Annotated in this window: 52 protein-coding genes and 1 pseudogene (2 of these 53 only partly in view); 32 read left to right on the plus strand and 21 right to left on the minus strand. The window is 71.3% G+C overall.

Annotated features, from left to right (window positions below; genetic code table 11):
• On the minus strand, positions 1–520 hold the 5' portion of the coding sequence (locus BA062_RS11100; protein WP_110335964.1) for a FadR/GntR family transcriptional regulator. The gene continues 221 nt to the left of window position 1, outside the view; only the first 520 of its 741 coding nucleotides appear in the window; its start codon is at positions 518–520; its stop codon lies beyond the left edge, outside the window.
• Between the two features lie 70 nt (positions 521–590).
• Here BA062_RS11100 and BA062_RS11105 point away from each other — a divergent pair, with 70 nt between their 5' ends.
• Positions 591–1,355 carry an enoyl-CoA hydratase/isomerase family protein gene (locus BA062_RS11105; RefSeq protein WP_110335965.1) on the plus strand — a complete coding sequence of 255 codons (765 nt, stop codon included), beginning with the start codon at positions 591–593 and terminating at the stop codon, positions 1,353–1,355.
• On the opposite strand, the gene BA062_RS11110 is transcribed toward BA062_RS11105, so the two are convergent.
• From BA062_RS11110 to BA062_RS11125, 4 genes are all read right to left on the minus strand, one after another.
• Positions 1,356–2,540, minus strand: coding sequence for an aminotransferase-like domain-containing protein (locus BA062_RS11110; protein ID WP_245959772.1), 1,185 nt, complete (start codon positions 2,538–2,540; stop codon positions 1,356–1,358).
• A gap of 112 nt (positions 2,541–2,652) precedes the next feature.
• The gene (locus tag BA062_RS11115) at positions 2,653–3,420 is read right to left on the minus strand and encodes a crotonase/enoyl-CoA hydratase family protein (protein ID WP_110335967.1); all 768 of its coding nucleotides are present in this window, start codon (positions 3,418–3,420) and stop codon (positions 2,653–2,655) included.
• A 138-nt stretch (positions 3,421–3,558) separates the two neighbouring features.
• Positions 3,559–4,317 carry an SDR family NAD(P)-dependent oxidoreductase gene (locus BA062_RS11120; RefSeq protein WP_110335968.1) on the minus strand — a complete coding sequence of 253 codons (759 nt, stop codon included), beginning with the start codon at positions 4,315–4,317 and terminating at the stop codon, positions 3,559–3,561.
• A 9-nt stretch (positions 4,318–4,326) separates the two neighbouring features.
• A complete protein-coding gene (locus tag BA062_RS11125; RefSeq protein WP_110335969.1) occupies positions 4,327–5,511 on the minus strand; it encodes a thiolase family protein in 1,185 nt (394 codons plus the stop codon).
• Between the two features lie 138 nt (positions 5,512–5,649).
• On the opposite strand from BA062_RS11125, the gene BA062_RS11130 reads away from it, so the two are divergent.
• Genes BA062_RS11130 through BA062_RS11170 form a run of 9 tightly spaced genes read left to right on the plus strand, consistent with a single transcriptional unit; the run spans position 5,650 to position 15,526 of the window.
• Positions 5,650–6,813 (plus strand): acyl-CoA dehydrogenase family protein, encoded by a 1,164-nt coding sequence (locus BA062_RS11130; RefSeq protein ID WP_245959773.1) that lies wholly within the window; start codon positions 5,650–5,652, stop codon positions 6,811–6,813.
• A gap of 24 nt (positions 6,814–6,837) precedes the next feature.
• Positions 6,838–7,611, plus strand: coding sequence for an SDR family NAD(P)-dependent oxidoreductase (locus BA062_RS11135; RefSeq protein ID WP_110335970.1), 774 nt, complete (start codon positions 6,838–6,840; stop codon positions 7,609–7,611).
• An 8-nt stretch (positions 7,612–7,619) separates the two neighbouring features.
• On the plus strand, positions 7,620–8,669 hold the full coding sequence (locus tag BA062_RS11140; protein WP_110335971.1) for an LLM class flavin-dependent oxidoreductase: 1,050 nt from the start codon (positions 7,620–7,622) through the stop codon (positions 8,667–8,669).
• The gene (locus tag BA062_RS11145) at positions 8,666–10,318 is read left to right on the plus strand and encodes an AMP-binding protein (RefSeq protein WP_110335972.1); all 1,653 of its coding nucleotides are present in this window, start codon (positions 8,666–8,668) and stop codon (positions 10,316–10,318) included. Before BA062_RS11140 ends, BA062_RS11145 begins: the two co-directional genes overlap by 4 nt.
• Positions 10,302–11,468 (plus strand): acyl-CoA dehydrogenase family protein, encoded by a 1,167-nt coding sequence (locus BA062_RS11150; RefSeq protein WP_110335973.1) that lies wholly within the window; start codon positions 10,302–10,304, stop codon positions 11,466–11,468. Before BA062_RS11145 ends, BA062_RS11150 begins: the two co-directional genes overlap by 17 nt.
• A complete protein-coding gene (locus BA062_RS11155; protein ID WP_110335974.1) occupies positions 11,468–12,364 on the plus strand; it encodes an HpcH/HpaI aldolase/citrate lyase family protein in 897 nt (298 codons plus the stop codon). The genes BA062_RS11150 and BA062_RS11155 overlap by 1 nt, the downstream gene beginning before the upstream one ends.
• A gap of 1 nt (position 12,365) precedes the next feature.
• On the plus strand, positions 12,366–12,827 hold the full coding sequence (locus BA062_RS11160) for a MaoC family dehydratase (RefSeq protein WP_110335975.1): 462 nt from the start codon (positions 12,366–12,368) through the stop codon (positions 12,825–12,827).
• Positions 12,827–14,278, plus strand: a complete 1,452-nt coding sequence (locus tag BA062_RS11165; protein ID WP_110335976.1) for an aldehyde dehydrogenase family protein — start codon at positions 12,827–12,829, stop codon at positions 14,276–14,278. Before BA062_RS11160 ends, BA062_RS11165 begins: the two co-directional genes overlap by 1 nt.
• 30 nt (positions 14,279–14,308) lie before the next feature.
• Entirely contained in the window at positions 14,309–15,526 is a 1,218-nt protein-coding gene (locus BA062_RS11170) for a CaiB/BaiF CoA transferase family protein (RefSeq protein WP_110335977.1), read from the plus strand.
• Positions 15,527–15,609: 83 nt separating this feature from the next.
• Here the strand turns inward: BA062_RS11170 and BA062_RS11175 are convergent, their stop codons facing one another.
• The gene (locus tag BA062_RS11175; RefSeq protein WP_110335978.1) at positions 15,610–16,374 is read right to left on the minus strand and encodes an SDR family NAD(P)-dependent oxidoreductase; all 765 of its coding nucleotides are present in this window, start codon (positions 16,372–16,374) and stop codon (positions 15,610–15,612) included.
• Positions 16,375–16,454: 80 nt separating this feature from the next.
• Between BA062_RS11175 and BA062_RS11180 the strand changes: the two genes are divergently transcribed.
• Both BA062_RS11180 and BA062_RS11185 read left to right on the plus strand, forming a co-directional pair.
• Complete coding sequence (locus BA062_RS11180; RefSeq protein WP_245959774.1) at positions 16,455–17,609, plus strand: acyl-CoA dehydrogenase family protein; 1,155 nt, start codon at positions 16,455–16,457, stop codon at positions 17,607–17,609.
• A 66-nt stretch (positions 17,610–17,675) separates the two neighbouring features.
• Positions 17,676–18,422, plus strand: a complete 747-nt coding sequence (locus tag BA062_RS11185; protein WP_199542737.1) for a FadR/GntR family transcriptional regulator — start codon at positions 17,676–17,678, stop codon at positions 18,420–18,422.
• A gap of 18 nt (positions 18,423–18,440) precedes the next feature.
• Here the strand turns inward: BA062_RS11185 and BA062_RS11190 are convergent, their stop codons facing one another.
• A complete protein-coding gene (locus BA062_RS11190; RefSeq protein ID WP_110335980.1) occupies positions 18,441–19,235 on the minus strand; it encodes an amidohydrolase family protein in 795 nt (264 codons plus the stop codon).
• Positions 19,236–19,257: 22 nt separating this feature from the next.
• Positions 19,258–19,998 (minus strand): SDR family NAD(P)-dependent oxidoreductase, encoded by a 741-nt coding sequence (locus BA062_RS11195; protein ID WP_110335981.1) that lies wholly within the window; start codon positions 19,996–19,998, stop codon positions 19,258–19,260.
• Positions 19,999–20,142: 144 nt separating this feature from the next.
• Here BA062_RS11195 and BA062_RS11200 point away from each other — a divergent pair, with 144 nt between their 5' ends.
• From BA062_RS11200 to BA062_RS11245, 10 genes are all read left to right on the plus strand, one after another.
• Entirely contained in the window at positions 20,143–21,312 is a 1,170-nt protein-coding gene (locus BA062_RS11200) for an ABC transporter substrate-binding protein (RefSeq protein ID WP_110337235.1), read from the plus strand.
• Positions 21,313–21,315: 3 nt separating this feature from the next.
• On the plus strand, positions 21,316–22,206 hold the full coding sequence (locus BA062_RS11205; protein ID WP_110335982.1) for a branched-chain amino acid ABC transporter permease: 891 nt from the start codon (positions 21,316–21,318) through the stop codon (positions 22,204–22,206).
• A complete protein-coding gene (locus tag BA062_RS11210; protein ID WP_110335983.1) occupies positions 22,203–23,069 on the plus strand; it encodes a branched-chain amino acid ABC transporter permease in 867 nt (288 codons plus the stop codon). Before BA062_RS11205 ends, BA062_RS11210 begins: the two co-directional genes overlap by 4 nt.
• Positions 23,066–23,785, plus strand: a complete 720-nt coding sequence (locus tag BA062_RS11215) for an ABC transporter ATP-binding protein (RefSeq protein ID WP_110335984.1) — start codon at positions 23,066–23,068, stop codon at positions 23,783–23,785. The genes BA062_RS11210 and BA062_RS11215 overlap by 4 nt, the downstream gene beginning before the upstream one ends.
• On the plus strand, positions 23,778–24,494 hold the full coding sequence (locus BA062_RS11220; protein ID WP_110335985.1) for an ABC transporter ATP-binding protein: 717 nt from the start codon (positions 23,778–23,780) through the stop codon (positions 24,492–24,494). The genes BA062_RS11215 and BA062_RS11220 overlap by 8 nt, the downstream gene beginning before the upstream one ends.
• 119 nt (positions 24,495–24,613) lie before the next feature.
• The gene (locus BA062_RS11225; protein WP_342768899.1) at positions 24,614–26,047 is read left to right on the plus strand and encodes an aldehyde dehydrogenase; all 1,434 of its coding nucleotides are present in this window, start codon (positions 24,614–24,616) and stop codon (positions 26,045–26,047) included.
• Between the two features lie 37 nt (positions 26,048–26,084).
• On the plus strand, positions 26,085–26,759 hold the full coding sequence (locus BA062_RS11230) for an EthD domain-containing protein (protein ID WP_110335986.1): 675 nt from the start codon (positions 26,085–26,087) through the stop codon (positions 26,757–26,759).
• Between the two features lie 23 nt (positions 26,760–26,782).
• Positions 26,783–28,384 (plus strand): flavin-containing monooxygenase, encoded by a 1,602-nt coding sequence (locus BA062_RS11235; RefSeq protein ID WP_146240024.1) that lies wholly within the window; start codon positions 26,783–26,785, stop codon positions 28,382–28,384.
• A 12-nt stretch (positions 28,385–28,396) separates the two neighbouring features.
• Positions 28,397–29,332, plus strand: coding sequence for an alpha/beta hydrolase (locus tag BA062_RS11240; RefSeq protein WP_110335987.1), 936 nt, complete (start codon positions 28,397–28,399; stop codon positions 29,330–29,332).
• Positions 29,333–29,346: 14 nt separating this feature from the next.
• Positions 29,347–29,658 (plus strand): EthD family reductase, encoded by a 312-nt coding sequence (locus BA062_RS11245; protein WP_110335988.1) that lies wholly within the window; start codon positions 29,347–29,349, stop codon positions 29,656–29,658.
• 66 nt (positions 29,659–29,724) lie between these two features.
• Here the strand turns inward: BA062_RS11245 and BA062_RS11250 are convergent, their stop codons facing one another.
• Together BA062_RS11250 and BA062_RS11255 are read right to left on the minus strand one after the other, a co-directional pair.
• Positions 29,725–30,474: an ABC transporter permease gene (locus BA062_RS11250; protein WP_110335989.1), complete on the minus strand. Its 750-nt coding sequence runs from the start codon at positions 30,472–30,474 to the stop codon at positions 29,725–29,727.
• On the minus strand, positions 30,471–31,454 hold the full coding sequence (locus BA062_RS11255; RefSeq protein ID WP_110335990.1) for an ATP-binding cassette domain-containing protein: 984 nt from the start codon (positions 31,452–31,454) through the stop codon (positions 30,471–30,473). The genes BA062_RS11250 and BA062_RS11255 overlap by 4 nt, the downstream gene beginning before the upstream one ends.
• A gap of 74 nt (positions 31,455–31,528) precedes the next feature.
• Here BA062_RS11255 and BA062_RS11260 point away from each other — a divergent pair, with 74 nt between their 5' ends.
• Complete coding sequence (locus tag BA062_RS11260; RefSeq protein ID WP_210406819.1) at positions 31,529–32,509, plus strand: helix-turn-helix transcriptional regulator; 981 nt, start codon at positions 31,529–31,531, stop codon at positions 32,507–32,509.
• On the opposite strand, the gene BA062_RS11265 is transcribed toward BA062_RS11260, so the two are convergent.
• The 3 genes from BA062_RS11265 to BA062_RS11275 all read right to left on the minus strand — a co-directional run bounded on the left by BA062_RS11265 (position 32,499) and on the right by BA062_RS11275 (position 34,784).
• Positions 32,499–32,723 carry a DUF5703 family protein gene (locus tag BA062_RS11265; protein ID WP_110335991.1) on the minus strand — a complete coding sequence of 75 codons (225 nt, stop codon included), beginning with the start codon at positions 32,721–32,723 and terminating at the stop codon, positions 32,499–32,501. The genes BA062_RS11260 and BA062_RS11265 overlap by 11 nt on opposite strands.
• A complete protein-coding gene (locus tag BA062_RS11270; RefSeq protein WP_425452891.1) occupies positions 32,720–33,751 on the minus strand; it encodes a YncE family protein in 1,032 nt (343 codons plus the stop codon). Before BA062_RS11270 ends, BA062_RS11265 begins: the two co-directional genes overlap by 4 nt.
• Before the next feature lie 70 nt (positions 33,752–33,821).
• Positions 33,822–34,784, minus strand: coding sequence for an aldo/keto reductase (locus BA062_RS11275; protein ID WP_168213923.1), 963 nt, complete (start codon positions 34,782–34,784; stop codon positions 33,822–33,824).
• 85 nt (positions 34,785–34,869) lie between these two features.
• On the opposite strand from BA062_RS11275, the gene BA062_RS11280 reads away from it, so the two are divergent.
• From BA062_RS11280 to BA062_RS11295, 4 genes are read left to right on the plus strand one after another with little or no spacing between them, the layout of a single operon-like run.
• Complete coding sequence (locus tag BA062_RS11280) at positions 34,870–35,916, plus strand: LLM class F420-dependent oxidoreductase (protein ID WP_110337243.1); 1,047 nt, start codon at positions 34,870–34,872, stop codon at positions 35,914–35,916.
• Positions 35,916–36,755 carry an undecaprenyl-diphosphate phosphatase gene (locus tag BA062_RS11285; RefSeq protein ID WP_110335994.1) on the plus strand — a complete coding sequence of 280 codons (840 nt, stop codon included), beginning with the start codon at positions 35,916–35,918 and terminating at the stop codon, positions 36,753–36,755. The genes BA062_RS11280 and BA062_RS11285 overlap by 1 nt, the downstream gene beginning before the upstream one ends.
• Before the next feature lie 19 nt (positions 36,756–36,774).
• Complete coding sequence (locus BA062_RS11290) at positions 36,775–37,491, plus strand: histidine phosphatase family protein (protein WP_110335995.1); 717 nt, start codon at positions 36,775–36,777, stop codon at positions 37,489–37,491.
• Positions 37,488–39,539 carry a M3 family metallopeptidase gene (locus BA062_RS11295; RefSeq protein WP_110335996.1) on the plus strand — a complete coding sequence of 684 codons (2,052 nt, stop codon included), beginning with the start codon at positions 37,488–37,490 and terminating at the stop codon, positions 39,537–39,539. The genes BA062_RS11290 and BA062_RS11295 overlap by 4 nt, the downstream gene beginning before the upstream one ends.
• A gap of 81 nt (positions 39,540–39,620) precedes the next feature.
• Here BA062_RS11295 and BA062_RS11300 read toward each other — a convergent pair whose 3' ends face one another.
• The 5 genes and pseudogenes from BA062_RS11300 to BA062_RS11320 form a co-directional block, all read right to left on the minus strand.
• Positions 39,621–40,610 (minus strand): malate dehydrogenase, encoded by a 990-nt coding sequence (locus BA062_RS11300; RefSeq protein WP_110335997.1) that lies wholly within the window; start codon positions 40,608–40,610, stop codon positions 39,621–39,623.
• Positions 40,607–42,757, minus strand: coding sequence for an FUSC family protein (locus BA062_RS11305; protein ID WP_110335998.1), 2,151 nt, complete (start codon positions 42,755–42,757; stop codon positions 40,607–40,609). Before BA062_RS11305 ends, BA062_RS11300 begins: the two co-directional genes overlap by 4 nt.
• Complete coding sequence (locus BA062_RS11310) at positions 42,754–45,882, minus strand: GH92 family glycosyl hydrolase (RefSeq protein WP_110335999.1); 3,129 nt, start codon at positions 45,880–45,882, stop codon at positions 42,754–42,756. Before BA062_RS11310 ends, BA062_RS11305 begins: the two co-directional genes overlap by 4 nt.
• Positions 45,883–45,915: 33 nt before the next feature.
• Positions 45,916–47,237: pseudogene (locus BA062_RS11315) on the minus strand (M20/M25/M40 family metallo-hydrolase).
• Positions 47,238–47,251: 14 nt separating this feature from the next.
• On the minus strand, positions 47,252–48,079 hold the full coding sequence (locus tag BA062_RS11320) for a M55 family metallopeptidase (protein WP_110336000.1): 828 nt from the start codon (positions 48,077–48,079) through the stop codon (positions 47,252–47,254).
• A gap of 120 nt (positions 48,080–48,199) precedes the next feature.
• Here BA062_RS11320 and BA062_RS11325 point away from each other — a divergent pair, with 120 nt between their 5' ends.
• The 5 genes from BA062_RS11325 to mptB are packed head-to-tail and all read left to right on the plus strand — an operon-like array spanning position 48,200 to position 55,177.
• Positions 48,200–50,008, plus strand: a complete 1,809-nt coding sequence (locus BA062_RS11325; RefSeq protein WP_168213924.1) for an ABC transporter substrate-binding protein — start codon at positions 48,200–48,202, stop codon at positions 50,006–50,008.
• Positions 50,009–50,014: 6 nt separating this feature from the next.
• The gene (locus BA062_RS11330) at positions 50,015–51,037 is read left to right on the plus strand and encodes an ABC transporter permease (RefSeq protein ID WP_210406820.1); all 1,023 of its coding nucleotides are present in this window, start codon (positions 50,015–50,017) and stop codon (positions 51,035–51,037) included.
• Positions 51,034–51,918: an ABC transporter permease gene (locus tag BA062_RS11335; protein WP_110336001.1), complete on the plus strand. Its 885-nt coding sequence runs from the start codon at positions 51,034–51,036 to the stop codon at positions 51,916–51,918. Before BA062_RS11330 ends, BA062_RS11335 begins: the two co-directional genes overlap by 4 nt.
• Entirely contained in the window at positions 51,915–53,561 is a 1,647-nt protein-coding gene (locus BA062_RS11340) for a dipeptide ABC transporter ATP-binding protein (protein ID WP_110336002.1), read from the plus strand. The genes BA062_RS11335 and BA062_RS11340 overlap by 4 nt, the downstream gene beginning before the upstream one ends.
• Before the next feature lie 14 nt (positions 53,562–53,575).
• Entirely contained in the window at positions 53,576–55,177 is a 1,602-nt protein-coding gene (gene mptB, locus BA062_RS11345) for a polyprenol phosphomannose-dependent alpha 1,6 mannosyltransferase MptB (RefSeq protein WP_110336003.1), read from the plus strand.
• Here the strand turns inward: mptB and BA062_RS11350 are convergent.
• The 3 genes from BA062_RS11350 to BA062_RS11360 form a co-directional block, all read right to left on the minus strand.
• Complete coding sequence (locus BA062_RS11350; protein WP_110336004.1) at positions 55,143–55,553, minus strand: TIGR03668 family PPOX class F420-dependent oxidoreductase; 411 nt, start codon at positions 55,551–55,553, stop codon at positions 55,143–55,145. The two genes, mptB and BA062_RS11350, sit on opposite strands and share 35 nt — an antisense overlap.
• A gap of 82 nt (positions 55,554–55,635) precedes the next feature.
• Complete coding sequence (locus BA062_RS11355) at positions 55,636–56,526, minus strand: S66 peptidase family protein (protein ID WP_110336005.1); 891 nt, start codon at positions 56,524–56,526, stop codon at positions 55,636–55,638.
• Positions 56,523–57,170, minus strand: the final stretch of a protein-coding gene (locus BA062_RS11360) for a dipeptidyl-peptidase 5 (RefSeq protein WP_110336006.1). The gene runs 1,281 nt beyond the window's last position; only the last 648 of its 1,929 coding nucleotides appear in the window; the start codon falls outside the window, past its right edge — the gene reads right to left on this strand; the stop codon is at positions 56,523–56,525. Before BA062_RS11360 ends, BA062_RS11355 begins: the two co-directional genes overlap by 4 nt.

Below are 57,170 nucleotides of genomic sequence, written 5' to 3' on the forward strand. Positions count from 1 at the left end.
CGAGCAGTGAGTCGACGATGTAGCCGAACAGCGGGTTGCCCGACGACCACGCGATGACGTCGTGGAAGCGCTTGTTGGCCTCCAGGAACACCGTCTGATCGTCGAGGTGGGTGCGCATCTGCCCGATCGTGTCGTCGAGTTCGCCGAGCGCGTCGTCGGTGATGCGCTCCGCGGCGAGGCAACTGATCATCGGCTCCAGCGCGTTGCGCACCTCGACGATGGTCTGGAACGGCGCCTTCTTCAGCTGCATCAGCAACACCACGGTGCTGGCGAGGTGACTGGCGTCCGGGTCGAGCAGCACCGGGCCGCCGCGCGGGCCCGGCTTGAGCGCGATCACGCCCTGGAACTCCAGCAGGCGCAACGCCTCCCGCAACGTTCCCCTGCCCACGTTGTACTTCTCCAGCATCGTGCGCTCGGGCGGCAGGAGGTCGCCCGGCGCCAGCGTGTCACGTCCGATGTCCCGGACGATGCGCTGGGCGACGAGCATCGCGGCCTTCGGGCGGCGGCTGTCCGCGGTCATCGGCTTCACTCCTCGCGGGGAGAGGTGCTATACAAGGCTTATCATTATAAGCAATAGTGGAGGAGTGGACATGCCCGACGTCGTGGTCGACCGGATCGGGGACACGCTGTGGATCCGGCTCAACCGTCCCGAACGCCGCAACGCCTTCGATCCCGCGATGTCGGCGGCGGTGGTGGAGGCGTTCGAGGACGCCGCGTCGGCCAGAGCCGTGGTGCTCACCGGCTCGGGCGGCAGCTTCTGCGCCGGCGGGTCGCTCCAGCAGCTGAGCACACCCACGACCGGCCAGATGCGCGGGCTGTACCAGTCGTCTCTGCGGTTGTTCGACGCCGTACGCTCGTGCCCCCGGCCCGTGATCGCGGCCGTCAACGGTGCCGCCGCGGGCGGGGGCAACGAGCTCGTCGTGGCCTGCGACCTCGCCATCGCGGCCCGCTCGGCCACCTTCGGCCAGACCGGACCGCGGGTCGGCAGCGCGCCCGTGACCGGGGCGACCAACGTCATGGGCGTGCAGATCGGCGAGAAGCGCGCCAAAGAGCTCGCGATGCTCTGCCGCCGCTACACCGCCGAGCAGGCCAGGGAGATGGGCCTGGTCAACGAGGTGGTCGACGACGACGCGCTCGAGGACACCGTCACGGCGTGGTGCGACGAGCTGGCCCGGCTGAGCCCCCGGTACCTGGAGATCACCAAGATCAGCTCCAACATCTGGTGGAACGCCGCGCGCGACTCCTTCACCAACGGCCTCGGCATGCTCGTCCAGGCCGTCGGCAGCGCCGACATGGTGGAGGGCGCCACCGCGTTCCTGGAGAAGCGCAAGCCGAGTTTCCCCGGCCCGGAGTGATCACTCGGCGTTCAGCACGGGTGCCAGCCTGCGCACGCCCTCGGCGATCTCGTCCGCGGTGTGCGTGGTGAACGACAGGCGCATCGTCGCCCGGTCCGGCGGGCCTGCGTAGAACGGCGCACCGGGCACGAACGCGACGTCGCGCTCCAGTGCCGCCGGAAGCAGGCGCTCCGTGTCGACGTTGCCGGGCAGGCGCAGCCACACGAACATGCCGCCGTCGGGGTCGCTGACCTCCGCACCGGCGGGCACGGCGTCGGCCAGCGCCTCGATCAGCGCGTCCCGCCGGGCGCGGTAGGCGGCGCAGAGGTACCGCACATGGGCGTCGAGGTCGGCCGTGGCGAGGTACGCCGCGGCCGCCGCCTGGTCGATCGTCGACGTGTGCAGGTCGGCGGCCTGCTTGGCCACCACGAGCGTCGAGCGGACGGACTCGGGCGCCCGCAGCCAGCCGAGCCGCAGCCCGGGCGCGCCGATCTTCGAGAAGCTGCCGAGGTAGAGCACGTGCTCGGCGCCCGAGGCCGCCAGCGGGGGCACCGCGTCGCCCCGGTACCGCAGCTCGCCGTACGGGTCGTCCTCGACCACCCACACCCGGTGCGCGGCGGTGAGCTCGGCGATGGCCCGCCTGCGCTCGGCGCCGAGCGTGCGGCCGGTGGGGTTGGCGAAGGTCGGCACCAGGTACAACAGGGCGGGCCGCTCCCGTTCCAGCACGTCGGCCAGTGCCGCCGGGTCGATGCCCTCGGCGTCGCTCGGCACGGCGACCACCCGCGCGCCCGCCGCCTGGAACGCCTGCAGCGCGGCGAGGTAGGTAGGCTCCTCGACCGCCACGACGGCGCCGGGGTCGAGCAGGGCCGCGGCCACGAGGCTGAGCGCCTGCTGCGAGCCGGTGGTGACCAGCAGCTCGGCCTCGTCCGTGGGCAGGCCACGCCGCGTCATCCGCTCGGCGACGGCCGCCCGCAGCGCGGCGTCGCCCTCCGTGGGCGCGTACTGGAGGCTGCGCCTGCCCGCGTCCCCGGCCAGTGCGCCGTCGAACGCGGTGCGCCAGCCGGCGAGGTCGAACAGCTCGGGCGCGGGCAGGCCACCGGCGAAGGAGATCACCTCGGGCCGCTGGGTCAGCGCGAGCAGGTCGCGAACGGGCGAGCGGGTGACGCCACGGGAGCGCCGGGACATGACGAGAGAAGGGGCTGACACGCGAAGCTCCTCGGATCGGTTCTGACAAAACCGCGCCGGGGCGTACGCTCTTGCCGCCACCCAGGCGCGCAGCAGGCTGCACTGGTCGAGGAGCCGTGATCAGTCTATCGCGTCAGCGGCCCTGCCAGACCGGGGCCCGCTTCTCCTTGAACGCGAGCGCGCCCTCCTTGGCGTCGGCCGACGAGCGCACGGGCTCGACGAACTCCTGCTGCCGGGTGAACGCCTCGCCGGAGGGCCAGTCGCGGGCGGCCCTGATGATCTCCTTGGTCGCCCGCACCGCCAGCGGACCGTTGCGGGCGATGCCGCGGGCCAAGTCGAGCGCGGTGTCACGGGCGGCGCCCGGTTCGGTCAGCCTGCTGACCAGGTGCACCTCGTGAGCGAGCCGCGCCGGCACGAACTCGCCGGTCAGCGCCCACTCCACGGCGAGGTGGTACGGAACGCGCTCGGGCAGCCGCAGCAGGCCGCCGCCCGCCGCGACCAGTCCGCGCTTGACCTCGGGCAGGCCGAACACGGCGTTGTCGGCGGCGACGATCAGGTCGCACGCGAGCACGATCTCGAACCCGCCCGCGATGGCGTGTCCCTCCACGGCCGCGATCACCGGTTTCGCGGGCGGCTGCTCGACGATGCCCGCGAAGCCCCGGCCGGGCACCGACGGGCGCTCGCCGGCGAGGAACGCCTTGAGGTCCATCCCGGCGCAGAACGTCGACCCCGCGCCCGTGATCACGCTCGCGACCAGGTCGTCACGCCGGTCCAGCTCGTCCATCGCGGCGGCGATCGCCTCGGCGGTGGCGGTGTTGATCGCGTTGCGGGCCTCGGGCCGGTTGAGGGTGACGACCTGGACGCCGTCGATCTGCTCGGTCAGGACAACGGGGTCGGACACGGTGCTCTCCTTACGGGAACGCAAGACTCGTGGTCGGGAACGCAAGACTCGTGGTCGGGAACGCAAGACTCGTGGTCGGGAACGCAAGACTCGCGGTCCTGAGCGGGCGACTCGCGGGCTGGAGCGTACGACTCGCGGTTACTTCGGGGGCATGCGGATCGCGCCGTCGAGGCGGATCGTCTCGCCGTTGAGCATCGGGTTGTCGACGATGTGGTGGGCCAGCGCGGCGAACTCGTCCGGGTCGCCGAGCCGTTGCGGGTGCGGGGTCTGCCTGGCGAGGCCGTCGCGGATCTCGTCGGAGAACCGGGACAGGATCGGGGTGTCGAAGGTACCGGGTGCGATGGAGCACACGCGCACGAGCTTGCGCGCCAGGTCCCGGGCGGCGACCAGCGTCATGCCGACCACGCCGGACTTGGCCGACGCGTAGGGGATCTGTCCGATCTGTCCTTCCCACGCGGCCACCGACGCGGTCAGCACGCACACGCCGCGTTCGCCGTCGACCGGCTCGTTGGTCACCATCCGCGCCGCGGTCAGCCGCAGCACGTTGAACGAACCGATCAGGTTGGTCCGCACGATCGACTCGTAGGTCTCCAGGGAACCGGGGGAGCCGTCGCGCTCCACGACGCGAACGGTGCCGCCACGGCCCGCGCAGTGCACGAGGGCGCGGATCGGCGCCTGCGCGAGGTCGAGCGCCTCCGACACGGCGCCGGCGTCGGCGACGTCAGCGGGGCCGAAGCGCACCAGCTCGCCCAGCTCCTTGGCGATCCGCTCGCCGTCGGACGTGGGCAGGTCGACGATCACGGTGGGCACGCCACGTTCCACGAAGCGGCGCACGGTCGCGAGGCCGAGGCCCGAGGCGCCACCGGTGACGACGGCGGCCGAGTTGTCCAGCTTCATCTCTCTCCTTTACGCGCTCAGGTTCTCGACGATCGCGGCGTTGGCCATGCCGCCCGCCTCGCACATGGTCTGCAGGCCGTAGCGCCCGCCGGTGCGCTCCAGGTGGTTGATCATGGTGGTCATCAGGCGGCAGCCGGACGCGCCGAGCGGGTGCCCGAGCGCGATCGCGCCACCCGCCGGGTTGAGCCGCTCGTCGGGCACCCCGAACTCCCGCTGCCAGGCCAGCGGCACCGGGGCGAACGCCTCGTTGACCTCGACGGCGTCGATCCGGTCGAGCCCGATCCCCGACCTGGCGAGCACCTTGTGCGTAGCCGGGATCGGCCCGGTGAGCATCAGCGTCGGGTCGTCGCCGACCACGGCGCTCGCGACGATCGCGGCCCTCGGCCGCAGGCCCAGCGCCGCCGCCTTCTCCTCCGACATCACCAGCAGCGCGCTCGCACCGTCGGTGATCTGCGAGGAGTTGCCCGCGGTGATCAGCCACTCCAGCTCGGGGAACCGGCCAAGGTACGGTTCGCGGGCGAACGCGGGCGCCAGCCCGGCGAGCTTCTCGGGCGTGGTGCCCTCGCGGATGCTCTCGTCGCTGGTCACCGTGGTGCCGTCCGGCGTGGTGATGGGCACGATCTCGCCGGCGAAGCCGCCGCTCGCGCGCACGGCGGCGGCGCGCGCGTGCGAGCGGGCGGAGTACTCGTCCAGCTCGGCGCGGGTCAGCTTCCACTTCGCGGCGACCAGTTCAGCCGAGACGCCCTGCGGCACCAGGTCCGGGAAGCGGGCGCGCACCGAGGGCCCGAACGGGTCGGCGTCCATGCGCGCCGACCCCATCGGCACGCGGCTCATGGACTCGACGCCCGCGGCGATCGCGATGTCGTAGGCCCCGGCCACCACGCCCTGCACGGCGAAGTCCACGGCCTGCTGTCCGGAGCCGCACTTGCGCTCGATGGTCGTGGACGGGACGTGGGCCGGGAAGCCGGCGGCGAGCACGGCCTGGCGACCCGGCGTCGCCGACTGCTCACCGGCCTGACCGACGCAGCCGACGAGCACGTCGTCGATGGTCGCCGGGTCGAGGTCGTTGCGGGCGACCAGGCCCGTCAGCACCTGAGCCAGGAGGTCGACCGGGTGGACCCCGGCGAGCGCGCCCGACTGCTTGCCGCGTCCCATGGGGGAGCGGACGGCGTCCACGATGACGGCCCGGCCCATTGCGCCTCCTCAAATCTATGATGATGATAACCAGGATACATCTTGCCCAGGATGGCCGGAATGAAGCAAGCTTGACCCCATTCGCGGCAAGACTATGATGATGATTACTACGAAAACGTAGGCAGGAACGGAGCCCTCGTGACACAGGTGATCGACGCTGACGAACAGCGCGCACTCAAGGAGGTCGCCGCCAAGGTCGCCCTGGAACGGTACGCGCCGCACGCGGAGGAGTGGGACCGTTCGCGCACGGCCTTCCCCCACGACGAACGCCGCTATCTGGGTGAACTCGGCTTTCTCGGCATCGCGCTGCCGGAGCGCTACGGAGGCGGCGGCGCGCCGCTGCAGCACGCGCTGACCGTGATCGAGGAGCTGGCGAAGGAATGCCGGCCCGCCGCGTTCCAGGTGTTCGAGTCCAACACCGGTCCCGCGCAGGTGGTGGCCCGGCTCGGCACCGAGGAGCAGCGCGAGCGCTTCCTGCCGCCGATCATCCGGGGCGACGCGACGCTCGCGGTCGCGATCTCGGAGCCCGACGCCGGCTCGGCCGCCACCGACCTGAAGACCAAGGCCGTGCGCGAGGGCGACAAGGTCAGGATCACCGGCGGCAAGCGCTGGATCTCCAACGGCAGCGAAGCCGACTACTACCTCGTCTACGCGCGGATGAACGACGAGCCCGGCTCGAAGGCGATCGGTGCGGTGCTCGTCGAGGCCGACAGGCCCGGCATGAGCTTCGGGCAGCGCGAGAAGCTGATGGGCTTCCGGGGCATCCCCTCGGCCGACGTGCTCTTCGACGACGTCGTGGTCCCCGCCGAGAACGTCGTGCTCGGGCCCGGCCGGTTCCGTGAGCTGTTCGGCGCCTTCTCGATCGAACGCCTCGGCAACGCCACGATGAGTCTCGCGATCGGCCAGGCCGCACTCGACCGCACCGTCCGCTACGTGCAGGAACGCACCCAGTTCGGCAAGCCGCTGGTGGAGTTCCAGAGCGTGCAGATGAGCCTCGCCGACATGGTGCTGCAGGTGGAGGCCGCACGGCTGCTGATCCGGCGCGCCGCGGCCGACTTCGGTGACGGCCTGCCCAACTCCCTGGAGGTCTCGCTCGCCAAGTGCACCGCCAACGAGATGGCCAAGAAGGTCACCGACCTGGCGATCCAGCTGCACGGCGGCAACGGCTACACCGAGGAGTTCGGCCTCGAACGCCTGCACCGCGACTCGCACGGGTGGGCGCTCGCCGGGGGCACCCCGGCCATGCAGCGCATCCGCATCGTCTCCGAACTGCTCGGCCGCTCGTTCGACCAACGCCGCTGACCGGCTCACCTGGAAGGGAAACACATGACACGCCGCTTCGAAGACCGCATCGTCGCTGTCGTCGGCGGTGGATCGGGCATGGGCCGGTCCATCTCCCTGCGCCTGGCGTCGGAGGGAGCCCACGTCTACGTGGCCGACCTCGCCGCCGACGCCGCCGAAGGCGTGGCGAAGGAGATCGTGGCCGCCGGTGGCAGCGCCAGCCCGCAGCAGGTCGACGCCACCGACAACGCGAGCCTCACGGCGCTGTACGACCGCATCCGCACCGAGCACGGGGTGCTGCACGCGCTGCACGCCCAGGTCGGGATGCCCGGCCCCGCCGGCCTCGAGGTGAGCGACGAGGAGTGGGCCAAGAACATCGACGTGAACGTCAAGAGCGCCTACTACACCTGCACGCTCGGCTTCGACCTGCTCAAGGCCGCGGGCGGCAAGGGCTCCATCACGCTGACCTCGTCGACGTCGGCGCTGGTCGGCTCGCCCTTCAGTCCCATCTACTCGCTCACCAAGGGCTCGCTCGTGCCGTTCACCCGGTCGCTCGCGCTGGTCGGCGCACCCGACGGCGTGCGGGCGAACGTGGTGTGTCCCGGCACCGTGCACACGCCCATGCTCGCGCAGTTCTTCGGTCGCGAGCCGGGCGCGGACGTCTCGGAGCTGACCAAGAACTTCGTCTCCGGGATCCCACTGGGCCGCGGAGCCCAGCCCGAGGAGATCGCCTCGGTCATCGCGTTCCTGGCCAGCGACGACGCCAGCTACGTCACCGGGGTCACCATCCCGGTCGACGGCGGCCTGACGGCGAAGTAGGTGCACTGATGGTCCAGGTCGGTCTCCTGCTCAGCGACGTGCCGAAAGACGTACCCCCGGCACAGCAGTTCGACGACGTGCTGCGGATCGTGGACGCGGCACAGCGCAACGGCTTCACCTACATCGCGATCGGGCAGCACTTCCTCTACGGGGAACTGCGCTGGCTGCAGCCCGTGCCGCTGCTCGCGCGCCTGGCCGCCGAGGTGGACGCGCACGTCAAGCTCGTCACCCAGATCATGATCGCCCCGCTCTACCACCCGGTGATCCTGGCCGAGGAGCTCGCGACCCTCGACGTGGTCACCCAGGGCAGGCTCGTCTTCGGCGCAGGGATCGGCTACCGGCCCGAGGAGTTCGGCTACCTCGGCATCCCGTTCAGGGAGCGGGCGTCCCGGATGGACGAGGCGCTCGAGGTGATCACGCGCCTGTGGACGGAGGACGAGGTGACGCACCGGGGCAGGCACTGGCAGCTCGACGGCGTCGCCCCGCACATCCGGCCCGTGCAGCGGCCGCACCCGCCGATCTGGATCGGCGCGCAGAAGAAACCCGGCGTGGAGCGCGCGGGACGGCTCGGTGACGCCTACGCGTGCCCGCCGGAGGCGTCCCGTGACGAGGCCGCCGAGCGCTACCGCATCGTCCGCGACGGCTTCGCCGCACGCGGCAAGGAGTTCGGCCCGCAACCGCTGCGGCGCAACGTCCTCGTCGCCGACAGCCGCGAGCAGGCCATCGCCGAGTACGCCCGCGTCGCCAAGGGCAAGTACCTCAGCTACGCCAGCAAGGGCTTCGACCTGATGGGCAAGCAGGAGCTGGAGGATTCGTTCGCCGAGACTGTCGCGGGGCATGCCGTGCTCGGCTCACCGGAGGAGGTGGTGAAGCAGCTGACCGAGCTCGTCACCACGCTGCCGGTCGACCCGCTGCTCGTCCGTCCGCAGTGGCCCAGCATGGACGGCGCCGAGACCGTGGCGACCATCGAGCGCCTCGGCCGCGACGTGGTGCCCGCGATCAGGGCGATCACGCCGCGCAGCGACATTCCCGCACTCGCCGGGGAGCGGGCGTCATGACCCGGGTGTACCGCGATCTCGTGCCCACGTTCGGCGATCCGCTGGACTGGACGCTGAACACCGTGCTCCGCCACCACGCGTCGGTGCGGCCGGACTCGACATTCCTGATGACCCCCGAAGAGGGCCTGGAGTGGACCTACGCGGAGATGCTCGGCTCGGCCGAGCGGATCGCGGGCGCCCTGGGCAAGGCGGGCGCCGAGCAGGGCGATCGGGTGATCATCATGGCGCTCAACTCCTCGCGCCTGGTGCGCAGCTGGTTCGGCACCGCCGTCGGCGGGCAGGTGGAGGTGCCCATCAACACCAACTACGAGGGCGAGTTCCTTCGCCATCAGGTGGTGACCGTCGGCGCCAGGTGGGCCGTCATCGACGACACGTTCGCCGAGCGGTTCGTCGCGATCGCCGAGCACGCGCGGGGGATCGAGAAGTTCTGGGTGATCGACACCGGCACCGGTACCGAGGCCGTGGAGCTGCTGCGGCGCCACGGCTGGAGCGCCGAGCCGTGGGACGCGCTCGAAGAGGGACCCGTGCTGGAGCGGCCCGCACCGAGGCCCGAGGAGCTGGGGGCGATCTTCTTCACCTCCGGCACGACGGGCCCGTCCAAGGGCGTGGCCATGCCCCACTCGCAGCTGTACTTCTTCGCCCAGATCGTGGTGTCGCTGACGCGACTGACGCACGAGGACACCTACCTCACCACCACGCCGCTGTTCCACGGCAACGCCCAGTTCATGGCGGTCTACCCGGCGCTCGTGGCCGGGGCGAGGGCGGTGGTACGGCCGAAGTTCAGCGCGAGCCGGTGGATCGACCACGTCCGCGACTCCGGCGTGACGGTGACCAACTTCGTCGGCGTGATGATGGACTTCGCGTGGAAGCAGCCACCGCGCGACAACGACCTCGACAACCGGCTGCGCTGCGTCTACGCGGCGCCGACGGCCAGCTCGATCGTCGAGCAGTTCAAGAAACGCTACGGCATCGAGGCGTTCGTCGACGCGTTCGGGCTCACCGAGACGTGCGCACCGATCATGTCGCCCTACGGCGTCGACCGGCCCGCGGGCGCTGCCGGGCTGCAGGCCGCGGACTGGTTCGACCTCCGCCTCGTCGACCCGGAGACCGACCGCGAGGTGCCGGTCGGCGAGATCGGCGAGCTGGTGGTGCGGCCCAAGCAGCCGTGGACGTGCAGCATGGGCTACTACGGGATGCCGGAGAAGACCGTCGAGGCGTGGCGCAACCTGTGGTTCCACACCGGTGACGCGCTGCGCAAGGACGCCGACGGCTGGTTCTACTTCGTGGACCGCTACAAGGACGCGCTGCGCCGACGCGGCGAGAACATCAGCTCCTACGAGGTGGAGCAGGCGGTGCTCGGGCACCCGGCCGTCACCGAATGCGCCGTCATCGGTGTTCCGGCCGGGGTGGAGGCGGGCGAGGACGAGGTGCTCGCGGTGGTCGTCACCTCGCAGCCCTGCGACCCGGCCGAGATCCTGGAGTGGTGCCGGGGCCGCATCCCCGAGTTCGCCATCCCCAGGTTCGTGCGGTTCGTCGACGCGCTCCCCAAGACTCCGTCGGAGAAGGTACGCAAGGCCGCGCTGCGCGAGACGGGCATCACCGCCGACACGTTCGACCGGCAGGAGAAGGTGCATGGACTTCAGCGCTGACACCACCCACGACGACATCCGCGCCGCCGTGCGCGCGCTGTGCTCGGACTTCCCCGACGACTACTGGGCCGAGCACGACCAGACCCAGGAGTTCCCGTGGGACTTCTACAACGCCGTGGTGAAGGGCGGCTGGCTCGGGCTGACCGTGCCCACCGAGTACGGCGGCGGAGGGCACGGCGTCACCGAGGCCGCGATCGTCGAGCAGGAGATCGCCGCGTCGGGCGCGGGCATGAACGGCTGCAGCGCCGTCCACATCGGAATCTTCGGGTTCGAGCCGATCATCCGGCACGGCAGCGAGGAGCTGAAGCGGCGGTTCCTGCCGAGGCTCGTCGAGGGCGACCTGCACACGTCGTTCGCGGTGACCGAGCCCGACGCGGGCACCGACACCACCAACATCTCCACGTTCGCCAAGAAAGTGGACGGTGGCTGGTCGATCTCCGGCAAGAAGGTGTGGATCACCAAGGCGCAGGAGGCCGAGCGCATGCTCATCCTGTGCCGCACGGCACCGCGCTCGGACAGTCCCAAGCGGACCGCGGGGATGACGTTGTTCTTCGCGCCGCTGGACCGCGAGCGCGTGACCGTGCGCAAGATCCCGAAGATGGGCCGCAACGCCATCGACACCAACGAGCTGTTCATCGACGAGCTGTTCGTGCCCGACTCGGACGTGGTCGGCGAGGTCGGCGGCGGGTTCAAGGCGATCCTCGCCGGGCTCAACGCCGAGCGCGTGATCTCGGCCAACGCGGCGATCGGCATCGGCAGGGCGGCGCTGCGCAGGGCCACGTCCTACGCGAGCGAGCGCACCGTGTTCGGCAGGCCCATCGGGCAGAACCAGGCGATCTCGCATCCCTTGGCCAGGGCGCTCGTGCAGCTCGACGCCGCCGACCTCATGTGCAAGCAGGCGGCGTGGCTGCTCGACCACGGTCACTCGGCGGGCAAGGAGTCCAACGAGGCGAAGTTCCTCGCCGCCGAGGCCGGGTTCTTCGCCGCCGACGCGGCGCTGAGTGCGCACGGCGGGTACGGGTACTCGAAGGAGTACCACATCGAGCGCTACTTCCGGGAGGCGCGGCTGATGCGCATCGCGCCGATCAGCCAGGAGATGGTGCTGAACTACGTGGCCGAGCACGTGCTCGGCCTGCCGAGGAGCTACTGATGCGCCCGTACCGTTCCGTGCTGTTCCTGCCGGGTCACCGCCCGTCGTGGGTGGGCAAGGCACTCGCGGCCGGGGCGGACGCGCTGGTGCTCGACCTCGAGGACTCGGTGCCGGCGGGGGAGAAGGAGGCGGCGAGGGCCACGGTCGCGGAGTCGATCCGGAGCATCCGCGAGACGCACGCGGACGTGGGCGTGTTCGTGCGCGTCAACCCGCTCGACACGAAGCTGACCGGCGGCGACCTCGAAGCCGTGGTCGGGCCCGGCCTCACCGGCGTCTTCGCGCCCAAGCTCGAGCGGGCCACCGACGTGCTGCGTTACGACGCGCTGCTCGACCACTTCGAGACCCGCAACGGCGTGTCGGGGCTCGAGTACATCGTCCCGGTGGAGACGGTCGGCGCCATCCACAACTGCCGCGAGGTCGCCTCCGCCTCGGCGCGCGTCGGTGCGATGATCGGCCCCACCGCCGAGCACGCCGACATCGCCCGCGCTGTGGGCTACGAGTGGACCCCGGAGGGCACCGAGACCCTCTACCACCGAAGCCGGATCCTCCTCGCGTGCCGCGAGGCGGGCATCCACGCGCTCACCGGGCTGTGGGAGGACCTGGCCAACCTGGACGGGCTGCGCGAGTTCGCCCGCAGGGGCAGGCAGCTCGGCTTCCGCGGCATGATCGCCATCCACCCGAGCCACGTGCCGGTGATCAACGACGTGTTCTCGCCGTCGGCTGCCGATATCGAGTTCTACTCCGGGCTCGTCGAGGCCTACGAGAAGGCCGCGGCCGAGGGCACCGGCGCGCTGCGCTACCGCGGCGTGCACATCGACAAGGCGCACTACGACAAGGCGGTGGACTGGCTGGCGCGCGCCGAGGCCATCGCCGCGAACGAGAAGAGCGGTGACTGACATGCGCGGCCTCTACTTCGAGGAGTTCGAGATCGGGGCGGAGTACAAACACGCGTTCCGCCGCACGATCACCGAGATGGACAACGTCATGTTCACCTCGCTGACCATGAACGTCGCACCGCTGCACCTCGACGAGGAGTACGCGAAGACGACGGTGCACGGCGCGCGGGTGCTCAACAGCCTGTTCACCGTGGCGCTCATCGGCGCGTTCCACGTGCCCGAGCTGACCATGGGAACCACACTCGGCAACCTCGGCTACGACAAGATCACGTTCCCGCACCCGGTGTTCCACGGGGACACCCTGCGCGCCGAGACGACCATTGTGGACAAACGAGAGTCGAAGAGCCGCGACGACTCCGGGGTCGTGTGGTTCGAGCACCGGGGATACAACCAGAACGACGTGCTGGTCTGCGAGATGCGCCGGGTCGGTCTGATGCTCAAGAAGCCGAAGGAAGGTGTCTGATGGAACGGGACTTCGTGCCGGACGTGCGCACGCTGACCATCGGGAACAAGCCGGTGGAGCCCGCCGGTGAGCGGTGGGACGTCGTCAATCCGGCGACCGAGGAGGTCATCGCCACCGTCGGGGGCGCGTCGGCGGACCAGGTGGACCAGGCGGTCCGCGCGGCGCGGGACGCGTTCGACGGCTGGGCGGCCCTCTCCGGAGAGGAACGCTCCGCCGCGATCCACCGGCTCGCCGACGTGCTGGAGTCGCGGACCGAGCAGCTGCTCGCCTCGATCGTCAACGAGGTGGGCACGCCGGTCTCGCTCGCCGAGTTCATGCAGGTCAAGATGGGGCTCGGCCATCTGCGCTGGCAGGCCGACGCGGCGAAGAAGGACCGCACGCAGCACCTGGGTGCCTACGACGTGCCGGTGCCGACGATGAGCGACGTGACCCACTATCCGGTGGGCGTCGTCGCCGCGATCACCGGCTACAACTACCCGCTCAACCTCGCGATCTTCAAGTTCGGCGCCGCGCTCGCCGCGGGCTGCACCGTGGTGCTGCTGCCGTCGCCGCGCACGCCGCTGACCACGCTGTTCTTCGGCGACCTCTCCCGCGAGGCCGGCCTGCCCGACGGCGTGTTCAACGTGATCATCGGCGGCGCCGACGTCGGGCAGCGGCTCTCCTCGCACCCCGGCGTGGACAAGGTGTCGTTCACCGGCTCCGATGCGGTCGGCGCCAAGATCATGGAGCAGGCCGCGGCGAACCTCTCCGGTGTGACGCTGGAGCTCGGCGGCAAGTCGGCCAACATCGTGCTGCCCGGCTGCGACGTCGAGGACTTCGCCGTCGAGATGCACCTGCGCTGGTCGCGCAACGGCGGGCAGGGCTGCGCGGCGCTGGCCCGGCTGCTGGTGCACGAGAGCCTGTACGACCGGTTCCTCGAGGCCGGTGCGGCGGCGTTCGACCAGATGAAGGTCGGCGACCCGTGGGATCCGGCGACCAACATCGGCCCGATGATCCGGCCCGACCACCGCGAGCGCGTGCAGGGCTTCATCGACGGCTCGCTCTCCGACGGCGGCGAGGTGCTCCTGTCGGTGGACGACCCGCTTCCCGACAAGGGCTACTTCATCAACCCGGTACTGCTGGGCGGGCTGCCGCACACGGCGAGGGCCGTGCAGCAGGAGATTTTCGGCCCCGTCGCCGTGATCCTGCCCTTCCGCGACACCGACGAGGCGATCCGGCTCGCCAACGACACCGCGTTCGGCCTCGCGGCGAACGTGTGGGCACCCGACCTCGCCGAGGGCCGCCGCGTCGCCGAACGCCTGCGCGCCGGCACCGTCTGGATCAACGGCGGCGGTGCCATGCGCCCCGACGCCCCCTTCGGCGGGTCGGGCCGCTCCGGCATCGGCAGGGAGATCGGCGAGTGGGGCATCCACGAGTACCTGGAACCGCGGCACATCCAGTGGCGGGTCTGACCGGTTCCAACAGCACGAAGGTAGGGGAGCATGGCAGGGACCAGATCCACAGGCGCCGGGCCGCTCGCGGGCGTGCGGGTGCTCGAACTCGGCGCCGGGTACGCGGCGCCGACCACGGGCCGGATGTTGCGCGACTTCGGCGCCGACGTGATCAAGGCCGAGGATCCGGGCAACGGGGACTACGCGCGACAGTGGGTGCCGCAAAAGGACGGGCTCTCGCTCGGCTTCTGCAGGCTCAACGCGGGCAAGCGGTCGGTGGGCATCGACCTGCGCTCGGAGAAGGGCCGCGACCTCGTGCGGCGACTGGCCTCCACCGTGGACGTCGTCGTCGAGTCGTTCCGGCCGGGCAGGCTGGAGGGCTGGGGGCTCGGCTACGACGTGCTCAGCGCGGACAACCCCGGCCTGGTGCTCACGCGGGTCTCCGGTTTCGGCCAGACCGGCCCGTACCGTTCACGGCCCGGGTTCGGCACCGTGGCCGAGACCTCCAGCGGGTTCGCCCAGATCAACGGCTGGCCCGAGCTGCCACCCACGGCGCCGCCGTTCGGCTTCGCCGACTCGATCGCGGGCATCTCCGCGGCAATGGGCACGGCCATGTCGCTGTTCCGGCGCGAACGCACCGGCCAGGGCGACGTGGTGGACGTGGCACTCTACGAGCCGCTGATGTTCATCATCGGCGACATGATGCTCAAGTACACCTCGCTCGGCGAGGTGCAAGGCCGCATCGGCAACGACACCGGCGCCGCCTCGCCGCGCGGCATCTACCAGGCCGCCGACGGCAAGTACCTGTCGATCGCCGCGTCCAACCAGGCCATCGCCGCGCGCCTGTTCGCGGCGATGGGGCAGCCCGAACTCGTCGAGGACCCCCGCTTCGCCACCAACTCGGCGCGGCTGGCCAACAACGAGCTGGTGCAGAAGCACGTCGCCGACTGGGTGCGGTCACTGCCGAGGGCGGAGGCGCTGCGGATCCTGGAGGAGCACGACGTGGTCAACGCGCCCGTCAACGACGCCTCCGACATCGTCGCCGACCCGCACTTCCTGGAGCGCACGCTGGTGGGCATCACCGGTGAGCACGGTCTGGGCTCGGTGCTGATGCCGGGTCCGGTGCTGCACCTGGCCAGCTACGACGGCCCCGGCTACGACGGGGTGCCGACGGTGGGGCAGCACACGCGGGAGGTGCTCGGCGGGAGGCTCGGCCTCGGTGCGGGCGAGCTGGCCGTGCTCGGCGCCGAGGGGGTCGTCACCAGCTGACCCAGGTTGCGTCCGCGTACTGCGGTGAAGGCCACCTTGACTGCGTGCGCGCCGGGGCCGTGCGGGGCCCCGGCGCGCCACGGTCAGGGCTGGCCGCCGTCGACGGTGAGCACGGCGCCGGTGGTGTAGCTGGAGGCGTCGCTCGCCAGGTAGACCGCCATGCCGACGATCTCGTCGGGCTGCCCGCCTCGGCGCAGCGCGAAGCCGCGGGCCCGCTCGGCGAACGTCTCGGGGTCCCACGACGCGCTGACGTCGGTGTGGAAGGTGCCTGCCATGATCGCGTTGCAGCGCACCGAGGGGCCGAAGGCGTGGGCGAAGCCGACAGTGACGGCGTTGAGCCCGGCCTTGGCCGCGGCGTAGGGCACCACGGCGGGCCGGGGATGAACGGCGGCGGCGCTGCTGATGTTGATGATCGAGCCGCCTTCCCCCTGGGCCATGCGCGTGCCCACCAGCGCCGAGAGCCGGAACGGGCCCTTGAGGTTGACGCCGAGTACCTTGTCGAACAGCTCCTCGCTCACGGTGTCGAGGCCGTCGTAGAGGGGCGACATGCCCGCGTTGTTGACGAGCACGTCCACGTGGCCGAACCGGTCGTAAGCGGCGTCGACCAGCGCTTCCAGCCCGCCCCAGCGGCCGACGTGCGCGCTCACCGGCAGGGCCTCGCGCCCGGTCTCGCGTTCCACCTCGGCCGCCGTCCGCTCGCACGAGTCGAGGTTGCGGCTCGCGATCACCACGTCGGCTCCGGCGCGCGCGAGGCCGAACACCATCGCCCTGCCGAGGCCCCTGCTGCCGCCGGTCACCAGCGCGACCCTGCCGGTGAGGTCGAACGCCGTTGTCGGATCGAACGTCACGAAGTCTCCTCCTCGAGCCTATTCCTTGTTATGGTAATCATAGATAGCCGTGAAGTGAACCCGAGGACGAAGGAGTACCGGTGGGCGAGACGCACGAGCAACCCCTGTTCGAGCTCCCGGAGGCGTACCGCGCGCTGCGGGACGAGGCGAGGGAGTTCGCCGCATCGGTACGCGACATCGCCGAGCGGGCCGACGAGGCCGACGACATCGACCCCGAGATGCGCAAGCGGCTGGCGGAGACCGGGCTGGCCTCGATCATGGTCCCGGCCGAGTTCGGTGGTCGCTATCCGGAGGTCGACTCCCTGGCGGTGACCGTGGTGCGCGAGGCGTTCGCCGCGGAGAGCGCGCACCTCGACTCGCTGCTCGGCATGCAGGGCATCGGCAGCTACGCCATCGGCAAGGGCGGCAGCGCGGAGCTGCGCGAGGAGTGGCTGCCGAGGGTGGCCCGCCTGGAGGCGATCGCCGCGCTGGCGCTGACCGAGCCCGGTGTGGGCTCCGACCTCAAAGCACTGTCCACATCGGTCGTCGAGCGGAACGGCGAACTGGTGGTCGACGGCCACAAGTCCTTCATCACCAACGCCGGCGACGCGGACTTCTACTGCGTGCTCGCCCGCGAAGGTGAGGGCTACTCGCTCGTGCTGGTACCCGCCGCCGCGTCCGGCGTCTCGGTGGAGAAGACGCACCAGATCATCGCGCCGCATGTGCTCGGAGACGTGCTGCTCGACGGCGTGCGGGTGCCCGCGGGCAACCGGCTGGGGGAGCCGGGCAAGGGCTTCTCGCTGGTGCTGGCCACGCTCGCGACGTTCCGGGTCTCCGTCGCCGGCGCCGCGGTGGGGCTCGCGCAGGCGGCGCTGGAGGAGGCCGTCCGGCACGCCGCGGGCCGCGAGCAGTTCGGGGTGAGCCTCGCCCGGCTCGGTTCCGTTCCCGGCAACCTCGCCCTGTCCTGGACCGACATCGAGGGTGCGCGGACGCTCACCTACCGTGCCGCGGCCGCGGCTGCCCGTGACCCACTCGGCAACCTGCACCTGTCCTCGATGGCGAAGGTCGCCGCGACCGAGGTCGCCGCGCGGGTGGTGGACCGGTGTGTGCAGACGATGGGCCGGTTCGGGCTCGTGCGCGGCAGCAAAATCGAACGGCTGTACCGTGAGGCGCGCCCCATGCGCATCTACGAGGGATCCACGGAGGTCATCCTCGACTCGCTCGCCAAACAACTGGTGAAACGCTTGACGAAATAGTTCGCGACACTCGCCGGGGCGCCTGCGCGGCCCGCTCCCGGTCGCGCCGGTATGCTGCGATTCATTATGACTGACAATGCGGCGTCCGGCGCGGCATGGGAACGCCGGAGCGAGAAGGTTTCGGCCATCATCGCCAGGGAGATCGTGCGCGACATCGCCAAGCGCGATCTCAAGCCCGGCGACATGCTGGAGTCGGAAAGCGTCATGCTCCAGCGCTACCAGGTGGCGCGCGCCTCGCTTCGGGAGGCGCTGCGAGTCCTGGAGACCCACGGGCTCGTCCGGATGAAGCCCGGCCCCGGCGGCGGGCCCGTCGTGTCGGAAGTGGACAGTCGCGAGTTCGGGCGGATGGCCACGCTGTTCTTCCAGGTGCTCGGCATCCAGTTCAGTGAGCTGGTGGAGGCCCGGCTGATCATCGAGCCGCTCATCGCCCGGCTGGCCGCGCAGCGGCACGATCCCGACGACAACGACGAGCTGCGTGCGATCGTCAAGCAGGGCTTCGAGGCGAGCACCGATGCCGAGTGGCTGGTCGCGAGCAACGCCTTCCACGCCAAGGTGCTGTCGATGTCCGGCAACGGGCTGCTCGACATCTTCGCCCGCGCGATGAAGGACATCTTCACCGAGCGTGCCTCCGGAGTGTACGTCGCGCGCAAGCGCGGGCACGTCCGCCGGGTGCACGCCGAGATCGCCGACGCGATCATCGCCGGCGACGCGGAGGTGGCCGAGCGGCTCATGCACGAGCACATGAGCGAGTACGCCAAGACCGTGGCCCGGCGCGAACCGCAGCTCATGAACGAGGTCGTCGACTGGCGCTGACCGGCGCCCATCGACGGGTCAGCCCACGTCCAGCCCGAAGACCCTCGCGAGGTTGCCGCCGAGGACGGCCTCCTCGGCCTCGTCGCCGAGGCCGAGCCGCCGGATCGCGGCGATCTCGGCGGCGGGGTCGGTCATCGGCCAGTCCGAGCCGAACACCACCCGCTCGGTGCCATGCCGGGTGATGAACCGCCGCACCGTGTCCGGGTCGACGTTCGCGACGGACGGCGGCCACGACGTCTCCAGCACGATCGGCAGGCCACGCAGCTCCTCCTCGGCCTCGGCGAGCATGTGGTAGCCGCCGAAGTGGCAGGCGACGAGCCGCAGGTCGGGGAACGTCGTGACGATCTCGCGCAGCATCTTCGGGTTGCTCAGCGCGTTCACCTCGCCGCCGCCGCCCGCGCCGACGTGGGTGATCACGGGGATGTCGCTGCCGAACGCCTCGAAGAGCTCCCACAGCCGGGGGTGCCTGAGCCCGTAGCCCTGGAACAGCGGATGCACCTTCACGCCGTGGATGCCGTGCCTGCGCAGGCTCGCGAGGTTCTCCTCCACGGAGAGGTCCACGTGGACGGTGCCGAACGGTGTGAAGCTCTCGCGGTCGAGCGAGGCGATGAACTCGTTGGTCGCGTCGACGTGGCGGGCCTGACCGGCGACGCCGAGCGCGACGCTGTGCCCCACCTCGCCGCCCGCCATCTGGGCGGCGAGCGTGCCCGCCTTGCCGTCGCCGACGGCGGTCAGGCCCGGCAGCCGGTTGGCCGTCAGCGCCTTCTCGGCGATGCGGTCGGGCCAGATGTGGGTGTGCGCGTCGATGATCACGGGTCCCGCCTCTCTCGGTCGTTCATTGCGCCAGGTAGCCGCCGTCGGCGACGATCGCCTGGCCGGTGATCAGCTCGCACGCGGGGGAGCACAGCCAGACGTTGGCCTCGGCGATCTCCTCCGCGGTGCCGAGCCTGCCCAGCGGGCTCAGCCTGGCCGCCATCGCCGCCTCGCTCTCGCCGCGGGCGGCCCTGGCCTCCCGCGCCATGGGGGTGTCGATCGCGCCGGGGCACACGGCGTTGACGCGGATGCCCTCGCTCGCGTGTTCCAGCGCGGCCGTGCGGGTCAGGCCGAGCACGCCGTGCTTGGCGGCGGTGTAGGCCGGGGAGCCCGCTTTGGCGCGCAGCGACCGGACCGAGCCGACGTTGACGATCGCGCCGCCTCCGCCCTGCCGCCGCAGCTGTGCGAGCTCGTACTTGAGGCACAGCAGCACGCCGGTGAGGTTGATGGCGAGCAGCCGGTGCCACTCGGCGAGGTCCGCGTCGACGATGCCGGCGCGGTCGGGTGTCAGCGCGGCGTTGTTCACCGCGCAGTCGAGCCTGCCGAAGCGCTCGACCGCGGTCGTCACCATGCGCTCGGCGTCCTCCGGTCTGCTCACGTCGGCCTCGACGAAGCAGCCGCCGGCCTCGGCCGCGGCGCCGCGGCCGGCCTCGATGTCCACGTCGGCGACCACGACGTGCGCGCCGGAGCGGGCGAACGCGAGCACGGTCGCCCTGCCCATGCCACTGCCGCCGCCGGTCACCAGGGCGACTCTGCCATCCATATTGATGTTAATCGTTATCCCCAATCAGGTGCGTGTCAAGCAGCTGCGCCGAAGGGCTGGACAACGACGCCGTCGCGGCTTACCGTGTGAAAACTCATACGAATCATAATCATAGATTCGGTCCCCACGGAGGCGTCAGTGAAGATGCGTACGGGAAATCGGGTCCGGTGTGCCCTGGTCGTCGGCACGGCGGCCGTGCTGGCAACGGCGTGTGCGACCTCGTCGGGAACGGGCGGCAGTGGGGGAGAGGGACTGCCCGGCACCGTCAAGATCATGTCGATCAAGGAGATGACGGGGCCGGTCGCGTTCGCGGGCACGCACAGCACGCGCGGCATCGACCTCGCCGTCGAGCAGATCAACCAGCGGAAGTTCCTCGGCGACACGAAGCTCGAGATCGACCTGCACGACAGCGCCGCGAGCGTCCAGGAGGCCGCGAGCTTCGCGACGCAGGCGGTGTCGGACCAGTCGTACTCCGCGATCCTCGGCCCCGCGGCCAGCTCGCAGGCCGCCGCCGTCTCACCGATCGCCGACAAGGCGAAGATCCCGGTGATCTACACGCAGGCCGGCAGCGACGGCGTGCTCGTCGGCGACTACACGTACCGCGTCACCGCTCCGGCGAGCTCGTACTTCCACCACGCCGGCGAGTACCTGAAGAGCAAGGGCGCCAAGACCGCCGCCGTGCTCTACAACAGCGGCAATCCCACGCTCGCCGAACTGGGCCAGGAGACCGTGCCGCAGCTGGCGAAGAAGTACGGCTTCACCGTGAGCAGCTCCGACGGCGTCCAGCTCACCGCGCAGGACTTCACCAACGCCGGGGCCAAGATCGCCCGCGCCAAGCCCGACGCCGTGTTCGTGCTGTTGCAGGGCCCGCAGAACCCGGCCGCGATCACCCAGCTCAAGCAGAACGGCTACTCCGGCGAGATCGTCGGCATGACCTCGATGGGCGCCGGCAACCTCAAGCCGGCCGGGCAGCAGGCCAAGGGCACGGTGTGGCCGAGCGACTTCAGCCCGCACGCCGAGGTGCCCAGCGTCCAGGAGTTCGTCAAGGCCTACCAGGCGAAGTACAACGGCGAGCTGCCCAACAACTACGCCGCCGAGGCCTACGACGCCGCGTGGTTCCTCGCCAGGGGCATCAAGGAGGCCGGCAGCGCCGACCGCACCGCGATCCAGCAGGGGCTGGCGACGGTGGCGAAGCAGGGCTTCGAGGGCGCCGAGGGCAAGCTCCGCTTCGAGGGCAACGACCTGCGCGTGGAGGGCGTGCTCGCGGGCTGGGACGGCAGCGGCGAGATCCTCGTGTCCCGTGAGGCGTCGTGAGTCATGGCGCAGAACCTGCTCAACGCGCTGACGCTGGGCTCGCTGTACCTGCTCTTCGCGCTCGGCATGAGCCTGGCGTGGGGCACGATCGGCATCCTGAACTTCGCCCACGGCTCGATCTTCATGTTCGCGGCGTTCACCGGGCATCTGCTCGTGGGGCAGGTCGCGCTGCCGTTGCCGCTGGTGCTGCTAATCGGCACGGCGGTGGGCGCGGCGCTGTCGGTGCTGGCGCAGGTGCTCGCGTTCGAGCCCATCCAGCGCCGGGCCCGTGACCACCGGCGGGCGGAGCTGCAGATCCTGGTCGGCGGCATCGGCATCGCGACGATCCCGCTGGCGATCGCCCAGCACGCCACCAAGAGCGTGCCCTTCGGGTTCACCGGCAGCACGTTCCAGGTCGAGGTGTACCGGCTCGGCCCGGTGCAGCTCACCAACGTGCAGCTGGTGATCCTCGGTGCCGCGGCGGTGCTGACGGGCGTGCTCGCCTGGTGGCTGCGCTCCGCCCGCACCGGCCTCGCGCTGCGCTCGATCGGCGTCGACGCCGAGGTCGCCACGATGATGGGCGTCAACCGCCGCGGGCTGGCGGTCGCGACGATGGCGGTGGCCGGTGCGCTCGCCGGCATCGCGGGCGTGCTGCTCACCTACTACCTCGGTTCGATCGCCGCCGAGAGCGGCGACGGGTTCCTCATCAAGGCGTTCGCCGCGATCGTGCTCGGCGGCATCGGCTCGATCGGCGGCGCGGTGGCCGGGGCGATGATCCTCGCGCTCGCCGAGACCGTCGTGCTCACGCAGACCTCGGGCATGTGGGTCGACGCCGTGTCGTTCGGGCTGATCTTCGCCGTGCTCGTGCTGCGGCCGCGCGGGCTCTTCGGGCGCAAGGAGGTGCGTCGCACATGATCGCCTGGTACGAGGCGAACGTGGTGCTGATCCAGTCCATGTTCATCAGCCTGCTGCTGGCGCTGAGCATCCAGGTGCCGTTCCGGGCCGGGGTGTTCTCGCTGGCCGGCATCGGCAGCTACGGCATCGGCGCCTACACCGCCGCGATCGTGACGCTGCAGCTCGGCTGGCCGCCGTTCGCCGCGATCGGCGCCGGCATGCTGCTGGCGGCCGTGATCGCCTACCTGCTGGCGCTCGTGCTCGCGCGGCTGTCCGGGCTCTACCTCGGCATGGCCACGATCGCCTACAGCCTCATCCTCTCCGTCGCCGTGATCAACGGCGGCGAGCTGACCGGTGGGGCGCAGGGCCTGTTCGGCGCGGTCAGCGACCTGCAGACGGGGCACGTGGTGGCGGTCGCCGTGGCGGCGGTGGTGCTGCTGGCGCTGTCCGAGCGGGGCAGGCCCGGCCGGTGGATCGACGCCGTGCGCGAGGATCCCGAGCTGGCCGTGTCCGTCGGCGTTCCCGTCACCGCGATCCGGCAGCTGTCGTTCGTGGTCGGCGGGCTGCTCGGGGCGTGCGCCGGTGCCATGAACACGTTGCTGCGCACCACGGTCACGCCCGAGGAGGTCGGGTTCCACCTCGTGGTGCTGGCGCTGACGATGATCATCGTGGGCGGCTCACGGTCGTGGGCGGGAGCGCTGATCGGCGCCGTCGTCTTCACGTGGCTGCCCACCGTGCTCGCGTTCGTCGGCGAGTGGCAGACCCTCGTCTACGGCGTCGTGGTCGCCGTGGCGGCGATCTTCGTGCCGACCGGGATCCTCGGGCTGGCACAGGACTTCGTGCGGCGGCTGCGCCGCCCCGCCCTTCCGGGAGGCAGGCCATGACGGTGATCGAGGCCCGCGACGTCGCCGTGCACTACGGCGGCATCAAGGCGGTCGACGGCGTCGACCTCGCGCTGGAGCCCGGCCGCATCTGCGGGCTGCTCGGGCCCAACGGGTCCGGCAAGAGCACGCTGCTCGCGGCGCTGACCCGGCTCGTGCCGCTCACGCGTGGCACTCTGCTGCTCGACGGCGCCGAGTACCAGAACGCGGCACCGGCGAGCCTCGCGCGGCGCGGGGTCGCCCGCACGTTCCAGACCGTGCGCCTGCTGCCGGATCTCACCGTGGCCGAGAACGTGCGCCTCGGCGCGGACCTGCGCAGGCGGGCTCCCGCCGGGGTCGTCGACGACGCGATCGAGCGCACCGGCCTCGGCGACGTCGTGCGGGCCAGGCCGGGTGAGCTGTCGTACGGCATGTCCCGGCGGGTCGAGATCGCCCGCGCGCTGGCGACCTCTCCCCGGCTGCTGCTACTCGACGAGCCGACGGCCGGGATGAACCAGGCCGAGCGGCAGGAGATCTCAGAGTTGCTGCGCAGGCTGCGCGACGAGGGCCTGACGCAGTTGCTCGTCGAGCACGACGTGCAGCTGATGATCGACACCTGCGACGACCTCGTGGCGATGAACTTCGGCGCCGTGGTGGCGCACGGCAGTCCCGCCGAGGTGGTCACCGACCCCGACGTCCAGCGGGCCTACCTGGGAAAGAAGTGGCGTGCCCATGCTTGAGATCGAGGACCTGCGGGTGAGTTACGGCTCGGTGGAGGCGGTACGGGGCGTCAGTGCGCGGGCGAGCGAGGGGCGGGTGACCCTCGTGCTCGGGGCCAACGGTGCGGGCAAGAGCACGACGTTGCGTGCGGTGGCCGGGCTCGTCCCGGTGCGCTCGGGCGAGGTCCGGCTCGGCGGAGCCCCGATCGTCGGCAGGGCGCCGCACCGGATCGTGCGCGACGGGCTCGTGCTCGTGCCGGAGGGCAGGCGCGTGTTCGCGCCGCTGACCGTGGAGGAGAACCTCGTGCTCGGCGGCTATACGGCGCCGCGCGCGCAGGCACAGCAGACGATGGAACACGTCTACGCGATGTTCCCCGTGCTGCGCGAGCGACGGCGGGGCGCGGCGGGGCTGCTCTCCGGTGGCGAGCAGCAGATGCTCGCGTTCGGCAGGGCGCTCATGTCCTCGCCGAGGGTGATGCTGCTCGACGAACCGTCGATGGGACTGGCGCCCGCGATGGTCGAATCGGTGCTCGGCGCCGTGCGGGAGATGGCCGACTCCGGCATCGCGCTGCTCGTCGTGGAGCAGAACGCCGAACTGGGCCTGGAGATCGCCGACGACGTGGTGGTGCTGGCCCGAGGCGAGGCCGTGTTCCACGGTTCGGCGGCCGAGGCCCGTTCGCATGCGTCGGTGGTGCGGGCGTTCCTCGGGGACGCCGCGCTCACCGGTTGAGTGGTTTCGCAAATTGCTTGCTATGAATATCAGGGAAATCCTTGACTTGATTTTCGCGGGCACCCAAGGTGTCTGTGTGTCACCCGTCACGACGACGTGAAGACGACGAGGAGCTGATCGTGATCAAGAGCTACCGGCGGCTGTTCATCGGGGGCAGGTGGGTCGAGCCGTCCAGCGAGCACGTCATCGACGTGGTCTCGCCCAGCACCGAAGAGGTGCTGGCCACGGTTCCCGAGGCGAGGGAAGCCGATGTGGACGCCGCGGTGGCCGCCGCCAGGAAGGCGTTCGACGAGGGACCGTGGCCGCGCATGAGCCCCGCCGAGCGCGGTGCGATCCTCGCCCGGGTCGGCAAGGAGGTGGAGAAGCGCTTCGACGAGATGGCCGCCGCGTTCACCGCCGAGATCGGCGCGCCGACCGCCGTGAGCACGGCGTTCCACCAGAACGCGCTGAAGATGTGGGACGACGTGTCCACCCTGCACGAGAGGTTCGCGTTCGAAGAGGAGCGCACCTGGGCCGACGGCAACGGCAGGCTCGTGCACGAGCCGGTGGGCGTGGTCGCCACCATCATCCCCTGGAACGGTCCCGTCGCCACCGCGTCGCTCAAGATCGGCCCCGCGCTCGCCGCGGGCTGCACCGTGGTGCTCAAGCCCGCGCCGGAAGGCCCGGTCAGCGTCATGCTGCTGGCCGAGGCGCTCGAGGCCGCCGGCCTGCCCGAGGGCGTGGTCAGCGTGCTGCCCGCCGGACGTGAGGTGGGGGAGTATCTCGTGCGCCACCCCGGCGTCGACAAGGTCGCCTTCACCGGCAGCACCGCCGCGGGCAAGCGGATCATGAGCCTGTGCGGCGAGCGCGTCACCAGGGTCACGCTCGAGCTCGGCGGCAAGTCGGCCGGGATCATCGCCGACGACATCCCGCTCGACCAGGTGCTGCCGACACTGCTCTTCGCCGGCATCGGCCACTCCGGGCAGGTCTGCGCCGCGCTCACCCGCATCCTCGTGCCCCGCGAACGGCAGCAGGAACTGCTCGACGCGATGGTGCCCGCGCTCGAAGCGCTCAAGGTCGGCGACCCGCTTCAGCCCGACACCGTACTCGGGCCGCTCGCCGCCGAACGTCAGCGCGAGCGGGTCGAGAACTACATCCGGATCGGACTGGACGAGGGCGCCCGGCTGGTCACCGGCGGCGGCAGGCCCGAGGGGTTGGACCGGGGCTTCTACGTCCAGCCGACGCTGTTCGCCGACGTCAGCAACGACATGCGAATCGCCCGCGAGGAGATCTTCGGCCCCGTCGTGTGCGTGATCCCGTTCGACAGCATCGACGAGGCCGTCGACATCGCCAACGACTCCGACTACGGGCTCTCCGGCGCCGTGTACGCCCGCGACGCCGCGCTCGCCGAGCAGATCGCCAGGCGCATCCGCACCGGCCAGATCTCCATCAACAGCTGGGGCATGTGCGTCGTACAGCCCTTCGGCGGCTACAAGCAGTCCGGCCTCGGCCGCGAGGGCAACGTCGAGGGCCTCTCCGCCTACCTCGAGACCAAGCTCATCCAGTACGCCTGAGCACCTTCCGCTGCTACTCAACGACGAGGAGCACCCTGTGATCAAGACGATGGCCTTGCTGACCAAGCTGCCGCAGCTGTCCCTCGAACAGTTCGACGCGCACTGGCACAAGCCCCACGGAGATCCGCTCACCCTCGCCATCTCGGTGATCCGCCACGCGGTGCAGAACGCACGGCTCGCGGCGGCCGACGACCTCATCGACGCGCCTTACCACGGGATTCCCGAGGTCTGGCTCGACGACGTGGAGTCGGCGCTCAAGCTGCAGGACGACCCCGCCTACGCCGAGGCGGAGGCCGACCAGGTCCACTTCATGGACATCCCCAAGCTCGCGTTCCTGCTCACCACCGAGGACGCCGTCGATGGCGCCACGGGTCCCGGTGACGCCCAGGGGGTCAAGCTGATCCGGCTCCTGCGCCGCGCACCCGGGCTCGGCCAGCAGGGGTTCGACGCGGCCTGGCACGACGACGCGGACGCCGATCGCGGCCGGGCCGTGGGCGCGTTGCGGCACGTGCGCTCCCGGAGCATCCCGGAAAGCTACGCCGCGGGCGAGCCCGCCTTCGACGCCGTACGTGAGCTCTGGTTCGCCGACCTCGGCGCGCTGCGTGCCGCACCGGTCCGCGACCCCAGGGCCTGGCGCGAACTACTCGAACCCACCACGTGCGATTCCACCGCATCCGTCACCTACATCGCCACCGAGCGCAGGCTGCGCTGAGAGAGCCGGGAGAACACACTTCAATGGCAGAGACGACCACCGAGTTCGACGCGATCGTCGTCGGGGCCGGTTTCTCCGGCCTGTACATGCTCTACGAGCTGCGCAGGCGCGGACTGACCGCGCGGGTGCTCGAGGCAGGCTCCGACGTGGGCGGCACCTGGTACTGGAACCGGTATCCCGGCGCGCGCTGTGACGTGGAGAGCCTCGACTACTCGTACTCGTTCGACGAGGACCTGCAGCAGGAGTGGAAGTGGACCGAGCGCTACCCGGCGCAGCCGGAGATCCAGCGCTACCTCGCCCACGTGGCCGACCGCTTCGACCTGCGCAAGGACATCACGTTCGACACCAGGGTGGTGGCCGCACAATACGACACCCCCAGTGCCACGTGGACGGTCCGCACGGAGGCCGGTGACCGGCTCACGGCCAGGTACTGCATCCTGGCCACCGGCTGTCTCTCGGTGCCGAAGGCGCCGGAGATCCCCGGCCTCGACGACTTCCGCGGCCCGGTGTACCACACGGCCACCTGGCCGGAGTCCGGTGTGGACTTCAGCGGCAGGCGCGTCGGTGTCTTCGGCACCGGCTCCTCGGGTGTGCAGGCGATTCCGATGATCGCCCAGGAAGCCGGGCACGTCACCGTGTTCCAGCGCACGCCCGCGTTCTCGGTTCCCGCGTTCAACGGCCCGCTCGACCCCGAGTGGGAGCGCGAGATCAAGACGAACTACGCCGAGCGGCGCAGGCAGAACCGGGCCTCGGAGGCCGGGATCGTGCGCGGCGACAACCCGCAGTCCGCCCACGACGTGGACGAGGAGCAGCGGCAGCGGGAGTACGAGAGCCGCTACACCAAGGGCGGCTTCGGCATCCTGGGCGCGTACGCGGACCTGATGGCCGACCAGCGGGCCAACGACACGGTCTCGGACTTCGTGCGGCAGAAGATCCGCGAGCGGGTGACCGACCCCGAGGTCGCCGAGCGGCTGCTGCCGTGGGAGTACCCGCTGGGCACCAAGCGCATCTGCGTCGACACCGACTACTACGAGACCTTCAACCGCGACAACGTCACCCTCGTCGACCTGCGCCGCGACGCGCTGGAGACCGTGACGGCGAACGGGGTCCGCACGGCGCGGGGCGAGGTGGAGCTCGACTGCCTCGTGCTGGCCACCGGATTCGACGCCATGACGGGTGCCGTCAACCGGATCGACATCCGTGGCCGTGACGGCGCCGTGCTCGCCGAGAAATGGGGCGCGGGCCCGAGGACCTACCTCGGCCTCGGCACCGCCGGGTTCCCGAACCTGTTCCTGCTGGCCGGACCGGGCAGTCCCTCGGTGCTGACCAACATGGTCACCGCGATCGAGCAGCACGTCGAGTGGACCGGCCGGTGCATCGAGCACCTGCGCACGCACGGCTACCGCACGATCGAGCCCACCGTCGAGGCCGAGGACGGGTGGGTCGACCACGTCAACGAGGTCGCGTCGATGACGTTGTTCCCGAAGGCCGCGTCGTGGTACCTCGGCGCGAACGTGCCGGGCAAGCCGCGCATCTTCATGCCCTACGCGGGCGGTTTCGCGACGTACGAAAAGCAGTGCGACGAGGTGGCGGAGCAGGATTACCGCGGCTTCGCGCTCAAGTAGAAGGGTGGCCCGATGGCTCTCGACGAAGCGACCGCGGACTTCCTGGCCAAGATGGCCGAGACCGGCGCGAAACCACTGCACGAGCTGAGTCCCGCCGAGGCGCGTGAGCTCAGCGCCGGGCTCAAGGACCTCTACGGCCCCGGCCCGGACATGGCGCGGGTCGAGGAACACGCCGTGTCCACTCAGGACGGTGGGTCGGTCGGCGTGCGGCTGCTCGTGCCGAACGCCGAGCCGCGCGGCCTGATGGTGTACTACCACGGCGGCGGCTGGGTGCTCGGCGCGCTCGACGAGTTCGACACGCTGGGCAGGCAGCTGGCGCAGCGCACCGGCTGCGCCGTGGCGCTGGTGGACTACCGGCTCGCGCCGGAGCACCCGTACCCCACGGCGGCCGAGGACGCGTGGGCCGCGCTGCGCTGGCTGGACGCCCGGCAGGAGACGCTGCTCGGCTCCCGCCTGCCACTCGTCGTCGCCGGTGACAGCGCGGGCGGGAACCTCTCGGCGATCGTCACCCGGCGCGCGAGGCGGGAGGGCGGCCCGGAGATCCTGCTGCAGGTGCTGGTCTACCCGGTGACCGACTGCGACCTCGACAACGCCTCCTACACCGATCCCGCCAACCAGCTCATGCTCTCCCGCGAGACGATGATCATGTTCTGGGACCACTACGTGGCCGACCCGGAGGCCCGGCGCAACGAGGACGCGTCGCCGCTGCGCTGTGCCGACCTCGGCGGGCTGCCGCCGGCCGTGGTGCTGGTCGCCGAGCACGACGTGCTGCGCGACGAGGGCGCCGCCTACGCGCGGCGGCTGCGGGAGGCGGGCGTGACCGTGCACGAGCGGCTGTTCACCGGTCAGATGCACGGGTTCTTCACGATGGTCAACGTGCTGCCGGGCAGCGCGGAGGGCATCGACTACGTCACGGAGCACGTGAACGCCTACCTCGACGGGCGCTGAGGAGAGGATCCGCCATGTACCGCATGACCGTCACCTACCACCATCCCGCCGACCCGGAGAAGTTCCTGCGGCACTACCGGGAGGTGCACGCCCCGCTCGCGGCGAAACTGCCGGGGCTGCGCGCCTACGAGTGGGCCGTGGCCGAAAGCCCTGACGGCTCCACGCCGCGGCACTTCATGGTCGCGACGCTCGACTGGGACACCCAGGAGGAGGCGCTCGCCGCGCTCGGCTCGCCCGAGGGTGAGGCCGGTACCGCCGACATGGCCAACTTCACCACCCCCGACGCGTTCGAGCTCGTCTTCGGCGAAGTGACCAAAACCGTCTAGGACAGCCGCAGTGAAGGCCACCATCACTGCGTTCAACGCAGTGATGGTGGCCTTCACTGCAGTCGGTCAGGCGCTCGCCCTGCGGATGGCTTTCGTGCCGATCCACAGTCCGAGCACGCCGACCGCCGCGGCCGCCAGCAACCCGTAGCCGACGGTGGCCGACACCAGCTCGCCGTTGAACAGCGCCCGCTCGGCGTCCACCACGTAGGTCAGTGGGTTGAGGTGGGAAGCCACGCGCAGCCACTCCGGCGCCTCGTCGATCGGCAGCAGGATGCCGGCGAGCAACAGCAGCGGGAACAGCAGTGTCTGCTGCACCGCCCAGAACATCCACTCCGTGTTCCGCGCCGCGAGCGCCAGCGTGTAGGACAGCGAACCCAGCCCGACGCAGAACAGCGCGAGGATCGCGAGGGCGACCAGCGCGCCGCCGACGTGCAACTCGAAGCCGAACGGGATCGTGACCAGCACGATGAGCACGGCCTGCGCGAACATAGGCACGATCTCCTTGAGCGCGCGGCCCACGATCAGCGCCGGTCTGCTCAGCGGCGAGACGAGCATCCGTTCGTGCGAACCGGTCTGGATCTCGAACAGCAGGTTCGAGCCGGTCGCCGACGTGCCGAACAGACACGACATCACCACGATGCCGGGCACGAACCACTGCAGCGCCGAGCCGCCGTCGGTGTCCGGCAGCAGCGGCGCGAACAGCGCGAGGAACAGCAACGGCTGGAGCATCGAGAAGATCACGGAGAACGGGTCGCGCAGCACGGGCCGCAGCTCTCGGCTGAAGACCGTGGCCGTGTCGGTGGCGAAGGTGGTCATGCCGCACGCTCCTGGGTGCCGGCACCCGCGCTCTCCTCGCGGAGGCTGCGCCCGGTGAGGTTGAGGAAGACGTCGTCGAGGGTCGGCCTGGCGACCTCCACGCTCGCGACGGGGATGTGGGCCTCGTCGAAGCCACGCAGCAGCTTCGGGGTCAGCCGGGCGCCGCCGTCGATCCGGATCTCCAGACGGGTGCCGGTGCGCTCGGTCTGCGCGCCCTCGGCGATGCCCAGTGCCCGCGCCTCGGCGCGCTCGGCCTCCTGCTCGTGGTCGAACTCCAGCGTGATCCGGTCGCCGGCGTGTGCCGCCTTGAGCCGGGCGGGGGTGTCGTCGGCGATGACGCGGCCGTGGTCGATCACCACCACCCGCTCGGCGAGCTGGTCGGCCTCCTCGAGGTAGTGCGTCGTGAGCACCATCGTGGTGCCTTGCTCGGCGCGCAGCCGTCGCACGTGCTCGGCGAGGTTCGCCCGGTTCTGCGGGTCGAGCCCGGTCGACGGCTCGTCGAGGAACAGCAGCTCCGGCGCGTGGATGAGACCCATCGCGATGTCGAGGCGCCTGCGCTGCCCGCCGGAGAGCGAGGACACGACGCGGTCGGCGACGGCGCCGAGGTCGAGCGAGCCGACCAGCTCGTCCGCACGGGCCCGGGCGGCGGCCACGGTCATGCCGTACGCCCGGCCCTGGCTCAGCAGCTCGTCGCGGGCCCGCTGGCTGTGCCCCGCGCCGTTGCCCTGGCCGATGTAGCCGATGCGGGCGCGCACGCCACGCGGGTCGCGGGTCACGTCGCGGCCCGCGACCTCGGCGGTGCCGGACGTGGGCCGCAGCAGCGTCGTGAGCATGCGCAGAGTGGTGGACTTCCCGGCGCCGTTGGGCCCGAGCAGTGCCACCAGCTCGCCTTCGTCGACGGTCAGGTCGAGCCCGCGCACCGCCTCGACCGTCCGCTTCTTGACGGTGAAGTGCCTGGTCAGTCCGCTCGTGCGGATCATGGTGGAAGTCATGGGAACCACGCTAAAGTCCACTCCGGCCACTTCTTGACCGCAATGAGGGCGAACCTGGAGTCATGGCGAACACGAGTGCACGGATGCTGCGGCTGCTGTCGCTGCTGCAGACCCATCGGTACTGGCCGGGCAGCGAACTCGCCGGTCGGCTGGAGGTCAGCGAACGGACGCTGCGCCGCGACATCGACCGGCTGCGCGAACTCGGCTACCCGGTCGACGCCAGCCGCGGCGTCGCGGGCGGCTACCAGCTGCGGTCCGGGGCCGCGATGCCGCCGCTGCTAGTCGACGACGAGGAGGCCGTCGCGATCGCCGTCGGCCTGCGCACGGCGGCGGGTGGCGCGATCGACGGCATCGAGGAGATCTCGGTGCGCGCGCTGAGCAAGGTCATCCAGGTCATGCCGCCGCGGCTGCGGCGCCGGGTCGACGCGCTGCAGGCGTACACCGTCCCCGCGACGTTCACGGGCGGTCCCACCGTCGACGCCGCCGCCCTCACGGTGCTCGCCCAGGCCTGCCGCGACGACGAACGCCTGCGGTTCTCCTACACGGCGCGGGACGGCGAACGGACGTCCCGCCTGGTGGAGCCACACCGGCTCGTGTCACTGGGCCGCCGGTGGTACCTGGTGGCGTGGGACGCGGAGAAGCACGGCTGGCGCACCTTCCGCGTCGACCGGCTCACCGAGCCGACGACGACGGGGGCGAGGTTCCGGCAGCGGGAGCTGCCGGGAGGGGACGCCGCGGAGTTCGTGCGGCAGCAGGTGCACGTGGTGCCCACGCAGTACGAGGCCGTCCTGCTCGTGCGGGCGCCCGCCGAGCACGTGGCGCGGACGGTGCAGCGCTGGGGAGTCGTGGAGCCGGAGGGGGAGGAGTCGTGCCGGCTGACGATGAACGTCGACAGCTTCGAATGGCCGGTGCTCGTGCTGGCCTCGATCGGGGCCGACTTCGAGGTCGTGGGCCCGCCGGAGCTGCGCGAGTACCTGCGCGAGACAGGGGAGCGGCTGCTCAGGGGCGCGGCCGCGGGTCGGGACGGACGGGCTACGTCATGAGGCCGGGCAGGCCCACCGCCGCCCGGCTGCGCCGCCTGCGCAGCCACACCCTGCGGGTTCCGTCCGAGTAGAGCCGTACGTTCGACAGCTCCCAACCGGAGAACTCGGCCTGGATGGAGAGCTGTACGGCCGCGGTGACTCGGGAGAGGCCGGGGGGAAGCTGCACCCGGCGGTACTCCCAGTCCTCGTCGACCACCGCTTCCGCTTGTGTCATAGAGCGATCACCTGGATCCCTTCTCCGGCTGCCGAGCCGACGACGACCCGTGACGTCCGTTCGTCGACCGTAACCGAATTCGGCTGCCGAACGGTGGGTAGCCGGAACTTTTCTGTGGGCTCACCGCCCCGCACGTCGAAGCCCACCACCTCGTTGCGCTCGGTCAGTGTCACCCAGACGAGGTGCCGTTTCGCGTCGTAGGCGATCCCGTAGATCCCACCCGGCACCGGGTAGCGCTGGCGCAGCAGCAGCGGATCGGTCCCGAAGGCGAGCAGGCTGTCGCCGCGGGTGTCGGCGACGAGCACCCGACCGTAGGAGTCGACGACCGCGTTGGTGGCGCCGTCACCGGCCCGCAGGCCCTCGCCGATCGAGCCGTCCTCGACGTCCACGGTGAACACGGCCGTGCGGAGCCGGTCCAGCACGAGGGTCGCGTCGCCTGCCACGAGCACGTCGTCGGCGCTGTAGAGGCCGCCGGTGATCGTCGTGGCGGCCCGGTCGCCGTCGAGCACCTCGACGGCCTTGCGGTCGCGCACGGCCACCAGCGTCCGCCCGTCCCTGACCGCGGTGGCGGCGGGCTTGCCCTTGATGTCGACGGTGCGCACCTCGCCCGACGGCAGTGCGATGCGCGCGAGCTTGCCCGCACCGGGCAGGCTCGCCAGCAGCTCGCCGTCGGCCGGGGTCAGCTCCTCCGCGGGAGCCGGCAGCTCGACCGACCTGGGCTTCGCGGTGAGGTCGTCGAGGTCGTAGAGCAGCACCGACGCGGGCTCGGCCAGCGCCACGGCGAGCGTCCCGCCGGAGGTGGCCAGGGTCGTCACCTCGGCGCGCTGTGCGAGCACGCGGCCAGCGGGCTCGGCAGAGGGCTCCGGCGACGTGGCCGCGACGGCGGCCGTCGGGTTGGCGACGACCTGCAGGTCGTCTCCGCTGCCTCCTGCGGACGTGCAGCCGCTGACGAGCAGCGTTCCGGCAACGGCAACGACGGCGACCCGGCGCACACTGGGGGTGGGCCACCGCAAGGGGGCGGGAAACACACAGCCTCCGGAGGGGAAGAACACGGTTACCTACAGCATCCCGCAGCTTGGTGGTGACGTCACGTGGCCGTTACCTGGGCCACCGTTCCGGGTAACCGAACTCGATCCCGGACACGTCGTCGAGCGCGGCCCTGATGGCTGTGGGCAGTGTCAGCTCCTCGGCCGCCAGGGAACCGGACAGCTGGCCGGTGTCGCGGGCGCCGACCACCGGCGCGACGACGCCGGGCCGGTCGCGAACCCACGCCAGCGCCACCGCGAGCGGCGACGTGCCGAGCCCGTCGGCGGCCGTGGCGACAGCCTCCACGATCCGGCTCGCGCGCTCGGTGCGGTGCTGCTCGACGTAGCCGGCGTAGGTCGTGGACGCGCCGCGCGAATCGGCGGGCGTGCCCGTGCGGTACTTGCCCGTCAGGACCCCGCGGCCGAGCGGCGCCCACGGCAGCAGGCCGATGCCGTGATGGGCCGCGGCGGGCACCACCTCGCGCTCCACGCCCCGCTCCAGCAGCGAGTACTCGACCTGGGTGGAGACGATCAGGCGCGGGCGGAGCGCGGCGGCCGTCGCGAGCTGCCAGCCGCAGTAGTTCGACACGCCGGCGTAGCGGACCTTGCCGCTGCTGACGGCGAAGTCGAGCGCGGACAGCGTCTCCTCCAGCGGCACGGTGCCGTCCCACGCGTGCAGCTGCCACAGGTCGACGTGGTCGACACCGAGCCTGCGCAGCGAGCCGTCCAGCGCGGTCAGCAGCGCGCCCCGGGAGGCGCCGCCGCCGAACGGGCCGTCGGTACGCCTGGCCACCGCCTTGGTCGCGAGCACCACGTCCTCGCGCGGCACCAGGTCGGCGAGCAGCGAGCCCAGGATCCGCTCGCACTCGCCCTCGGCGTAGATGTCGGCGGTGTCGACGAGCGTGCCGCCCGCGTCCACGAACGCGACGAGCTGGCTGGCGGCCTCTTCCGAGTCGGTGGCGGAACCCCAGGACATGGTCCCCAGTGCCATGCGGGACACCTTCAGGCCAGAGGTGCCGAGCGGGCGGCTTTTCATGACTGCCCACCCTATAGTTTGGCCATCCGGGCTCTTGACCAAGGCAAGTGTGGACGCGATCAACCGCCCGATAGTGTCGGCGACCGTGCGATTGGGATTGAACCTCGGATACTGGGGCGCGGGCAACGACGCGTCCAACTTGGCACTCGCCAAGCATGCCGACACCTTGGACTACTCGGTGGTGTGGGCCGCGGAGGCCTACGGCTCGGACGCCCCCACCGTGCTCGCGTTCGTGGCCGCGCAGACGTCGAAGATCGACGTCGGCAGCGCGGTGCTGCAGATCCCGGCGCGGACACCCGCGGCCACCGCTATGACGGCCGCCACCCTCGACTCGCTCTCCGGCGGCCGGTTCCGGCTCGGTCTCGGCGTCTCGGGGCCCCAGGTCTCCGAGGGCTGGCACGGCGTGCGGTTCGGCTCGCCGCTCGGCCGCACCCGCGAGTACGTCGACATCGTGCGGATGGCGCTGCGGCGCGAACGGGTCCGCTACGACGGGAAGCACTTCCAGCTGCCGCTGCCCGACGGTCCCGGCAAGGCGCTCGCCCTCACCGTCCACCCCGTTCGCGACCACATTCCGACCTACCTGGCGGCGATCGGACCCCGCAACCTGGAGCTCACCGGCGAGATCGCCGACGGCTGGCTGCCGGTGTTCTTCTCGCCCGAGCACGCCGGTGAGCAGCTCGGCCACGTGCGTGCCGGCGCCGAGAAGGCGGGCCGGACGCTGGAGGGCTTCGACATCGCGCCCACCGTGCCGCTCGTGACCGGTGCCGACTGGCGCGTCTGCGCCGACGCCGTGCGCGGCTACGCGGCGCTGTACCTCGGCGGCATGGGCAGCAGGGAGAAGAACTTCTACAACCAGCTGGCCTGCCGGATGGGTTTCGAGGCGCAGGCCGCCGAGGTGCAGGAGAAATACCTCGCGAAGGACTACGCGGGCGCGATGGCCGCGGTGCCGCTCGAGTTCATCGACGCGACGTCGCTGCTGGGCCCGAAGGAGCGGATCGCCGAGCGCATGGCTGCCTACGCCGACGCCGGTGTCACCACGCTGACCGTCGCCATGTACGTCGCCGACGCCGAGGCCGGGGCCACCGCCCTGCGGACCGCGGCCGAGGCGCTCGACCTGGCCGGAGTCGCGTGATGGGCTGGTTCGAAGCACTGGTCCTCGGCCTCGTCCAGGGCCTCACCGAGTTCCTGCCGATCTCCTCCAGCGCCCACCTGCGGATCACCGCGGCGTTCGCAGGCTGGGACGACCCGGGCGCGGCGTTCACCGCGGTGACCCAGATCGGCACCGAGCTGGCGGTGCTGCTGTACTTCAGCCGCAAGATCGGCCGCATCATCTCGCACTGGTTCAAGTCGCTGTACAACCGCGAGTACCGGCACGACCCGTACGCCAGGATGGGCTGGCTGATCATCGTCGGCTCGTTGCCGATCGCGGTGCTCGGACTGCTGTTCGAGGACGAGATCGAGCACACCTTCCGCGACCTGCGGATCACCGCGACCACCCTGATCGTGTTCGGTCTGCTGTTGCTGCTGGCCGACCGGATCGGACAGCAGCAGCGGGACCTCGACCACCTCACCGTCAAGCACGGCCTGGCGTTCGGGTTCTTCCAGGCGCTCGCGCTCATCCCCGGCGTCTCACGCTCGGGCGGCACGATCACCGGTGGGCTCTTCCTCGGCTACAAGCGCTCGGAGGCCGCTGAGTACTCCTTCCTGCTCGCGGTGCCCGCCGTCATGGCCTCGGGCTTCTACCAGCTCACCGACATCGCGGCGGGGGAGGGACCCGCGTGGGGCCCGACCATCCTGGCGACGGTGGTGGCGTTCGGCGTCGGCTACGTGGTGATCGCCTGGCTGATGGCCTACATCAAGAAGAACAGCTTCCTGCCGTTCGTGATCTACCGCGTCGTGCTCGGCCTGCTGCTGCTCGCGCTGGTCTTCACCGGTGTCCTCGACCCCAACGCGGGACCGGCAGGTTCGTAGGAACCCGTAGGGTGGCCGTGTGGCAACTGTGATTCTGCTGCGGCACGGCCGCTCCACGGCCAACGGCTCGGGGGTGCTGGCCGGCCGCACCCCCCGGGTCGGTCTCGACGAGCGGGGCCGGGCCCAGGCCGAGGGGCTGGTCGACCGGCTGGCGGCGGTGCCGCTGGCAGCGCTCGTCACCTCGCCGCTGCTGCGGTGCAAGCAGACGCTCGGCCCGCTCGCGACCGCGCGCGGCCTCGACCGGCTCACCGAGCCCCGCCTGTCCGAAGTGGACTACGGCGACTGGACGGGCAGGGAGCTCAAGACGCTCGTCAAGGAACCGCTGTGGCGCGTGGTGCAGGCGCACCCGTCCGCTGCGGTGTTCCCCGGCGGGGAGGGGCTCGCGAGCGTGCAGTCGCGGGCCGTCGCGGCCGTGCGCGAGCACGACGCGCGCATCACGGCCGAGCACGGCGACCACGCGGTGTGGCTGCTGTGCAGCCACGGCGACGTGATCAAGGCGCTGCTGGCCGACGCGCTCGGCCAGCACCTCGACGGCTTCCAGCGCATCGTCGTCGACCCCGGCTCGCTGTCGGTGGTGCGCTACACGGAGACGCGCCCGTTCGTGCTGCGCGTCAACGACCTCGCCGGTGACCTCAGCGGGATCGTGCCGCCGGAACCCAAGAAGCGGCGCAGGTCGAAGAAGCTGTCCTCTGATGCCGAGGTCGGAGGGTCGACGGGACGAAAGGAACGATCGTGACAAGCCACGACAACCCCCTGCTGGCCCCCAGCGAGCTGCCCTACGGCCTGCCCCCGTTCGACCGCATCGCCGACGAGCACTACCTGCCCGCGTTCGAGGCCGGGATCGCCGAGCACGCGCGGGAGGTCCGCGCGATCGCGACCAACGCGGAGCCGCCGACGTTCGAGAACACGATCATGGCACTGGAGCGGGCGGGCCGGCTGCTCGGCCGGGTGTCGTCGGTGTTCTTCAACCTCGCGGGCTCGAACACGAACGAGACGCTGCAGGCGGTGCAGGCCGAGATCGCGCCGAAGCTGGCCGCCCACTCCGACGCCATCCACCTCGACCCGGAGCTGTTCGCCCGCATCGAGGAGCTCTACGAGCGCAGGGACTCACTCGGGCTGGACGCGGAGCAGGCGTGGCTGCTGCGGCGTTACCACCTGGACTTCCAGCGGGCAGGCGCCGGGCTGCCCGAGGAAAGCCAGACGCGGCTGCGCGCGCTCAACGAGGCACTGTCGACGCTGTCCACGCGCTTTCAGGACAACCTACTGGGCGACACGAACGACCTCGCCGTCGTGGTGTCCACACGCGACGAGCTGGCCGGGCTCTCCGACGACGCGATCGCCGCGGCCGCCGAGGCGGCCACCGCGCGCGGTGAGGACGGCAAGTACCTGATCAAGCTCGGCCTGCCGACCGCCCAGCCCGCGCTGGCGTCGCTGCACGACCGCGGCCTGCGCGAGCGGGTGTTCCGCGCGTCGACCTCGCGCGGCAACCGGGGCAACGAGTACGACAACGCCGGGGTGCTGGCGAGGATCGCGACGCTGCGGGCCGAGCGGGCCGCGCTGCTGGGTCACCCCCACCACGCCGCGTACGTGATCGAGGACCAGACCGCGAAGACCCCGGACGCGGCGTTGTCGCTGCTGCAGCGGCTGGCGCCCGTGGCCGTCGCGAACGCGCAGGCCGATGCCGCCGAGCTGCAGGAGGAGATCAGGGCCTCCGGCGAGGACTTCACCCTCCAGCCGTGGGACTGGGCCTACTACGCCGAGCGCGTGCGGCGGCGCCGCTACGACCTCGACGACGCGGAGCTGCGACCCTACTTCGAGCTGGAGCGGGTGCTCGTCGACGGCGTGTTCTACGCGGCGAGCCGCCTGTACGGGCTCACGTTCACCGAGCGCCACGACCTGCCGAAGTACCACCCGGACGTGCGCGTGTTCGAGGTGACCGACGCCGACGGCAGCCCGCTCGGCCTGTTCCTCGGCGACTACTACACGCGCGACTCCAAGCGCGGCGGCGCCTGGATGAACACCTTCGTGGACCAGTCGCGCCTGCTCGGGGAGCGGCCGGTGGTGGTGAACAACCTCAACATCGCCAAGCCGCCCGCGGGCGAGCCGACGCTGCTGACCTACGACGAGGTGACCACGGCGTTCCACGAGTTCGGCCACGCGTTGCACGGGCTGCTCTCCGACGTCGAGTACCCGACGTTCTCGGGCACGAGCGTGCCGCGTGACTTCGTGGAGTTTCCCTCGCAGGTCAACGAGATGTGGGCGCTGTGGCCCGAGGTCCTGACCAACTACGCCCGCCATCACCGCACCGGCGAGCCGCTGCCCGCGCGGCTCGTGGAACGGCTGGAGGAGTCGCGGCAGTACGGCGAGGGCTTCGCGACCACGGAGTACCTGGCGGCGGCGCTGCTGGACCTCTCGTGGCACCTGATCGGCGCGGACTCCGCGATCGGTGACGTGCAGCGGTTCGAGGCGGACGCGCTGGAGAAGGCCGGCGTGGCTGTAGAGACCGTTCCGCCGCGCTACCGCAGCACCTACTTCGCCCACATCTTCAGCACCGGCTACGCGGCGGGGTACTACTCCTACATCTGGAGCGAGGTGCTCGACGCCGACTCGGTCGAGTGGTTCCGCGAGAACGGCGGGCTCAGGCGCGAGAACGGCGACCACTACCGCCGTGAGCTGCTCGCCAGGGGCGGCAGCGTGGACGCGATGGAGGCGTTCCGCGCCTTCCGCGGCCGCGACCCCGAGATCGAACCCCTCCTGAAGCGCCGAGGCCTCACCGGCGCCTGACCGCTCACCAAAAGGCCCCCAAGGCCACCTTTGTTGCGTTCAACGCAACAAAGGTGGCCTTGGGGGCCGGTCAGGAAGCGCTCAGACGAGGCCGAGCTGCTTGACGGCGTCGCGCTCCTCGGTGAGCTCGCGCACGGAGGCGTCGATGCGCTCGCGGGAGAAGTCGTCGATCTCCAGGCCCTGGACGATCTCGTACTTGCCGTTCTTGCAGGTGACGGGGAACGACGAGATGATGCCCTCCGGCACGCCGTAGGAGCCGTCCGACGGGATGCCCATCGAGACCCAGTCACCCTCGGCGGTGCCGTTGACCCAGTCGTAGACGTGGTCGATGGCCGCGTTGGCCGCGGACGCCGCCGACGACGCGCCACGGGCCTCGATGATCTCCGCGCCGCGCTTGGCCACGCGGGGGATGAACTCGTCGGCCAGCCACGCCTGGTCGTTCACGGCCTCGGCCGCGTTCTTGCCGCCCACCTCGGCGTGGAAGATGTCCGGGTACTGGGTCGCCGAGTGGTTGCCCCAGATCGTCAGCTTCTTGACGTCGGACACGGCGACGCCCAGCTTCTTCGCCAGCTGCGCGATCGCGCGGTTGTGGTCGAGGCGGGTCATCGCCGTGAACCGCTCCGCCGGCACGTCGGGCGCGTGCGACTGGGCGATGAGGGCGTTGGTGTTGGCGGGGTTGCCCACCACGAGCACCTTCACGTCGTCGGCGGCGCCGGCGTTGATGGCCTCGCCCTGCGGCTTGAAGATGCCGCCGTTGGCCTCGAGCAGGTCACCGCGCTCCATGCCCTTCGTGCGCGGGCGGGCGCCCACCAGCAGAGCGACGTTGACACCCTCGAACGCCTGCTTCGCGTCGTCGAAGATGTCCACACCGGCCAGCAGCGGGAACGCGCAGTCCTCCAGCTCAAGCGCGGTGCCCTCGGCCGCCTTCACCGCCTGCGGGATCTCCAGCAGCCGCAGCTTCACCGGAGTGTCCTGACCCAGCAGCTGACCGGACGCGATGCGGAACAGCAGCGCGTAGCCGATCTGGCCGGCAGCGCCGGTGACGGTGACGTTGACAGGGGCTTGGGTCATAACGTTCTCCTGCTGACGGGTTCTGTTCTTGTATCGGGGATGTTATCGGCCGCTGCTCCGGATGGGTGGGTGCGTCGCCTCACCTGTACCGATTGAGCGGCGGAGGTGGTCTCCACGTCGAAGGCCCTGCCGAGCGCGAGCACGGCCTCGTCGAGCTTGCCCAGACTCGACAGGACGGTCCTGGCCTGGGGGCTGTCGGCGAGCTCACCCGGCGGCGTGTCTCCGGCCTCGGCCAGCACCCGCTGCTCGGTGCCGCCGCCGACGGCGTCGAGCAGCACGTCGATGTTGCCGGTGAGCCGTCCGGTCAGCGTGGGCAGCCGCTCGTCCAGCGCGAGCAGTCCTGGCTGGGCCCTGGCGGCGATGTTGCGGGTGCGGAAGGCGATGGCCTCGAGCGTGTTGAGCACGTACCAGCCGTAGTCGCGGCGCGCGCCGCGGACGTTGATCGGATGGGTGAGCGGCTCGACGGTGGTGCGCAGGCGCTCCACCGACCGGTCCAGCTCCCTGGACAGCTCGATGACGTTGACGTTCTCCCGCCCGGTCAGCAGCGCGTCGGCCTGCACCACGAACTCGCGGAGGTCCTCCAGCGCCGCGGCGACGTCGTCGAGCATCACCGACCTGGTGCGCACCGGCACGATCACCACGGCGGCGAGAATGCCCGCGAGCGCGCCCACCGCCGTCTCGGCCAGCCGCACGCCCAGCACCTCCAGGCTGAACGTGCCCAGCAGGCTGTAGAGCAGGCCGAGCATGGTGGTGATGAAGAAGGCCATCGCGGTCTGCGAAACGCGGGCCACGAACGCCGTGCCGAACACGCACACGAGAATCAGCACGATCGTTGCCGCGGTGTTGCCGGTGACGAGCAGCGCGCACAGTGCGCCGGCGAAGATCCCGACGAGCGTGCCCGCGAGCCTGCGGGCGCCCTTCACCAGCGTGGCGCCCGCGCTCGACGTGCCGAGGAAGACGACGAACACGGTCAGCACCGCCCAGTACCAGCGCTGGGGCGACACCAGCTCGCCGCCGACGACCGCGAGCCCGCCGCCGAGCACGGCCTGCAGCGCGCTGCGCGTGCGGTTGTCCCAGGCGAACACGCTGGTGCGCTCGGGCTCCTCCGGGTCGGGCGGTTCGGTCTCGGCTGAGTAGTCGCGTTCGGCGATGCGCTGCGCGTTGACGTCGGCGAGCGCGAGCTCGGCCGTGGCCCTGCGCAGTTCGTCACCGGGCCGGGGCTGGTCGCTGAGCCTGCTGCCCTCCACGAGCAGCCTGCTGAACTCGTCGGTCTCGCTGATCACGGGCAGCTCGCGCGGGTCGCGTTCGATGAGCGAGCCCAGCCGCCGCAGCCGGGCCAGCAGGTCGTCGCGGACGGCCTCCTCGAGGTGGTCGGCGCACGTGCGGCGGGTGGTGATCATGAGCCATTGCACGGCCAGCTCGACCTCGATGGCGCGCCTGCGCAGCAGGGCGGCCGCCGCCGGGTCGATCACGTCCTCTGCGGTGTCCTCGATCAGCAGCACGCACTCGTGGAGCCGGTCGCCCGCCCGGCGTAGCTGCCTGTCGCTGCGGGCGGAGCCACCGGAGGCGAGGTGGGCGGTGGCCGCGCGCACGACCGCGCCGAGCCGGGCGCGGAACGCCTTGCGCACGCTGAGCAGCTCCCGCTCCGCCCTTCGCCGCAGGAGCACGAACCGCACGAGGGCGTTCGCGGTGAGGCCCACCGCGAGTGCGAGCAGGAGCACCGGCACCTGGCCGACCCTGGTCTGCAGGAACATCGCGAAGAAGAACAGGAAGAACGCCAGCGAACCGAGCGCGATGCCCCGCGGTCCGAACCGCTGCGCGTACACGGCCACGAAGATCAGCAGCACGAACACGATGCCGTCCAGCGGTGGGGCGGCCTGGCCGAGGCTCGCGGCGGTGAGCGCGGCGGCGCCGACCGCGAACCCCAGCGCCAGCGTCACGGCCTGCTGTCCCGGCTCGGGGTCGTTCACCGTGAACGCCGACATCATCGCCGCGATGGCGCCGACGAGCACCACCATCAGTGGCTGGCCGAGCGCGACGAGTGTGACCGCGGCGATCCCGATGCCGAGCACCGCCGACGCCGCGGAGCGCAGCCTGACCAGCCCGGGGTCGGAGGCGCGCAGCCGGTCGAGCGCGGTCGCGATCATGCGAGCAGCTCCCACTGGGCCAGCCGCAACCGCCCGGTGGATTCCGTGATCCGCAGCCGGTGGAGGCGGAACGCCCTCGGCTCGGCCACGCGGAACGCCCGGGTCTGCCTGCGCCAGGGGAACGTCTCGTCGCGGCGCGCGTCGAGCACCGTCCACTCGGTACCGTCGGCCGAGCCCTCCAGCACCCACGCGCGCGGGTCGCCCTCGCGGCCCGCGGAGGTCAGTGTGTAGCAGCGCACCGTCGCCGGTGCGGGGGCGACGTGGTCGAGTACCGGGGTCGCGGAGGAGAACGTGACCTCGGTGCGGCTGGTGTCGTCGCGCAGGGCGGTCACGTCGGTGCCGTCGAGGCAGCGCGCCGGGCCCGGCAGATCGCGCAGCGGGGCGGGCGGCTCCGGTTCCGTGCCCAGCGTGCCCCAGCCGCTCGGCTCCGGGCCCAGCTCGACATCCAGCACCGCGCCCGCAGCGAGCACGTCGTGGTCGAGCCACGGCGAGTCGTGCGGCTCGCCGTCGACGCGCACGCCCTGGACGTACATGTCCCGCTCGCTCGCGCGCGGTGCGTTGATCACCAGGTCGTTGCCGTTCTCCAGATGCACGACCGCTCTCGGGAACAGGGGGGAGCAGAGCACGTACCGGGTGCCACCCGGGTCGAGCGGATAGAACCCGAGCGCACCGAACAGGTACCACGCCGACAGCTCGCCGTTGTCCTCGTCGCCGGCGTAGCCCTGCCCGATCTCGCTGCCGAGGTAGCAGCGGCGCAGCACCTCGCGCACGATGCGCTGCGTCTTCGCGGGCGCGCCCGCGTGGGCGTAGACGTACGGGATGTGGTGTGACGGCTGGTTCGAGTGCCCGTACTGGCCGAGCCGCACGTCGCGTGCCTCGGTCATCTCGTGGATCACCTTGTGGTAGGACCCGGCGCGCAGCCCCGTCTCCGGCGTCGCGAAGAACCGGTCCAAGGTGGACTCCAGCCGCGCGCGCCCGCCGTGCAGGGCCGCCAGTCCCTCGCCGTCGTGTGGTGCGGAGAACGCGGTGTTCCAGCCGTTGGTCTCGGTGTAGTCGTGACCCCATTCGGCGGGGTCGTAGGTGCCGGGCTCGTGGCGCCAGCGGCCGTCGGCCCTGCGGCCCTGGAAGAACCCGCTCCTCGCGTCGAAGTGGTGCACGTGGTTCCGCGCCCTGCTCGCGAAGTAGAGCGCGTTGTCCTCGTCGCCGAGTGCGCGCGCGAGCGCGGCGATGCCGGAGTCGTTGACGCAGCCCTCCAGCGCCCACGACAGTCCCTCCCGCGTGGACAGTGGCGTGTAGCCGAGGAAGATCGACTCGGCGAGGCCCTGACGGCCGACGGCGCGGTCTGGCGGGGCGACGGTGGCGTTGCGCAGGGCCGCCTCGTAGGCAGCCCGCACGTCGAACCCGCGCACGCCCTTGAGGTAGGCGCCGGCGAACGCGACATCGGAGCTGGTGCCCACCATCGAGTTCGCGTAGCCGGGCGCCGACCAGCGGGCGATCCAGCCGCCTTCGCGGTACTGCTGCACGAACCCCTCGATCAGCTCGCCGCAGCGGCGCGGGGTGAGCAGCGCGAGCGCGGGCCACGTGGTGCGGTAGGTGTCCCAGAATCCGTTGTTCACCGACATCGGCCCGTCGAGCACCTTCGCCCCGGTGCGTGTGCGGGTGCTGGGCCACCGGCGCCGCACCACGGGGCTCGCGTGCCGCAGGCCGCGCGGGGTGTTCTCGTGCCCGGAGTTCGGGTAGAGGAACAACCGGTACAGGCTGGAGTAGAGGGTGGTGAGCTGGTCGTCGGTGGCGCCCTCGACCTCGACCCGGCCCAGCAGCTCCCGCCATGCCTCCCGCGCCCGGTCGCGCACGTCGGCGAAGGTGAGCGGCGCGGCGACCTCCAGCTCCAGGTTGCGCCGCGCCTGCTCGAGGCTGATGAGCGACGTGGCGATCCGCATGGTCACCTCGCGTGCCGTGAACCTCACGTGACCGGTCACCGTGCGCCAGAACGGCTTGCGGTCGCGGCCACCACCGCTGGGCTGCTCGTCGAACGTCGCGTGGAGGAACATCCGGCGCGCGCCTGCCGACGACCGGCTGCGCACCCACGTGTGCCCGGTGACCGTGCGGTTCGCGACGTCGACGCGCAGCCCGCCCCGGTTGCGGACGTTGTCGAAGAGCAACCAGCCGCCCTCGCCCGGGAAGGTGAACCGCAGGATCGCGCCGTGGTCGGCGGGCGCGAGGTCGGCGGTGATGCCGCACGCGAACCGCACACCGTAGTGGTGGGGCCGGTCGATCTCGTCGTCGTGCGAGAACGCGAGCGCCCGCGCCGCCGGATCGGTCACCACCTCGCCCATGCCGGGCATCACCTGGAACGTGTGCCGGTCGCCGACCCACGGGCTCGGCTGGTGGCTCAGTGCGAGCGCCTGCAACGCCGGAGGACTCCCGGAGTGGTACTCGTAGATCCAGTCGAGCGCACGGGCGTCGGTCACCGGCGTCCACAGGTTGAAGCCGTGCGGCACCGCCGTCGCGGGCAGGCAGTTGCCCCGCGAGAACCGGGCGCTGGAGTGGGTGCCCCTCGTGGTGCGCACGTACTCGACGGGCTCCCCGGGCACGGGTTCCCGGTGGGCGAGGCGGACGTCGTCGACCCACCCGGTCAGCTCGGGACCGTCACCGGGCACGTCGGTGACGAGCACGATCGCCCGCACGGTGCGGCCCGCCGCGACCGCGCCCACGGGCACGCGCACCAGGTTCCACTGGTCCGGGTAGAGCTCCTTCGACTCACCCCGCGCACGCGCTCGCGTGTGCGGCGCCAGCTCACCGAGCGTGGTGCCGTCGGTGAACTCGAGGTCCACGCCGACGAAGGTGCTCCGGTAGCTCGGCGGCGCACCGTCCGACTCGGGAAAGACCACGTAGGACAGTTCGGTGTGCTCGGCCACCGGCACGTCCACGGTGAACAGGCCCGCGCGGGCCGGACCGGTCACCTCCGTCGCGTAGTGGAGCGCCCTGGCGCCGGTGAAGCCGACGCCTGCCGTCGCGGCGAGCGGGCGGACGGGGCCGGCTCCGACGTGTGTGTGCAGGCGCTGGCCGGTGCCCGGCTGTGGGTCGCCGTCCTCGAAGGAGGAGTAGAACTCGGTGGCCACCACGTCAGTCACCGTAGTGCCGATCGGGGTGGCCGCTCAGACCGACACGAGCAGGCGTTCCAGCACCCGCGTCCCGAACCGCAGGCCCTCCACGGGCACGCGCTCGTCCACGCCGTGCGCCATCGCCCGATAGGCGAAGCCCTCGGGCAGCCACAGCGGGGCGAAGCCGTAGCAGTCGATGCCGAGCGGGGCGAACGCCTTCGCGTCGGTGCCACCGCCCATGCAGTACGGCACCACCACGGCCTCCGGGTCCTCGGCCCGCAGGGCCGCGGCCATCGCGTCGAACCACGGCGAGTCCACCGGAGCCTCCACGGCGGGCTGGTGCGACACGAACTCGCGTTCCACGCCAGGGCCGAGCAGCGCGTCGACCTGAGCCAGCATCCCCTCCTCCGTGCCCGGCAGCACGCGGGTGTCCACCAGGCCGTGCGCGATACCGGGGATGACGTTCACCTTGTACCCGGCCTGCAGCATGGTCGGTGTCGTGCTGTTGCGGACCGTCGACTCCACCAGCCCCGCGGCGGGGCCGAGCCGGGCGAGCGTGCCGTCGATGTCGGCGAGGTCGATCTCCACGCCGAGCGCCTCGCCGGTGCGTTCGAAAAACGCCCGGACCGAGGGCGTGAGTACCACCGGCCACGTGTGCGCCGCCAGCGCGTGCAACGCGTCGACCAGCCGCACCACGGCGTTCTCGTCGTTGCGGCGGGAGCCGTGCCCCGCGCGGCCGCGCGCCGTGAGCCGCAGGTGGGCCGTGCCGCGCTCGGCGGTGCCGATGGGGTAGAGCCGCACGGGCCTGCCGTCGGCCGCGCGCACGTGGTAGCTGTAGCCGCCCGACTCGCTGATCGCCGCCGCGCAGTCCGCGAACAGCTCCGGGTGCTTCGCGGTCAGCCAGTGCGCGCCGTAGCCGCCCTGGTCCTCCTCGTCGGCCACGAACGCCAGCACGAGGTCCCGGCGCGGGCGCCGGCCGGTGGCGGCGAGCGAGTGCACGACGGAGAGCACCATCGCGCAGAAGTCCTTCATGTCCACCGCGCCCCGGCCCCACAGGAAGCCGTCGCGCACCTCGCCGGAGAACGGGTGGACGCTCCAGTCCGCCGCGTCGGCCGGGACGACGTCGAGGTGGCCCTGCACGAGCAGGGCTGGCAGGGACGGGTCCTCACCCGCAACCCGCGCGACGACGTTGGCCCTGCGCGGCGCCGACTCGTACGTGCGCGACTCGACGCCCGCGGCGGCGAGCACCCCGGCCACGAACTCGGCCGCCTCTCGCTCGCCTCGGAGTCGCCGTTGCCGTGGTTGGTGGTGTCGAAGCGGATCAGCCTCGCGCACAGCTCCACCGTGTCGGTCTGGTCGGTCAGGTCGGTGTTCATCGCGCCTCGCCCGCTCAGCCGTACTTGCCCTGCACCGCGCCGTCCGCGATCGCGGTGACCACCTTGAACGCCTTCATCGCCTCGGTCATGTCGGGCGCGTCGAAGCCCACGGTGCGCACCCCGGTCTGCTCGACCGTGGGCACCACCGCGGCCGCCTGGGCAAGGTGGCTGGCGTCGAACTCGACCTCGACCCGGTGCGCGCCGGTCACGCGCTCCACCCGCCCGGCGCGCTTCATGCCCTGAGCGGCCGCCTCGGTCAGCAGCGCCGCCGTCACCGAGGGCGGGCTGCAGATCGCGGCGTAGCGGCTCACGCACTCCTTCACCGCCACCAGCGCGGCGTCCGGTGCGTAGTCGCGGGCCTCCTCCACGGTCTTGTCGTCGCCGCTCACCACGAGCACCGGCACGCCGTACTCGGCGGCCAGCGCCGCGTTGAGCCTGCCCTCGCTGGCGGGCACGCCGTCGAGCCACACACCGGTGATCTGGTTCGGCAGATACGTGTGCGACAGGACGCCGTCGCAGCCCGCGCCCGCGTGGTAGCCGAGGAACACCACGCCGTCGACGCCCGAATCGATGCCCTCCATCATCGACAGCGGCTTGTGCCGCCCGGTGAGCATCCGCGCCCGCGGATCCAGGTCCTCCAGCAGAAGGTTGCGCTGGGACGAGTGGGCCTCGTTGACGAGTACGTCGCCGGCGCCCGCGTCACACAGGCCTGCGATCGTGGCGTTGACGTCGCCGGTGAACAGCCGGCGGAACCGTTGCCACTGCTCCGTTCCCGGCACCACGTCGTCGGTCCAGGTGACTCCGGTGGCGCCCTCCATGTCCGCCGAGACCATGATCCGCATGGGGCAAACCTACTGCGTCGGTCACGGGTTGGCATTCGGTTCGGCAAATCGTTGACACGACGAAGCGGGAAGTGGTTACTTTTCCGCTTCGGGATCTCAGACAGCAACGAGGGGTGCACAGTGGGTTTCAGTCGTCTGCGCCGGGCGAGAGCGGCGCTCGCCGTGCTCGCGGTTCCGCTCCTGGTCGCCGCGCCGCTCTCCCCGCCCGCGCAGGCCCAGTCCGGCACGGTGCTGCGCGTCGCGCTCGTCCAGGAGATCGACCACCTGAACCCGTTCACCGCGAGCTTCGCGTCCAGCACCATGATCGGCCGCTTCGCGTGGGAGTTCCTCACCCTGCCCTCCGCCGAGGACGCCACACCGACCGGGGGAGTCGCCGAGAGCTGGAACACCTCGCCGGACAAGCTGACGTGGACGTTCACCATCCGCGAGGGCATGACGTGGTCCGACGGCGAACCGGTGACCGCCAAGGACGCCGCGTTCACCTTCAACCGCATCATGAGCGACCCCAAGGCGGCCGAGGCCAACGGCAGCTACGTCGAGAACTTCGAACGCGTCACCGCGCCCGACCTGCGCACCCTCGTCGTCGAGATCAAGAAGCCGCAGGCCAGCATGACGGCACTCGACGTGCCGATCGTGCCCGAGCACATCTGGTCGGGCATCGACGACATGGCCGACCCGAAGACCGACAGCGTCGACGTGGTCGGCGTCGGCAGCGGACCCTTCCTGATCTCCGAGTACCGGCCCAACGAGATCGTCACCCTCAAGGCCAACCGTCACTACTGGCGCGGCGCGCCGCAGATCGACGAGCTGCAGTTCGTCAAGTTCGAGAACGCCGACGCCGCCGTGGCCGCGCTCAGGAACGGCGAGGTCGACTTCGTCAACCGGCTCACCCAGGCCCAGTTCGACAGCCTCAAGGGCGAGGACGGCATCGAGACCAACCAGGCCTCCGGCCGCCGCTACCGCGAGCTGCTGATGAACCCCGGCGCCGAGAACATCGAGGGCCAGGCCATCGGCGACGGCCACCCCGCGCTGCGCGACGTCCGCGTGCGGCGCGCCATCGCCAAGGCCATCGACCCACAGGTTCTGGTGGACAAGGTGCTCGGCGGCTACGGCGAGCTGCCCGGCGGCCTAGTCCCGCCCATCTACTCCGACTTCCACTACACGCCGCCCGCCGGGAAGAGGTACACGTTCGACCCGGCCGCGGCCGGCCGAGAGCTCGACGCCGCCGGCTACCGCAAGGGCCCCGACGGCGTCCGCGCCGGGCCCGACGGCCGCAAGCTCGAGTTCCGGCTCACCGCCCGCTCCAGCGAGGACTACGGTCTGCGCGCCAGCGACTACATCGCGGGCTGGCTCGGCGACATCGGGATCACCGTGACCAAGAACCTGGTGTCCGACAACGAGGTGGACGAGACCACCTCGTCCGGCCACTACGACCTCGCGCTGTCGGGCTGGGGCACCAACCCCGACCCCGACTACATCCTGGGCAAGCAGACGTGCGCGAGCCTGCCCGCGGCCTCCGGCAGCAGCAGTAGCAACGCGTTCTTCTGCGACGCCGCCTACGACGACCTGTACGCCAGGCAGGCCGCCGAACTCGACAAGGACAAGCGCGCCGAGCTCGTCCGGCAGGCGCAGGCCCGCTACTACGAGCAGGCGCCGAGCCTCGTGCTCGACTACGACAACGTCCTGGAGGCCTACCGTTCGGACCGGTTCACCGGGTTCGTCCGCCAGCCGAACGGCGAGGGGCAGATCATGGAGCAGACCGGCTACTGGGGCTTCTACGGTGTCCGGCCCGTCGAGGGCGGCGCGGGCGGCGACACCGGGCTGCCGGCCGGAGCGTGGGTCGCGATCGGCGCCGGGGCGCTGCTGCTGCTCGTCGGCGGCGGCACGGCGCTCGCCCGCCGCAGGACGCCCGCCGAGGACCGGGAGTAACCGGCCTTGACCACCAGCACGACCGGCGGCCCGCCCGCCGCCGACCTCGACGAGCGCCGCGCCGGCACCTCCACGGCCCGGTTCGTGGCCGGGAAGGCCGGCGGCGCGCTCGCCAGCCTGGTGTTCGTCATGGTGCTCGGGTTCCTGCTGTTCCGGATGATCCCCGGCGATCCGGTGGCCACCATGACCCGCGACCGCCCGACCAGCCCGGAGCAGCTCGCCCAGCTGCGCGAACGGCTCGGCGTGGACGAGCCGCTGTGGCGGCAGTTCCTCGACTACGCGCTCGGGCTGCTCAGCGGCGACCTCGGCACGTCCTACCTCTACAACCGCCCGGTCGCCACGATGATCGGCGAACGGCTGTGGCCCACGGTCCTGCTGGTGGGCACGGCGACGGTGCTCGCCGTCGCGCTCGGCATGTGGCTCGGCATCCGGGCCGCCTGGAAGCGCGACAGCGCGTTCGACCGCGTGCACACCGGCGTCGCCCTCACCCTCTGGTCGGTACCGCAGTTCTGGCTCGGCCTCCTGCTGCTCATCGCCACGCAGGGACTGTTCCCGAGCCGCGGCATGCGCTCGCCGGACCTGCCGGAGGGCTTCCTCGCCCAGACCCTCGACGTCGCCTGGCACCTGACCCTGCCTTGCGTCACGCTGCTCGCGGTGATCTACGCCCAGTACATGCTCGTGATGCGCTCTTCGCTGCTGGAGGAGATGGGCTCGGAGTACCTGACCACCGCGCGCGCCAAGGGACTGCGCGACGACCTGGTGCGACGCCGCCACGCCGTGCCGAACGCGCTGCTGCCCGCCGTCACGCTCGTCTTCCTGCAGTTCGGCATGGTCGTCTCAGGCACGGTGACCGTCGAGGCCGTGTTCTCGTGGCCCGGGCTCGGGCTGCTCACCTACGACGCGCTGCGAGGACCGGATCTGCCGCTGCTGCAAGGAGTGTTCGTCGTGCTGGCCGGATCGGTGATCGTCATGAACCTGCTCGCCGAGCTGCTCTACCGCGTGCTCGACCCCAGGGTGCGTGCGGCATGACGTCACCGGCGTGGCAGCGGCGCCGCACCGCCGCGACAGATCTCTGGCGGGAGTTCCGCGGCAACCGCGGCGGGCTCGCCGGGCTGTGCGTGCTCGCCGCGATCGTGGTGCTGGCCGTGCTCGCCCCGCTGATCACCGACGAGAGCGGGCTCGACGTCATCAGCGCCACCGGCACCCCGCTCCAGCCGCCGTCGGGCGAGTACTGGCTCGGCACCGACGTCGACGGCCGCTCCGTGCTCCTGCTGACGTTCTGGGGCGCGCGCGTGTCGCTGCTCGTGGGCTTCGCTGCGACGGTGCTGTCGGTGTTCATCGGCACGCTCGTGGGCATCGTGGCCGCGCACTTCCAGGGGTGGCCGTCGGCCGTGCTCCTGCGCGTCACCGACTTCTTCCTGGTACTGCCCTCGCTGGTGCTGGCGATCGCGCTGTCGAGCGTGCTCACCAAGGGGATCTGGACCATCGTGCTCGCCATCGGCGTCACGTCGTGGCCCTCGACGGCACGGCTCGTGCGAGCACAGACGCTCACCATCGAGAGCAGGCCCTACATCGAGCGCGCCAAGGCGCTCGGCGGCGGGCACGCCCACCTCATCGGCAAACACGTGCTGCCCGCGGTGCTGCCGCTCGTGCTCGCCAACACCACCCTTGTCGTCGGCAGCTCGATCATCGCGGAGTCGACGCTGTCGTTCCTCGGCCTCGGCGACCCGACCTCGGTGTCGTGGGGCTCGATGCTGCAGACGGCGCTGTCCTCCGGCGCGGTCACCGCGGGCGCCTGGTGGTACCTGCTGCCGCCTGGGCTCGCGATCGTGGTGATCGTGCTGTCGTTCACCCTCGTCGGGCGGGCACTGGAGACGGTGCTCAACCCGCGCTTGAAGGCGGGAAGATGAGTCCACTGCTCGAACTGCGCGACCTCGGCGTCACGTACTCCACCGGTGGCGACGAGGTGGAGGCCGTCCGCGACGTGAACCTGGCACTGGAACCCGGTGAGACCCTGGGCATCGCGGGGGAGTCGGGCTCCGGCAAGTCCACGGTCGCGCTCAGTGTGCTGCGGCTGCTGCCCAAGTCGGCGAAGGTCAGCGGAGAGATCCTGCTCGACGGCGAGGACGTCACCACCATGCGCTGGGGCAGGCTGCGGGCCGTGCGCTGGTCGTCGGCCTCGGTGGTCTTCCAGGGCGCCATGCACGCGCTCAACCCGGTGCGCCGCGTCGGCGAGCAGATCGCCGAGCCCATCCGCCTGCACACCGACCTGCCCGAGGCGAAAGTGCGGGCGAGGGTGACCGAACTGCTCGACCAGGTGGACCTGCCCCCGGCGAAGGCCCGGTCGTACCCCCACGAGCTTTCCGGCGGCCAGAAGCAGCGCGTGATGATCGCGATGGCGGTCGCGTGCGAACCGAGGCTGATCCTCGCCGACGAGCCCACCACCGCGCTCGACGTCATCGTGCAGGCACAGGTGCTCGCGCTGCTCGGCGAGCTCGTCGCCGAACGCGGCATCGGGCTCGTGCTCATCACCCACGACCTGTCGGTGCTCGCGGCGACGTGCCGGCGCATCGCCGTGATGTACCGCGGCGAGGTCGTGGAAGAGGGACCCGGCGACGAGGTGATGGCGCGGCCCCGGCACGAGCACACCAGGGCGCTCGCCGCGGCCTTCCCGACGGTCGGTGACCCGGCCTCCCGGTTCGCCCCGGCCACCACGAACCCGCTGCCGCCCGAGCCGGACCGGGCCGCGCCCGACGCCGAAGCGCCAGGGCTGCTGGCCGCACGGGACCTCAAGGTCACGTTCCGTGATCGTCACGGCGAGGTGGTCCACGCCGTCGCGGGAGTGGATCTCGACGTGCGCCGCGACGAGATCGTCGCCCTCGTCGGCCAGTCCGGTTCCGGCAAGACCACGCTCGCGCGGGCCCTCCTCGGGCTGCAACGGCCCACCGCGGGTTCCGTGTTCTACGACGGCAGGCTCGTGCCCACGTCGTCGGCCGGGCTGAAGGAGTACCGCCGCCAGGCGCAGCTGGTGCTGCAGGACCCGACGAGCGCCCTCAACCCACGCCACACCGTCTACGAGGCCGTGGCCGAGGGACCTCGCATCCACGGGATCACTGGCGACGAGCGCTCGCTCGTGCTGGAGGCGCTCACCGCGGCGGAGCTTCGACCTGCGGAGACCTACCTGTCCCGGTTGCCGCACGAGCTCTCCGGCGGGCAGCGGCAGCGCGTCGTCATCGCCGGCGCGCTCGCGCTGCGGCCCAGCGTGCTGGTGGCGGACGAGCCGGTGACCTCCCTCGACGCGTCGGTGCGGGGCGAGATCCTGGCGTTGCTGCTGCGCCTGCGGCGGGAGCTCGCCCTCGCCGCGCTCGTCATCACCCACGACCTCGGCCTCGCGTGGAACATCGCCGACCGCGTGGCCGTGATGTACCGGGGCGAGCTCGTCGAGGTGGGCCCGGTGGAGCAGGTGCTGCTCGAACCGCGGCACGAGTACACGAAGTCCTTGCTCGCCGCACTGCCGACGGGTATGGCGCGTGCGTTCGAACGCGGTGTGTAACCTCGAAGCTCGACATGGCCACCACCACAGACCCCGTGCCCAACCCCGGCACCGACGCGGACCGGCCTGCTGCCGAAGCGGCGCTGGCCGATGTTCGTGAGCCCGCGCGGTTCCCGTACCGCACCATCGCGATGGGTGTCGTGGGCAGCGTCCTGGTCCTGCTCGCCTCGTTCGGCGCCGCCGGTGTGCTCGTCCGCGACCCCGTGCTCGGGGCGGGCCCGCTGTCGTGGATCCGGTACGGCCACGGCAAGGCGCTCGCCACGGTGCTGCTGTACGCCGGGTTCGGGCTGGTCGTGTGGGCGTGGGTCCGGCTCGGCCGTTACGCGCTCGCCGGGCGCATCGGCGCCAGGCCCGTCGTCGTGGCCGCGCTGTGCTGGATGGTGCCGCTGCTCGTCGCGCCGCCGCTGTTCACGCGCGACGTCTTCTCCTACCTCGGGCAGGGTGCGCAGCTGCTGCACGGGCTCGACCCCTACGCCTACGGCCCCGCCGCGCTGGACACGCTGCCGGACGTGGTGCAGAACGTGCACCCGCTGTGGCAGACCACGCCCGCGCCGTACGGGCCGCTGTTCCTGCTCGTCGCCAAGGGCATCGTGTCGTTCACCGGCAACAACATGATCCTCGGTGTGATCGTGACGCGGCTCGTGCTGCTCGTCGGGCTCGGCGCGATGCTGTGGGCGCTGCCGAGGCTGGTGAAGCACCTCGGCGGCAGGCTGCCGGTGACGATGTGGCTCGCGGTCGCCAGCCCGATGATGGTGATCCACCTCGTCGGCGGTCCGCACAACGACCTGATGATGCTCGGGTTGCTCACGCTCGGCGTGCTCGCCGCGCTGGAACGGCGGCACCTGCTCGCCGTCGTGCTCGTGACCGTCGGCATGCTCATCAAACCGACCGCCGCGATAGCGCTGCCGTTCCTGGTGTGGGTGTGGGCCAACCACATGCCGGCCGAGGAGAGCCTGTTCCGGCGCTTCGTCAAGGCGGTCGTGCCGTCGCTGGCCGTGTTCGGCGGCGTGTTCGTGGTGGGCACGTGGCTGTCGCTCGGTTCGTTCAACCTCGGCTGGGTCACCGGCCTGCAGGCGCCGCAGATCATCGCGAACTGGCTCAACTTCCCGACCGGCATCGGCGAGATCTTCTACACGCTCGTCAACGTCGTGGTGGACGTGCAGGCATCGCCGTTCGTCACCGTGGCGCGCGGCATCGCGTGGGTCGCGCTCGCCGCGTTCCTGGTGCGGCAGTGGTGGCTCTCGCGGCACGGCGGCACCGAGGCGATCTTCCGGATGGCGCTGTCGCTGCTCGCCGTCGCGATCCTCGCGCCCCCGACGCTGCCGTGGTACCTCACGTGGGGCTTCGTGATCGCCTCGGCGTTCCCGTGGAAGCGGCTGCACCTGGCCGCGATGGTGGGCGTCTCGATGTTCCTGGTGCTCGTGTACTACCCGACCGGCGAGCAGAGTCTCTACGACTGGTGGTTCATCGCCATCGTGATCGCGGCCAGCCTCTACGGTGCCGCGTCGCTGCTGCGCCCCGACCCGCTCGGCCTGATCGCGGCGTGGCGCAGGGAACCGAGGCGGCCCGCCGAGCCCTCGGTCACGGGCGAGCCGACCAGCCCCGCCACGCGCTGATCTCCGTCCGCACGAGCGGTCCGTCCGGCGGTTGTCCGGTGTACTGCGGGTACTTCTCCCGCAGCGCCGCCAGCAACCGGGCGTCCTCGGGCACGATGGTCGCGGCGCCGTCGGCGCGGACCCACCACAGCCGGTTCCAGTCGTCGTCGTAGTGATCGACGAGGAACGAGACGTTGGGGTTGGCGGCGATGTTGCGCAGCCGGCGCAGGTTCGTGGTGCTCTTGGGCTTGGCGTCGACGACGAACGCGACCGTGCCGCCCACGACCGCGAACGTCACCGGCACCAGGTGCGGAGCGCCCTCCGGCCCGACCGTGGCGAGCCTGGCCACCCGCGCGGCCGCGAACCGGCGCCGCGCCTCCCGCTCGTCCAACCGCACGCACTCAGGGTAGGCACATCCGCAGTGAAGGCCACCTTCACTGCGTTGAACGCAGGCATGGTGGCCTTCACTGCGGATGGGGTCAGTCGTCCAGCACCAGGCTCGCGGCGTCCGCGTCGAGCTGCGCAGGCACTCCCAGTGGGACGGTCAGGGCACCCGCATGGTGACCGAAGCCGAGGTTCCACACCATCGGTACGTCCAGTGGCCCCAGCCGTTCCAGCACCAGCGCACGCACCGACTCCGGCGAGGCGCAGCCGGTCCACGAGCCCAGCGCGATGCCGTGGACGCCGTCGAACCAGCCCGCGCGCACCAGCTGGGTGAGCAGGCGGTCGATCCGGTAGAGCTCCTCGCCGACGTCCTCCAGCAGTGCGATGCCACCCCGCGCCTGCCGGCACTCCGGCGTGCCGAGGCCCGCGGCCAGCAGGCTGAGGTTGCCGCCGACGAGCGTGCCGCGGGCCCGGCCCGGCACGAGCGTCTCCGCGCCCGGTCCGCGGAGCACGCGCACGATGTCGGGCGTGAACAGCGCCGCACGCAACCCCTCCGCGGCCTCGGCGTCGAAGTGCGTGGTCGCCGGCATCGGGCTGAACAGTGTCGGCAGTCCGAGGTGGACGCCGATCGCGTCGTGCAGCGCGGTGGTGTCGCTGGAGCCGGCGAACAGCGTCGGTTCCGCCGCGCGCAGTGCCGCCCAGTCGACCGTGCCGAGCATGCGGTGGCAGCCGTAGCCGCCCCTCGCGGCGATCACGGCCTTGACGTCCGGGTCGAGCCACGCCTCCTGGAACTCGGCCGCCCGCTGGGCATCGGTGCCCGCGAGGTAGGACAGCTGCGGGTGCCGCGCCCGCACGCCGGGGAAGCACCGCACCCGCAGGCCCCACGACTCCACGACGGCGACCCCGGCGTCCAGCCGCTCGGCGGGCACCGGACCCGCGGGCGCCACGAGCGCGACCGTGTCACCAGGACGCAGCGCCGTCCTCACCGCCGCAGGTCCACCGGCGCCACGCCAGGCGTGGCGAATCCGAACACCTGGCCGTAGAACGCCAGTTCCGACTCCAGCGCGGTGACGATCGTGTCCGCCTTGCGGAACCCGTGCTGCTCGCCCGCGAACGTGAGGTGCGCGTGCGGGACGCCGGTGCCGCGCAGTGACGCCACGAACCGCTCCGCCTGCTCCGGCGGGCAGATCTCGTCCTCAAGCCCCTGCAACAGCAGCACCGGGCCGGCGAGCGCGCCGATGTTGTTGATGGGGGAGCGTTTCAGGTAGCGCTCGGAGGTCTCCGGCAGCGGGCCGATCAGGCCGTCGAGGTAGCGGGATTCGAAGTCGTGGGTCTCGCCGCCATCACCCGTCCACGGCTCGAGGTCGAGGATCGGGAACTTGATCGTCGCCGCGCGATAGGTTCGCACGGTGGTCATGGACGCTGCCGAGGTGAACCCGCCCGCGCTGCCACCCCGGATCGCGATCCGCTCGCCGTCGGCGGCGCCCTCGGCGACGAGTGCCCCGGCCACAGCGGCACAGTCGGCGACGTCGACGAGGCCCCAGTGTTCCCGCAGCCGCTCGCGGAACCGCCTGCCGTAGCCGGTGGAGCCGCCGTAGTTCACGGCCACCACCCCGATGCCCCGGCTGGT

Origin of the sequence: Prauserella flavalba (assembly GCF_003202235.1) — a bacterium.
Classification (GTDB): domain Bacteria; phylum Actinomycetota; class Actinomycetes; order Mycobacteriales; family Pseudonocardiaceae; genus Prauserella_A; species Prauserella_A flavalba.

Bases quoted from the DNA above. Each gene is read 5' to 3' on its own strand.
- BA062_RS11215 (WP_110335984.1), top strand. From the start codon at position 23,066: ATGACGGTGATCGAGGCCCGCGACGTCGCCGTGCACTACGGCGGCATC.
- BA062_RS11255 (WP_110335990.1), bottom strand. From the start codon at position 31,454: ATGATCCGCACGAGCGGACTGACCAGGCACTTCACCGTCAAGAAGCGG.
- BA062_RS11335 (WP_110336001.1), top strand. From the start codon at position 51,034: ATGACGTCACCGGCGTGGCAGCGGCGCCGCACCGCCGCGACAGATCTC.
- BA062_RS11205 (WP_110335982.1), top strand. From the start codon at position 21,316: ATGGCGCAGAACCTGCTCAACGCGCTGACGCTGGGCTCGCTGTACCTG.
- BA062_RS11145 (WP_110335972.1), top strand. From the start codon at position 8,666: ATGACCCGGGTGTACCGCGATCTCGTGCCCACGTTCGGCGATCCGCTG.
- BA062_RS11300 (WP_110335997.1), bottom strand. From the start codon at position 40,610: ATGACCCAAGCCCCTGTCAACGTCACCGTCACCGGCGCTGCCGGCCAG.
- BA062_RS11150 (WP_110335973.1), top strand. From the start codon at position 10,302: ATGGACTTCAGCGCTGACACCACCCACGACGACATCCGCGCCGCCGTG.
- mptB (WP_110336003.1), top strand. From the start codon at position 53,576: ATGGCCACCACCACAGACCCCGTGCCCAACCCCGGCACCGACGCGGAC.
- BA062_RS11305 (WP_110335998.1), bottom strand. From the start codon at position 42,757: ATGATCGCGACCGCGCTCGACCGGCTGCGCGCCTCCGACCCCGGGCTG.
- BA062_RS11340 (WP_110336002.1), top strand. From the start codon at position 51,915: ATGAGTCCACTGCTCGAACTGCGCGACCTCGGCGTCACGTACTCCACC.
- BA062_RS11265 (WP_110335991.1), bottom strand. From the start codon at position 32,723: ATGACACAAGCGGAAGCGGTGGTCGACGAGGACTGGGAGTACCGCCGG.
- BA062_RS11195 (WP_110335981.1), bottom strand. From the start codon at position 19,998: ATGGATGGCAGAGTCGCCCTGGTGACCGGCGGCGGCAGTGGCATGGGC.
- BA062_RS11285 (WP_110335994.1), top strand. From the start codon at position 35,916: ATGGGCTGGTTCGAAGCACTGGTCCTCGGCCTCGTCCAGGGCCTCACC.
- BA062_RS11235 (WP_146240024.1), top strand. From the start codon at position 26,783: ATGGCAGAGACGACCACCGAGTTCGACGCGATCGTCGTCGGGGCCGGT.
- BA062_RS11185 (WP_199542737.1), top strand. From the start codon at position 17,676: ATGACTGACAATGCGGCGTCCGGCGCGGCATGGGAACGCCGGAGCGAG.
- BA062_RS11210 (WP_110335983.1), top strand. From the start codon at position 22,203: ATGATCGCCTGGTACGAGGCGAACGTGGTGCTGATCCAGTCCATGTTC.
- BA062_RS11120 (WP_110335968.1), bottom strand. From the start codon at position 4,317: ATGAAGCTGGACAACTCGGCCGCCGTCGTCACCGGTGGCGCCTCGGGC.
- BA062_RS11105 (WP_110335965.1), top strand. From the start codon at position 591: ATGCCCGACGTCGTGGTCGACCGGATCGGGGACACGCTGTGGATCCGG.
- BA062_RS11135 (WP_110335970.1), top strand. From the start codon at position 6,838: ATGACACGCCGCTTCGAAGACCGCATCGTCGCTGTCGTCGGCGGTGGA.
- BA062_RS11245 (WP_110335988.1), top strand. From the start codon at position 29,347: ATGTACCGCATGACCGTCACCTACCACCATCCCGCCGACCCGGAGAAG.
- BA062_RS11275 (WP_168213923.1), bottom strand. From the start codon at position 34,784: ATGAAAAGCCGCCCGCTCGGCACCTCTGGCCTGAAGGTGTCCCGCATG.
- BA062_RS11125 (WP_110335969.1), bottom strand. From the start codon at position 5,511: ATGGGCCGGGCCGTCATCGTGGACGCCGTCCGCTCCCCCATGGGACGC.
- BA062_RS11220 (WP_110335985.1), top strand. From the start codon at position 23,778: ATGCTTGAGATCGAGGACCTGCGGGTGAGTTACGGCTCGGTGGAGGCG.
- BA062_RS11200 (WP_110337235.1), top strand. From the start codon at position 20,143: ATGCGTACGGGAAATCGGGTCCGGTGTGCCCTGGTCGTCGGCACGGCG.
- BA062_RS11165 (WP_110335976.1), top strand. From the start codon at position 12,827: ATGGAACGGGACTTCGTGCCGGACGTGCGCACGCTGACCATCGGGAAC.
- BA062_RS11170 (WP_110335977.1), top strand. From the start codon at position 14,309: ATGGCAGGGACCAGATCCACAGGCGCCGGGCCGCTCGCGGGCGTGCGG.
- BA062_RS11260 (WP_210406819.1), top strand. From the start codon at position 31,529: ATGGCGAACACGAGTGCACGGATGCTGCGGCTGCTGTCGCTGCTGCAG.
- BA062_RS11250 (WP_110335989.1), bottom strand. From the start codon at position 30,474: ATGACCACCTTCGCCACCGACACGGCCACGGTCTTCAGCCGAGAGCTG.
- BA062_RS11320 (WP_110336000.1), bottom strand. From the start codon at position 48,079: ATGCGGATCATGGTCTCGGCGGACATGGAGGGCGCCACCGGAGTCACC.
- BA062_RS11155 (WP_110335974.1), top strand. From the start codon at position 11,468: ATGCGCCCGTACCGTTCCGTGCTGTTCCTGCCGGGTCACCGCCCGTCG.
- BA062_RS11240 (WP_110335987.1), top strand. From the start codon at position 28,397: ATGGCTCTCGACGAAGCGACCGCGGACTTCCTGGCCAAGATGGCCGAG.
- BA062_RS11140 (WP_110335971.1), top strand. From the start codon at position 7,620: ATGGTCCAGGTCGGTCTCCTGCTCAGCGACGTGCCGAAAGACGTACCC.
- BA062_RS11160 (WP_110335975.1), top strand. From the start codon at position 12,366: ATGCGCGGCCTCTACTTCGAGGAGTTCGAGATCGGGGCGGAGTACAAA.